The 56943-nt window shown below is 71.2% G+C and carries 50 protein-coding genes, 2 tRNA genes and 1 riboswitch (2 of these 53 running past the window's edge); of the genes, 22 read left to right on the top strand and 30 right to left on the bottom strand.

The features are described from left to right. The 4 genes from AB0E07_RS14080 to AB0E07_RS14065 all read right to left on the bottom strand — a co-directional run. On the bottom strand, nt 1–155 hold the 5' end (the start) of the coding sequence (locus AB0E07_RS14080; protein WP_362250143.1) for a LysR family transcriptional regulator. 751 nt of this gene lie to the left of the window's left edge; the window shows 155 of its 906 coding nt (coding positions 1–155); it begins with the start codon at nt 153–155; its stop codon lies off the left edge, out of view. A gap of 215 nt (nt 156–370) precedes the next feature. Further along, nucleotides 371–1510: a cystathionine gamma-lyase gene (locus tag AB0E07_RS14075; protein ID WP_362250140.1), complete on the bottom strand. Its 1140-nt coding sequence runs from the start codon at nt 1508–1510 to the stop codon at nt 371–373. Next, on the bottom strand, nt 1507–1998 hold the full coding sequence (locus tag AB0E07_RS14070; RefSeq protein WP_362250137.1) for a low molecular weight protein-tyrosine-phosphatase: 492 nt from the start codon (nt 1996–1998) through the stop codon (nt 1507–1509). Before AB0E07_RS14070 ends, AB0E07_RS14075 begins: the two co-directional genes overlap by 4 nt. 5 nt (nt 1999–2003) lie before the next feature. Then, complete coding sequence (locus AB0E07_RS14065; RefSeq protein WP_362250134.1) at nt 2004–2381, bottom strand: phage holin family protein; 378 nt, start codon at nt 2379–2381, stop codon at nt 2004–2006. A 60-nt stretch (nt 2382–2441) separates the two neighbouring features. Between AB0E07_RS14065 and AB0E07_RS14060 the strand changes: the two genes are divergently transcribed. The 4 genes from AB0E07_RS14060 (at nt 2442) to AB0E07_RS14045 (ending at nt 4783) form a co-directional block, all read left to right on the top strand. Next, on the top strand, nt 2442–2759 hold the full coding sequence (locus AB0E07_RS14060; RefSeq protein WP_362250132.1) for a cupin domain-containing protein: 318 nt from the start codon (nt 2442–2444) through the stop codon (nt 2757–2759). A gap of 183 nt (nt 2760–2942) precedes the next feature. Beyond that, the gene (locus AB0E07_RS14055) at nt 2943–3155 is read left to right on the top strand and encodes a DUF5326 family protein (protein ID WP_362250130.1); all 213 of its coding nucleotides are present in this window, start codon (nt 2943–2945) and stop codon (nt 3153–3155) included. 325 nt (nt 3156–3480) lie between these two features. Beyond that, a complete protein-coding gene (locus AB0E07_RS14050; RefSeq protein ID WP_362250274.1) occupies nt 3481–4245 on the top strand; it encodes an IclR family transcriptional regulator C-terminal domain-containing protein in 765 nt (254 codons plus the stop codon). A gap of 100 nt (nt 4246–4345) precedes the next feature. Then, nucleotides 4346–4783, top strand: a complete 438-nt coding sequence (locus AB0E07_RS14045) for an SsgA family sporulation/cell division regulator (protein ID WP_362250271.1) — start codon at nt 4346–4348, stop codon at nt 4781–4783. A gap of 163 nt (nt 4784–4946) precedes the next feature. Here AB0E07_RS14045 and AB0E07_RS14040 read toward each other — a convergent pair whose 3' ends face one another. Continuing rightward, nucleotides 4947–6356, bottom strand: coding sequence for a YibE/F family protein (locus AB0E07_RS14040; RefSeq protein WP_362250127.1), 1410 nt, complete (start codon nt 6354–6356; stop codon nt 4947–4949). Nucleotides 6357–6427: 71 nt separating this feature from the next. Further along, a riboswitch (TPP riboswitch) is annotated at nt 6428–6614 on the top strand. On the opposite strand from AB0E07_RS14040, the gene thiC reads away from it, so the two are divergent. Further along, nucleotides 6607–8475 carry a phosphomethylpyrimidine synthase ThiC gene (gene thiC / locus AB0E07_RS14035; RefSeq protein ID WP_362250124.1) on the top strand — a complete coding sequence of 623 codons (1869 nt, stop codon included), beginning with the start codon at nt 6607–6609 and terminating at the stop codon, nt 8473–8475. Its footprint overlaps the riboswitch before it by 8 nt. Nucleotides 8476–8672: 197 nt before the next feature. On the opposite strand, the gene AB0E07_RS14030 is transcribed toward thiC, so the two are convergent. Next, nucleotides 8673–8945, bottom strand: a complete 273-nt coding sequence (locus tag AB0E07_RS14030) for a hypothetical protein (RefSeq protein ID WP_362250121.1) — start codon at nt 8943–8945, stop codon at nt 8673–8675. A gap of 124 nt (nt 8946–9069) precedes the next feature. Beyond that, complete coding sequence (locus tag AB0E07_RS14025; protein ID WP_362250118.1) at nt 9070–9519, bottom strand: hypothetical protein; 450 nt, start codon at nt 9517–9519, stop codon at nt 9070–9072. A gap of 424 nt (nt 9520–9943) precedes the next feature. Between AB0E07_RS14025 and AB0E07_RS14020 the strand changes: the two genes are divergently transcribed. Next, nucleotides 9944–11341, top strand: coding sequence for a VWA domain-containing protein (locus AB0E07_RS14020; RefSeq protein WP_362250115.1), 1398 nt, complete (start codon nt 9944–9946; stop codon nt 11339–11341). A 141-nt stretch (nt 11342–11482) separates the two neighbouring features. Here AB0E07_RS14020 and AB0E07_RS14015 read toward each other — a convergent pair whose 3' ends face one another. The 3 genes from AB0E07_RS14015 to AB0E07_RS14005 all read right to left on the bottom strand — a co-directional run bounded on the left by AB0E07_RS14015 (nt 11483) and on the right by AB0E07_RS14005 (nt 14928). Continuing rightward, the gene (locus tag AB0E07_RS14015) at nt 11483–12343 is read right to left on the bottom strand and encodes a hypothetical protein (RefSeq protein WP_362250112.1); all 861 of its coding nucleotides are present in this window, start codon (nt 12341–12343) and stop codon (nt 11483–11485) included. A gap of 194 nt (nt 12344–12537) precedes the next feature. Then, the gene (locus tag AB0E07_RS14010) at nt 12538–13614 is read right to left on the bottom strand and encodes a metallophosphoesterase family protein (protein WP_362250110.1); all 1077 of its coding nucleotides are present in this window, start codon (nt 13612–13614) and stop codon (nt 12538–12540) included. Nucleotides 13615–13815: 201 nt separating this feature from the next. Continuing rightward, nucleotides 13816–14928, bottom strand: coding sequence for a LacI family DNA-binding transcriptional regulator (locus AB0E07_RS14005; protein ID WP_362250107.1), 1113 nt, complete (start codon nt 14926–14928; stop codon nt 13816–13818). 417 nt (nt 14929–15345) lie between these two features. Between AB0E07_RS14005 and hisC the strand changes: the two genes are divergently transcribed. The 5 genes from hisC (at nt 15346) to AB0E07_RS13980 (ending at nt 24324) form a co-directional block, all read left to right on the top strand. Further along, complete coding sequence (gene hisC, locus AB0E07_RS14000) at nt 15346–16425, top strand: histidinol-phosphate transaminase (protein WP_362250105.1); 1080 nt, start codon at nt 15346–15348, stop codon at nt 16423–16425. A gap of 263 nt (nt 16426–16688) precedes the next feature. Then, nucleotides 16689–18197 carry a cytochrome ubiquinol oxidase subunit I gene (locus AB0E07_RS13995; RefSeq protein WP_362250103.1) on the top strand — a complete coding sequence of 503 codons (1509 nt, stop codon included), beginning with the start codon at nt 16689–16691 and terminating at the stop codon, nt 18195–18197. 20 nt (nt 18198–18217) lie between these two features. Beyond that, nucleotides 18218–19222: a cytochrome d ubiquinol oxidase subunit II gene (gene cydB, locus AB0E07_RS13990; RefSeq protein ID WP_362250100.1), complete on the top strand. Its 1005-nt coding sequence runs from the start codon at nt 18218–18220 to the stop codon at nt 19220–19222. A gap of 63 nt (nt 19223–19285) precedes the next feature. Then, entirely contained in the window at nt 19286–23104 is a 3819-nt protein-coding gene (gene cydD / locus AB0E07_RS13985) for a thiol reductant ABC exporter subunit CydD (protein ID WP_362250096.1), read from the top strand. Between the two features lie 173 nt (nt 23105–23277). Continuing rightward, nucleotides 23278–24324: a M23 family metallopeptidase gene (locus AB0E07_RS13980; RefSeq protein ID WP_362250093.1), complete on the top strand. Its 1047-nt coding sequence runs from the start codon at nt 23278–23280 to the stop codon at nt 24322–24324. Nucleotides 24325–24364: 40 nt separating this feature from the next. On the opposite strand, the gene AB0E07_RS13975 is transcribed toward AB0E07_RS13980, so the two are convergent. From AB0E07_RS13975 to AB0E07_RS13955, 5 genes are all read right to left on the bottom strand, one after another. Continuing rightward, nucleotides 24365–25252 carry a Cof-type HAD-IIB family hydrolase gene (locus tag AB0E07_RS13975; RefSeq protein WP_362250090.1) on the bottom strand — a complete coding sequence of 296 codons (888 nt, stop codon included), beginning with the start codon at nt 25250–25252 and terminating at the stop codon, nt 24365–24367. A 133-nt stretch (nt 25253–25385) separates the two neighbouring features. Next, a complete protein-coding gene (locus tag AB0E07_RS13970) occupies nt 25386–26288 on the bottom strand; it encodes an LLM class flavin-dependent oxidoreductase (RefSeq protein WP_362250087.1) in 903 nt (300 codons plus the stop codon). Nucleotides 26289–26515: 227 nt separating this feature from the next. Beyond that, nucleotides 26516–27094: an RNA 2'-phosphotransferase gene (locus tag AB0E07_RS13965; protein WP_362250084.1), complete on the bottom strand. Its 579-nt coding sequence runs from the start codon at nt 27092–27094 to the stop codon at nt 26516–26518. Nucleotides 27095–27324: 230 nt separating this feature from the next. Beyond that, nucleotides 27325–29079 (bottom strand): SDR family oxidoreductase, encoded by a 1755-nt coding sequence (locus tag AB0E07_RS13960; RefSeq protein WP_362250081.1) that lies wholly within the window; start codon nt 29077–29079, stop codon nt 27325–27327. After that, the gene (locus AB0E07_RS13955) at nt 29076–29918 is read right to left on the bottom strand and encodes a M24 family metallopeptidase (RefSeq protein WP_362250078.1); all 843 of its coding nucleotides are present in this window, start codon (nt 29916–29918) and stop codon (nt 29076–29078) included. The genes AB0E07_RS13960 and AB0E07_RS13955 overlap by 4 nt, the downstream gene beginning before the upstream one ends. Before the next feature lie 235 nt (nt 29919–30153). Here AB0E07_RS13955 and AB0E07_RS13950 point away from each other — a divergent pair, with 235 nt between their 5' ends. The 5 genes from AB0E07_RS13950 (at nt 30154) to AB0E07_RS13930 (ending at nt 33995) form a co-directional block, all read left to right on the top strand. Next, nucleotides 30154–31116 (top strand): ABC transporter ATP-binding protein, encoded by a 963-nt coding sequence (locus tag AB0E07_RS13950; protein ID WP_362250268.1) that lies wholly within the window; start codon nt 30154–30156, stop codon nt 31114–31116. Beyond that, a complete protein-coding gene (locus AB0E07_RS13945) occupies nt 31106–32005 on the top strand; it encodes an ABC transporter permease (RefSeq protein WP_362250075.1) in 900 nt (299 codons plus the stop codon). The genes AB0E07_RS13950 and AB0E07_RS13945 overlap by 11 nt, the downstream gene beginning before the upstream one ends. Continuing rightward, the gene (locus tag AB0E07_RS13940; protein ID WP_362250073.1) at nt 32002–32913 is read left to right on the top strand and encodes an ABC transporter ATP-binding protein; all 912 of its coding nucleotides are present in this window, start codon (nt 32002–32004) and stop codon (nt 32911–32913) included. Before AB0E07_RS13945 ends, AB0E07_RS13940 begins: the two co-directional genes overlap by 4 nt. Before the next feature lie 10 nt (nt 32914–32923). Next, nucleotides 32924–33643, top strand: a complete 720-nt coding sequence (locus AB0E07_RS13935; RefSeq protein WP_362250070.1) for an ABC transporter permease — start codon at nt 32924–32926, stop codon at nt 33641–33643. Nucleotides 33644–33910: 267 nt separating this feature from the next. Further along, nucleotides 33911–33995 (top strand) — tRNA-Ser (locus tag AB0E07_RS13930). Nucleotides 33996–34331: 336 nt separating this feature from the next. On the opposite strand, the gene AB0E07_RS13925 is transcribed toward AB0E07_RS13930, so the two are convergent. The 9 genes from AB0E07_RS13925 to AB0E07_RS13885 all read right to left on the bottom strand — a co-directional run bounded on the left by AB0E07_RS13925 (nt 34332) and on the right by AB0E07_RS13885 (nt 44113). After that, entirely contained in the window at nt 34332–35144 is an 813-nt protein-coding gene (locus tag AB0E07_RS13925) for an HAD family hydrolase (RefSeq protein WP_362250067.1), read from the bottom strand. Beyond that, a complete protein-coding gene (gene serS, locus AB0E07_RS13920; protein WP_362250064.1) occupies nt 35141–36418 on the bottom strand; it encodes a serine--tRNA ligase in 1278 nt (425 codons plus the stop codon). Before serS ends, AB0E07_RS13925 begins: the two co-directional genes overlap by 4 nt. A 598-nt stretch (nt 36419–37016) precedes the next feature. Further along, nucleotides 37017–37949 (bottom strand): prephenate dehydratase, encoded by a 933-nt coding sequence (gene pheA, locus AB0E07_RS13915; RefSeq protein ID WP_362250061.1) that lies wholly within the window; start codon nt 37947–37949, stop codon nt 37017–37019. 69 nt (nt 37950–38018) lie between these two features. Beyond that, a complete protein-coding gene (gene efeB / locus AB0E07_RS13910; protein WP_362250058.1) occupies nt 38019–39341 on the bottom strand; it encodes an iron uptake transporter deferrochelatase/peroxidase subunit in 1323 nt (440 codons plus the stop codon). A 6-nt stretch (nt 39342–39347) separates the two neighbouring features. Further along, nucleotides 39348–41258: a copper resistance protein CopC gene (locus tag AB0E07_RS13905; RefSeq protein ID WP_362250055.1), complete on the bottom strand. Its 1911-nt coding sequence runs from the start codon at nt 41256–41258 to the stop codon at nt 39348–39350. A gap of 14 nt (nt 41259–41272) precedes the next feature. Next, nucleotides 41273–41722: a copper chaperone PCu(A)C gene (locus AB0E07_RS13900; RefSeq protein ID WP_362250052.1), complete on the bottom strand. Its 450-nt coding sequence runs from the start codon at nt 41720–41722 to the stop codon at nt 41273–41275. Beyond that, entirely contained in the window at nt 41719–42369 is a 651-nt protein-coding gene (locus AB0E07_RS13895; protein ID WP_362250049.1) for an SCO family protein, read from the bottom strand. Before AB0E07_RS13895 ends, AB0E07_RS13900 begins: the two co-directional genes overlap by 4 nt. Before the next feature lie 77 nt (nt 42370–42446). Then, complete coding sequence (locus tag AB0E07_RS13890) at nt 42447–43196, bottom strand: YcnI family protein (protein WP_362250046.1); 750 nt, start codon at nt 43194–43196, stop codon at nt 42447–42449. A gap of 131 nt (nt 43197–43327) precedes the next feature. Continuing rightward, nucleotides 43328–44113 (bottom strand): hypothetical protein, encoded by a 786-nt coding sequence (locus tag AB0E07_RS13885; protein WP_362250043.1) that lies wholly within the window; start codon nt 44111–44113, stop codon nt 43328–43330. Nucleotides 44114–44336: 223 nt separating this feature from the next. On the opposite strand from AB0E07_RS13885, the gene AB0E07_RS13880 reads away from it, so the two are divergent. Beyond that, complete coding sequence (locus AB0E07_RS13880) at nt 44337–44786, top strand: ATP-binding protein (protein ID WP_362250040.1); 450 nt, start codon at nt 44337–44339, stop codon at nt 44784–44786. A gap of 171 nt (nt 44787–44957) precedes the next feature. Continuing rightward, nucleotides 44958–45791: a triphosphoribosyl-dephospho-CoA synthase gene (locus AB0E07_RS13875; RefSeq protein WP_362250037.1), complete on the top strand. Its 834-nt coding sequence runs from the start codon at nt 44958–44960 to the stop codon at nt 45789–45791. Between the two features lie 162 nt (nt 45792–45953). Here the strand turns inward: AB0E07_RS13875 and AB0E07_RS13870 are convergent, their stop codons facing one another. Together AB0E07_RS13870 and AB0E07_RS13865 are read right to left on the bottom strand one after the other, a co-directional pair. Next, entirely contained in the window at nt 45954–47411 is a 1458-nt protein-coding gene (locus AB0E07_RS13870; protein ID WP_362250035.1) for an aminopeptidase P family protein, read from the bottom strand. Between the two features lie 161 nt (nt 47412–47572). Further along, complete coding sequence (locus AB0E07_RS13865) at nt 47573–49093, bottom strand: PP2C family protein-serine/threonine phosphatase (RefSeq protein WP_362250033.1); 1521 nt, start codon at nt 49091–49093, stop codon at nt 47573–47575. Nucleotides 49094–49596: 503 nt separating this feature from the next. Between AB0E07_RS13865 and AB0E07_RS13860 the strand changes: the two genes are divergently transcribed. Then, entirely contained in the window at nt 49597–50262 is a 666-nt protein-coding gene (locus AB0E07_RS13860; protein WP_362250030.1) for a bifunctional DNA primase/polymerase, read from the top strand. A gap of 56 nt (nt 50263–50318) precedes the next feature. Further along, on the top strand, nt 50319–50912 hold the full coding sequence (locus AB0E07_RS13855) for a hypothetical protein (RefSeq protein ID WP_362250028.1): 594 nt from the start codon (nt 50319–50321) through the stop codon (nt 50910–50912). A 244-nt stretch (nt 50913–51156) separates the two neighbouring features. On the opposite strand, the gene AB0E07_RS13850 is transcribed toward AB0E07_RS13855, so the two are convergent. From AB0E07_RS13850 to AB0E07_RS13840, 3 genes are all read right to left on the bottom strand, one after another. Beyond that, nucleotides 51157–52146: a DUF5926 family protein gene (locus tag AB0E07_RS13850; protein ID WP_362250025.1), complete on the bottom strand. Its 990-nt coding sequence runs from the start codon at nt 52144–52146 to the stop codon at nt 51157–51159. 306 nt (nt 52147–52452) lie between these two features. Then, nucleotides 52453–53079 carry an ATP-binding protein gene (locus tag AB0E07_RS13845; RefSeq protein ID WP_362250022.1) on the bottom strand — a complete coding sequence of 209 codons (627 nt, stop codon included), beginning with the start codon at nt 53077–53079 and terminating at the stop codon, nt 52453–52455. 147 nt (nt 53080–53226) lie between these two features. After that, nucleotides 53227–54036, bottom strand: a complete 810-nt coding sequence (locus AB0E07_RS13840; protein WP_362250020.1) for a glycerophosphodiester phosphodiesterase — start codon at nt 54034–54036, stop codon at nt 53227–53229. Nucleotides 54037–54291: 255 nt separating this feature from the next. Between AB0E07_RS13840 and AB0E07_RS13835 the strand changes: the two genes are divergently transcribed. After that, nucleotides 54292–55905, top strand: coding sequence for a trypsin-like peptidase domain-containing protein (locus AB0E07_RS13835; RefSeq protein WP_362250017.1), 1614 nt, complete (start codon nt 54292–54294; stop codon nt 55903–55905). A 60-nt stretch (nt 55906–55965) separates the two neighbouring features. Then, nucleotides 55966–56050 (top strand) — tRNA-Ser (locus AB0E07_RS13830). 185 nt (nt 56051–56235) lie between these two features. Here the strand turns inward: AB0E07_RS13830 and AB0E07_RS13825 are convergent. After that, on the bottom strand, nt 56236–56943 hold the 3' portion of the coding sequence (locus tag AB0E07_RS13825) for a GntR family transcriptional regulator (RefSeq protein WP_362250014.1). It continues 48 nt past the right edge of the window; the window shows 708 of its 756 coding nt (coding positions 49–756); its start codon lies beyond the right edge, outside the window; it ends in the stop codon at nt 56236–56238.

Genomic DNA, 56943 nt, shown 5'->3' with positions numbered 1-56943 from the left:
GCCTGGCGCAGGAACAACGGGCGTCCCAGCTGCCGTTCCAGGGTGCGTATCTGGGAGGTCACGGCGGGCTGGGAGAGGCCGAGCAGGGCGGCGGCGCGGGTAAAGGAGCCCGCGCGGTGCACGGTCACGAAGGTGCGCAGCAAGGCCAGGTCCATGGCACACCTCCTCGTCTCAGGTCTCCCTCAACCCCCAGGCCGCGCCCAACTATAAATAAGTCGATAGGTCTCTGTCGCTACCGTGATTGGACACTGACACAGAGTCAACTAGCCTTGTTCGCGCGGTTCTTCGCGCGCGGAACCGAGGACGGTCCGAGCCACGAGGGGGGAGGCTCGGACCGTCCGCCGAACGTGACCGGGCACCCCGGGGCCGTTCAGCCCGCCGACTCCTCCAGGGCGCGCAGCACGTCCGCCACCAGGTCCTGCGGATCCTCGGCACCGACCGACAGCCGGACGAACCCCTCCGGCACCGCGTCCCCTCCCCAGCGCCCGCGCCGCTCGGCCGTGGACCGGACGCCGCCGAAACTGGTCGCGTCGTCGACGAGCCGCAGCGCGGCCAGGAACCGGTCGGCACGCGCGCGCGTGGGGAGCGTGAAGGAGACCACGCAGCCATGGCGCCGCATCTGCCGTGCGGCGGTCGGGTACGAGGGATCGGTCGGGAGCCCCGGATAGCGCACCCCCAGCTCCTCCGGCCAGTCGCGCAGGGCCTCGGCGAGCGTGAGGGCGGTGGCGTCCTGGCGCTCCGCACGCAGGGGGAGCGTGGCGAGGGACCGGTGCGCGAGCCAGGCCTCCATGGGGCCCGGGATCGCACCGACGATCTTGCGCCAGCGCCGGACCGAGGCCATCGCCTCGCCGTCGCGGCCGCAGACGTAGCCGAGCAGCAGGTCGCCGTGCCCGGTCAGCTGTTTGGTGCCGCTCGCCACCGAGAAGTCGGCACCGAGCTCCAACGGCCGCTGGCCGAGCGGCGTCGCGAGGGTGTTGTCGACGGCCACCAGGGCGCCGCGCTCGTGTGCGGCCCGCGCGAGCCGCCGGATGTCGCAGACGTCCAGACCGGGGTTGGAGGGCGTCTCCAGCCACAGCAGCCGTGCCCCGTCGAGGGCGTCGAGCTGGGCGTCGCCGCCGGTCGGCGCGGTGCGCACCCGGATGCCGTACGCCTCCAGCTGGTCGCGTACGAGGGGCAGAGCCTGGTAGCCGTCGGAGGGCAGGACGACCGTGTCCCCGGTGCGCAGTTGGGAGAACAGGACCGAGGACACCGCGGCCATGCCGGAGGCGAAGGCGAGTGTCTCGACGCCGTCCTCGTCGGGTGCCTCCAGCTCGCTCAGGGCCCGCTCCAGGCGGGTCCAGGTCGGGTTCTCGTCGCGGCCGTAGGTGTACGGGCCCGTGGGATCGCCCGGCAGGTGGAAGTGGGCGGCGAAGACCGGGCCCGGCAGGGCCGGCTCGTGCTTCACCGGCTCGGGCAGTCCGGCACGCACCGCGCGCGTGCCGTCGCCCGCGCCCCGCGCGGCGCCGGTCATGCCGCCCGCTCCCGCGCCTTCTCCCGTACGGCGTCGAGCAGCCCGTCGCTCGCGGCCTCGACCATCGCCAGGCACTCCTCGAAGCCTTCCAGCCCTCCGTAGTAGGGGTCGGGTACGTCGAGGTCGTCGCGGGCGGCGGGGTCGAACGAGCGCAGCAGCCGTACCTTCGCGGCGTCCTGCTCGGTGGGGGCGAGCCTGCGCAGCGCCCTGAGGTGGCCCTCGTCGAGGGCGATGACCAGGTCGAGGCGGGCGAACCAGGAAGCCTCGAACTGCCGGGCGGAGTGACCGGTGTCGTAGCCGTGTTCCTCCAGGACGGACACGGTGCGCGGGTCGGCCGGGTCGCCCTCGTGCCAGCCGCCCGTCCCGGCGCTGTCGATCTCGACCAGTCCGTCGAGTCCGTCCTCGGCCACCCGCGCGCGGAAGACGGACTCGGCCATCGGGGAGCGGCAGATGTTGCCGGTGCAGACGAAGCAGACGCGATAAGGCATGCGGATCAGTCCCCGTCGGGCAGGACGACGTTGAGGGCCCAGGAGACGATCGAGATGATCAGGCCGCCCAGGACGGCGGTCCAGAAGCCGTCGACATGGAAGCTCAGGTCGAGCGTGTCGGCGAGCCACGAGGTCAGCAGCAGCATCAACGCGTTCACGATCAGGGTGAACAGGCCGAGCGTGAGAATCAGCAGCGGCAGGCTCAGCAACTGCACGACCGGCTTCACCAGGACATTGACCAGGCCGAAGATCAGGGCGACCAGGAGCAGGGTCCCGACCTTCTTGCCGGTGCTGTCACCGGTCAGGGTGATCTTGTCCAGCAGCCATACGGCAACCGCCAGGGCGCCCGCGTTGGCGATCGTCTTGACTACAAAATTCTTCATGTGTCTGATCGTGGCAGAAGAGATCGGATACGAGCAGTGGGACAAGGGCGGACGACAGGGATGAAGGCATTCCGGCTGGATGAACTGGAGGCGGAGCGCGCCGCCAACGACGGCGCGTACCTGCAGTTTCTGCGGGAACGGAACATGTCGGTCGGGTTGTACGCGCTGAACGCGGGCGAGCACGACCCACAGCAGCCGCACGGTCAGGACGAGGTCTACTTCGTGGTGAGCGGCCGCGCAGCGATCACCGTCGGCATGGAGACCACCCAGGTGGCGCGGGGCAGCGTCGTGTACGTGCCGGCCGGCGTCGCCCACAAGTTCCACCACATCAGCGAGGACCTGCGAGTGCTCGTGGTGTTCTCTCCGCCGGAGAGCTGAGGGGCGGGCCCCCGATTCCCTAGGGGATCGATCAGGGGAGGACAGGGGGCCCGGGGCCCCCGTCGGCACCCCCCGCGGCTCTAGCATCGAAGGCAGGCAAGGACCGACGGCTCCGCCCGCACAGGCGCGGACCGTCCGACAGGACCCGGTACAGCGACGGGTGGAGAGGTAAGGACGAGGACGATGGGTGAGATCTTCGCGGGACTGCCGTGGTGGGTGAAGTGGATCGCGGTGCCGGTCATCGCCCTGGTCGTGTTCGGCGGGCTGATAACGAGCGTCCTCACCTTCGTCATCGGCCTGCTGTTCAAGGTGCTGGTCTTCGTGGCCCTGGTCGGCGGACTCATCTACGTCGTGCGGAAGTTCATGTCCAGCTCGTCCTCGCGGAGCGACTTCTGAGGCGCTCGGGGGCTGGCGAGGGGCGGTAACGGGATCCTTCGGTTCCCTCGGCCGGGGGAAGTTTTCCTGGCAGGCGGTCTGTGGGCGGTGGCGGACGCATAGAGTCCGAAAAATCGACGCGGGGACCACCCCGTGAGCGGCGTACACCCCCACCCGTGTTCCCCGCACGGGCTGCCCCCTCGCGCTTCGGGAGTGACCCTTGGCCACGGTTCACACCGCACCCTCGGAAACCGGTGCGGCCCACGCATCCGCCCGAACCCCCTACCCCGGCACCGGCACCTGTGTCCGGCCGCCGGCCCAACCCACACCGCAGAACTCCGCGGAGCTGACGAACACCCCCGGTTCCGCGACCCTGATCGGATCCGTCCAGCGTGCGATGCGCCTGCTGGAGTCCGTCGCAGGTCATGAACACGGCGCCCCCGCGAAGCAGTTGGCGCGGGAGAACGGGCTGGCCCTGCCGACCGCGTACCACCTGCTGCGCACCCTGGTCCACGAGGGCTATCTCCGGCGCGACAAAGGGCGCTTCTTCCTCGGGGAGGCGGCGGAGCGGCTGAGCAGCAGCGGGGCACAGGAGAAACGTCGCGGCACGGTCGCCGACACGCTCGCCCACTGGCGGGACGCCCTCGGCGTGCCCGTCTACTACGCGATGTACCGAGACGGAGAGATCGAGGTCATGTGCGTCTCCGACACCCCGGCCAATCCGGCGGTCGAGGAGTGGGCCGATTTCCGTGCGACCGGGCACGCGCACGCCATCGGCCAGTGTCTGCTGGCCCAGGTGGACGAGGCCACGCGCCGCGACCATCTGCGCCGCCATCCTGTGTGGCCCCTCACCCCGTACACCGTCTGCAACGACCACGCGCTGCTGCGGCGGCTGGACCGAATGCAGCGCATGGAGGTGGTGATCGAGCGTCAGGAGTACGCGCTCGGCACGGTCTGCGCCGCCATTCCGATCACTTTGGGTAACACCGCGGCGACCCTGGCCATCTCCCTTCCGGCGCATCAGGCCGACCGTTTGATGGCCGCGGCTCAGCAATTGCAGGGCGAAATCGGGCAGCACCTGGGATCACTGGCGATCTCTATCAGTATCTGAAAACTCACTCCTTGTGATCTGTCGCGCACTTTAAGCAAGATTCCATCAACGTCAGGGGGATCTTTCCTGGCCAATTCGACCGCAGACGACGGGGTAGATGATGGGTGAGTCCGTGCAGGCAGAGGTCATGATGAACTTTCTCGTCTCCGAGGAGCTCTCCTTCCGGATCCCGGTGGAGTTGCGGTACGAGACCTCTGATCCCTATGCGGTGCGGCTGACCTTCCATCTGCCCGGGGACGCCCCGGTCACCTGGGCGTTCGGGCGTGAGCTGCTGATCGACGGGGTCGGCCGGCCGTGCGGCGAGGGCGATGTCCGGGTCGCGCCCGCCGACCCCGAGTCGCTCGGGGACGTTCTGATCCGGCTTCAGGTCGGCGGCGACCACGCGTTGTTCCGGTCCTCCTCGGCGCCGCTCGTGGCCTTCCTCGACCGCACCGACAAGCTCGTTCCGCTGGGCCAGGAGGGAGCGCTGTCCGACTTCGACGCCAGCCTCGACGAGGCCCTGGACCGCATCCTGGCGGAGGAGCAGAGCGCGGGCTGAACGGTGCGGCAGGGCGCGTGGCGGTCGCCGTAACGCTTCAGCAGGGCCCAGCGGGTTGTGCAGTAACGCTTCTTCCGGGATCGACGGTTCTTCCCGGATCGATGCCCCCCGGCCCGGGAAAGAGGGACGAGCCCCGCCCGCACGGGGCTCAGCGCTCCCGCCGTCACCGCTTCCGGCGCCGCCCCCGCCCGCCGCGCGCCGGAGCCGGCGGGCCGCCCGCCGCCGCGAGCTGCCGCTCGGGGCGGTCCGCCGAGACCACCAGTGCGGCAAGAGCCGTGGTGAGCGGCACCGAGGCGACCAGACCGATCGAGCCGACCAGCGTGCGCACGATCTCCTCCGCCACCAGCTCGCTGTTGGCGACCGTGCCCACACTGCTCTCCGCGATCGTGAAGAGCAGCAGCAAGGGCAGCGCGGCGCCGGCGTAGGCGAGGACCAGGGTGTTGACCACCGACGCGATGTGGTCGCGGCCGATCCGGATGGCGGCCCGGTACAGCTCGCGCCGGCCCATGGCGGGGCTCGCCGCGTGGAGTTCCCAGACGGCCGAGGTCTGCGTGACCGTCACATCGTCCAGGACACCGAGCGAACCGATGATGATGCCGGCGAGCAGCAGGCCGCTCATGTCGATCTCGGGGTACAGCCCGTGGATCAGACCGGTGTTGTCGTCCGTGTTGCCGGTCAGCGCGGCCCAGTCGATGAAGACAGAGCCCAGAATGCCGATCAGCAGCAGGGACATCAGCGTGCCGAGTACCGCCACGGATGTTCGCGCCGACAGGCCATGGCACATGTAGAGCGCGATCAGCATGATGGCGCTGGATCCGACCACCGCCACGATCAGGGGATTCGATCCCTGGAGGATGGCGGGCAGGATGAACAGGGTCAGCACCAGGAAGCTGATGGCGAGCGCGATCAGCGCCATCACGCCGCGCATCCGGCCCACCAGCACGACCACGAGCGCGAAGATGCCGGCGAGCACGGCCATGGGGACCCGGCGGTTGACGTCGGTGACCGCGTACTGGAGGTCCTTGGGCGCCGAGGGCTCGTAGGCGACGATGACCTTCTCACCCTCGTGCAGCTGCCGGGACTGGTCGGGCTGCACGATCTCCGTGAAGGTGCGGCCCTTGTCCTTGCCGGTGTCGACCCGGACCGTCGCCTTCTTGCAGGTCTCGGCGTCGGCCTGCTGCTGTGCGGTGGACCCCTCGGCGGTGGAGGTGTCGCCGGTCGGGGGCACGCCCGAGGCGTTCACCGACTCGCAGCTGACGCTCTCGACCTTGGTGACGGTGGCTTCCTGGGTCTGCCGGTCGAAGCCCACGCCGGTGCGTTCGTGCGGAGGCGCGCCGCCGGGCCACAGCACCACGAGCCCGACCACCACCGCCGTGGCGAACGGGATCAGGACGGCCGCGATCACCTTTCGCAGGTGCTTGGAGACCGGAGCCGCGGGGCCATGGGAATGACTGTGGGAATGGCCGTGCCCATGTCCATGGTCGTCACCGCCACTGCCACCGCCGGTGGAGCCGGAACCGGGGCCGCGCGGGGGCTCGGGCGGTGGGAAGGGAGGTTCATGCGTCGAGGTCACCGACCGATCATCGCAAGAACGACAGAGGCCCCCTGTTCAGCGCGCCCGAATTGACGCTAGCGTGGAGTCACCTTTGTACACGCGGGAGCTCGGAGCACCGGGCTGAGAGGGCGCTGACCTCCGTCCCAGCCATGTTTCACGTGGAACATCACCTGTGAGTGACGTTGCACACGGGACATCGGCAGACGGACATCGCTGCGTCGACCGCCGAACCTGTTACCGGGTAATGCCGGCGTAGGGAGTAGGTCTTATGACCATCAAGGACGCACGCACGCCTGCCTCCGCGCAGAACGCGACGAACGGCTCGACCGACGGCTCGGCCGAGGGGTCGTCGCACGGGTCGACGAATGGCTCGTCGAACGGTTCGTCGGGCGGGGAGAACGGGAAGTCCATCGGCTGGCACAAGGGGTACGTCGAGGGCTCGCGCCCCGATCTCCGTGTGCCGGTCCGTCAGGTGCACCTCACCAACGGGCAGTCCGTCACGCTGTACGACACCTCGGGCCCGTACACCGATCCGTTCGTCGACACCGATGTCCGCCGGGGGCTGCCCCCGCTGCGGGAGAACTGGATCATCGCCCGTGGCGACACGGAGGAGTACGCGGGCCGTCCGGTCCGCCCGGAGGACGACGGGATCAAGCACACGGCTCCGCGCGGCGGATTGCGCAACCTGGACGCGGTCTTCCCGGGCCGCCCGCGCCTGCCCCGCAGGGGACGGGACGGCCAGGTGGTCACGCAGCTCGCCTATGCCCGCCGGGGCGAGATCACGCCCGAGATGGAGTACGTGGCCATCCGTGAGAACGTCTCACCCGAGGTGGTCCGTGAGGAGATCGCGGCCGGGCGGGCGGTGCTGCCCGCCAACGTCAACCACCCGGAGATCGAGCCGATGATCATCGGCAAGCGATTCCTGGTGAAGGTCAACGCCAACATCGGCAACTCCGCGGTGACTTCCTCCATCGAGGAGGAGGTGGAGAAGATGACCTGGGCGACCCGCTGGGGTGCCGACACGGTCATGGACCTCTCCACCGGCCGAAACATCCACACCACCCGTGAGTGGGTGCTGCGCAACTCCCCCGTCCCCATCGGCACGGTGCCGCTCTACCAGGCCCTGGAGAAGGTCGACGGCAAGGCCGAGGAACTGACCTGGGAGATCTACAAGGACACGGTCATCGAGCAGGCCGAGCAGGGCGTGGACTACATGACCGTCCACGCGGGTGTGCGTCTGCCGTACGTGCCGCTGACCGCGAACCGCAAGACCGGAATCGTCTCGCGCGGTGGCTCGATCATGGCCGCGTGGTGCCTCGCGCACCACAAGGAGAGCTTCCTGTACGAGAACTTCGAGGAACTCTGCGAGATCCTCGCCGCCTACGACGTCACGTACTCGCTCGGCGACGGGCTGCGGCCCGGCTCGATCGCGGACGCCAACGACAAGGCGCAGTTCGCGGAGTTGAGGACGCTCGGGGAGCTCAACCGGATCGCGAAGAGCCACAACGTGCAGACCATGATCGAGGGTCCGGGCCACGTCCCGATGCACAAGATCAAGGAGAACATCGACCTTCAGCAGGAGATCTGCGAGGAGGCCCCGTTCTACACGCTCGGCCCGCTCACGACGGACGTGGCGCCGGCCTACGACCACATCACGTCGGGCATCGGCGCGGCGATGATCGCCTGGTGGGGTACGGCGATGCTCTGCTACGTCACGCCCAAGGAGCACCTGGGCCTGCCCAACCGCGACGACGTCAAGACCGGCGTCATCACCTACAAGATCGCGGCTCATGCGGCGGACCTCGCCAAGGGGCACCCGGGAGCCCAGGACTGGGACGACGCCCTGTCGGACGCGCGCTTCGAGTTCCGCTGGGAGGATCAGTTCAACCTGGCCCTCGACCCGGACACGGCGCGGGAGTTCCACGACGAGACCCTGCCCGCGGAGCCGGCCAAGACGGCGCACTTCTGTTCCATGTGCGGGCCGAAGTTCTGCTCGATGAAGATCAGCAGGAGCATCACGGAGCAGTTCGGCGGAGAGGCCGGGGCGACGCCCGAGGAGGTCGAGTCCGGGATGCTGGAGAAGTCCAGGGAGTTCGCGTCCCTCGGCAATCGGCTGTATCTGCCGTTGGCCGACTGAGGCCGACCACCAGGGGACACGGAGGCGACCCGCACCCGACGCACGGGCGGGTCCCTTCCGCGTCCCCACTGCCGTCTGGAGCAGGTGGACCATCAGGGCAGCCGGCGTCACGAGGCCGCCTTGATCGTTGCTCATGCGAACGATCGCTCGCCCCTTTTCGGCGTCCGCGCGCTCTCGGGATGGTCCCGACGGAGGCGTCAGGACCAGGGAAAGCCCTCATTGATGCCGAAGAGCACGGTGAACAGGACCATTGCTCCCAGCGGGACGATCACGAATGAGTCGGGTCGCTCGCGCCGGACCGCTCCCCAGACGAGAGCGGCGAGAGGGCCGAGGAGTCCGGCGGCCATCAGAGCCCAGCCCGCGGAGTGGTGGCCGATCATGTTGAACGCGACGAAAGCCGCGGCAATGAAGCAGAAAGGCGAGGCCCACAGGGTCTTCACTGCGGAGGGTGCTTCGGGGGCGGAGTGCATGGCATTTCCCTCGGAAGAAGCCGGGGTCGGACGAGAGGCCGCGACGCGCTGATGTGCAGACGCGCGGCGGCGGAAGGTGCCCAGGCGCCGACCGCGGCCCGGTGCCTGGGCACTACCTCAGCTCCTAGAAGAGGCTGCGGATGTAGCTGTACAGCTGGTACTGGGCCTCGGCGCCGGCTGCGACCCAGGCGATACGGACCGGGTGGTACCAGTTCAGGCCGTCCATGTACGAACGGAACTTGCCCCAGCCGCCCTTGGCAGCCTTGATGGCGTCGTCGTAGAGCTTGCCGCCGTGCTTCTTCATCAGGTTGAACAGCGCCTTGGCGGCACTGCCCACGACACCACGGGTCTGCCGCTCAGTGGCGGTGCCGTCCGCCACGGCGCGCACCGACTGCACTTCCTTGGCCGTCAGTTCGGCCTTGATGGCACGGTTGGTCAGGAGCGCGCGGGCGTCGGCCGCGGGCATGGTCACCTCGGCGGCAGCCCCCGTACGGGCCTGCGTTGCCTCCGAAGCCTGCGCCAGACCGGCACCAGCACCAAGAGTCACCGCGGCCATAGCCGAAATCGCTGCCATACGCAATGTATTGCGCGTCATGTAAAATCTCCCTTGCGTTCTATCGCAAGGGGAGGAAGCCCGTGTGGGCGACCTGGACAGGCGTGGAAACCGAAAGGGTCCCCCCGGACTTCTTCCCCCGATAATTTCTCTCCGGACACACCAACCCAGGAACCGCCGACGGCTGGTCAGGCCGCTTGCGTGGCAGTTGGAGGTGGGGTCCTGGCGTCTTAACCCGGTTGGTCTGTCCGGGTGTTCAACGCGCATAGAACGTAACACAACGGCAAGCCGCTTTGCCAGATCATGGGTTTGCGTGCGTGGGGTGTGTAAAGAGGCTCCCCTCAGAGGTAGACCACTCGCCGCGAGGTTTCACGTGAAACAGTGTCACCTCCGCCGCGTAGCCGGGCTCTTCCAGGGGCAGCGGATCAGTGGGCACACTGATCCCATGACTGCACTGAGCAAGGGCGCCAACCTTCCCGTAGATGCCACGGTCGTGCGCGTGGAGCTGACCTGGTCCGAGGGGCCGGGGGTGCCGGACGTGGATGCCTCGGCGCTGCTGCTCACCGCGGCGGGGCGGGTGCGGGACGACGGGGACTTCGTCTTCTACAACCAGCCGCACCACGCCTCGAAGGCCGTGAGTCATCTGGGCAAGCAGCGGAGCGCGGGTACGACCACCGACACCGTCACGGTGGAACTCGGCGCGCTGGAGGCGGCCATCGAGCGGATCGTGCTGTGCGCCTCGGCGGACGGCGGGACGTTCGGGCAGGTCCCGGGGCTGGTTCTGCGTGTGCTCGACGAACGGACCCGTGCCGAGATCGCGCACTTCGTCATGGAGGCCGGCACGGAGACCGCCTTCATCGGCGGAGAGTTGTACCTCCGCCAGGGGAAGTGGAAGTTCCGGGCGGTGGGGCAGGGATACGCGTCCGGGCTCGCGGGACTGGCGACCGACTTCGGAATCACGGTGGACGAGGAGGACGCCGTCGAGCCTCCCGCACCTGTGGCGCAGTCCCCCGCGCCCGTAGCGCAGCCCGCCCCCTCCGGGCCTCCGGCCGCGCCCCACGCGGGGGGCGGCGCGCACAGTCTCACCAAGGGCGAGGAGCACCTGCCGGTGGACATGCGCAAGCGTCTGGACCTGCGCAAGCAGCAGGTGGCCGTCAGTCTCACCAAGCACGGGGCGACCGGCATCACCGCCCGCGTCATCCTGGTTCTGGACGCCTCCGGTTCCATGTCGTTCCTGTACTCCCGTGGAGTCGTCGCCGACGTCGTGGAGCGGATGGCCGCCGTGGCGGCGCAGTTGGACGACGACGGGGACATGCAGGCATGGACGTTCGCCTCGAACCCGGCCCGCCTGCCGGACTTCCGGATCGGCGAACTGCCCGACTGGATCCAGCTGCACGTGCGGTGCGGGGAGATGAGCCTCTTCGGGGGCAAGAAGCGGAAGAAGGGGCTGGCCGACAGCCAGGTCGACATGCGGTCCGTCGGCATCCAGAACGAGGAGCAGAAGGTGATCGCCGAGGTCCGCGCCTATGTGCGCCAAACCCCGGTCACCGCTCCCACTCTGGTGCTGTTCTTCTCCGACGGCGGCATCTACCGCAACGCGCAGATCGAGAAGGAGCTCCGGGAGGCCGTCGACGAGCCGATCTTCTGGCAGTTCGTCGGCCTCGGAAAGTCCAACTACGGCGTGCTGGAGCGCCTCGACACCCTGTCCGGCCGCCGCGTCGACAACACGGGGTTCTTCGCGGTGGACGACATCAGTACCGTCCCCGACCAGGAGCTCTACGACCGTCTGCTCTCGGAGTTCCCGCAGTGGACGGTGGCCGCACGCGGCGCGGGCCTTCTCTGAGCGTGCCGCGGACGACGAAGCGGACGGCGTCCACCGCGACGGGGGCGCAAGGCATACCGCATCGGCCGTAGGCGCACCGATGCCCCGGACGGTCGGCTTGCGCTCCCCGCTACGGGGGCGCAAGCCGAAAGGTGCCCCGGGTCACTCCGGCTGGTGCTCCGGACCCCCGAAGTCGGGGCTGGTGTAGTCCGGGCTGGTGAAGCTCGGGCGTGGGCCCGACGAGGGGACCTCACCGGGGCTGCTGAAGCCGGGCCGGTCGTAGCCGAGGTTCGGGATCCGGCTGGTGGGTGCCGTGCGGTGCAGGGCGGCCGCGGTGCCGGGGTCGGCCAGCGCGTCCCGCAGGAACGGCACGATGCCGCGCTCCAGCAGGGCTTCGCGCCAGTCCTCCCTGGCCCGGGCCACCTCGCCGCCCAACTCCCCGTAGGGGCCGGTTTCGAGTGCCGGCCTGTTGCGCAGGGCGGTGAGCAGCAGGCCGACGGCCGCGACGAGGATCGCGGCCGCCGTCACGGCGCCGAACACCCACCCCGTGGTGAGCATGGTCTGGGCGAACGCCGGCTCGGGGCTGAGCATCTTCAGGATGTAGCCGACGAGCAGGAAGATCGCCGCGGCTATTCCGGCGAGAACCGGGGTGAGAACGGCCGCGACGGCGACGACGCCCGCGCCGGCGGTCTCGGCGGTCTCCCCCATGGTGGCGGCGAGCCCCATCGCGCTCGTGCCCGACTCCGAGGAGCCGGACTCGCGGGCGGACGACGGGGTGGACGGCGCCGGCTGGCGCAGTTCCTCGCGGACCTTCACGTAGTGCTGGTACTCGGTCGCCGCGGCCGCCGTGATGATCGCGGTGGCGTTGAGCGCCATGGTGCGCAGCTGTTCAGGGTTGAGCCGCTGTCCGACAGCGGCCAGTTCCGGGCGGGTTGGCGCGGAGCGCAGCGCCTCGTCGAGGATCCGCTCGTACTCCTGGCGGTCCTCGCTGTACAGGTGCTGCGGAACGCTGTTCATGTGCATCCCCCGATGCTCCGTAGGGCTTGGGGCTCGCATGGCAACGAGCCGTCGGGCAGAAACGGAGGGGAGCCTGCTACGGATAAGCCGATGGTAGAGCGGTGACGGCACACGGTGACAGGGGGTTTCCAGAAATTGCCTGCCCGGCTGTGGCGCCTACGGCCGCAGCGCTGCCCGGGGACGACAGCTCCCGGTAACGGTCATTCGCTCAGCGGAAGTTGCTGGACCAGCAGTTTCCCGGCCATGGTCACACCGCCGTCCATGGCGATGGCCAGCCCGTCGGCGTAGACGTGCGGTCCCGCGACCACCGGGCCGCCGCTGTCCTCGCCCTCCTCGGAGCCGACTTCGCCAAGCAGATAGGGAATCGGGCTGTGGCCGTGAACGATCCGGGTGCCGCCGTACGTATCGAGCAGGGAGCGCACGGCGTCGGAGCCGCCCTCGTCGCGGAAGGAGAAGCGCCGGGTGAACTTGCGGAACAGGTCCCAGCACTCGTCGGCGTCGTTGCGGGTGAGGGTCTCGCGGACGGTGTCGTTGACCTCTTCGATCGAGCGGCCGTAGTCGAGGTAGGCGGTGGTGTCGGAGTGGACGAGCAGATGGCCGTCGACCTCCTCCATGGCGTCCAGGCGGGCCATCCACTGCAGATGGTGGTCCTGGAGGCGGTCCATGTCGGTCTTCTGCCCGCCGTTGAGCAGCCAGGCGGCCTGGAAGGTGGCGGTGCCCGCGCCGGAGTTGACCGGGGTGTCGGAGAACCGCTTGGCGCCGATCAGCAGCAGCTCGTGGTTGCCCATCAGGGCCTTGCAGTAGCCGCCGGCCGCGGCCGCTTCGGCGGACAGCCGCATCACGAGGTCGATGACGCCGATGCCGTCCGGGCCGCGGTCGGTGAAGTCGCCGAGGAACCACAGGCGGGCGGTTCCGGCGGACCAGCTGCCCGCGGCGTCGATCAGCCCCTGCTGCCGCAGCGCGGCCAGCAGCTCGTCCAGGTAGCCGTGCACGTCCCCGACGACGAACAGCGGCCCGGGACCCTCGCCCTGCTGGGGGACCGTCGCCGCCGCGGGTTCGACGGTCACCTGAAGAGTGTCACCGCGGTTGATGACGGGCAGGTCCCGCCGGGTCGGCGTGTACCCCTCGGGGTAGGTCTCCTCGGCGGGCGGTGCCACGTCCCCGGGATGGGTGCTCTGGGCGTACGGACCGGTCTCGTGGACGTATGCGGGCACCCGGAAGTCGCGCAACGTCGCCGTCCGCTCCACCTCGGGTCCCTGACCGGCCCCCTGAGTCATCAGACCCCTCCACCATCGCGCCGCATCTGCACCGCATCGGACTGCCTGGTCGCAGCGGCCCGCGGTGTCGTGGGCCCATCATAGGAATGCAGATCGCGCCATGTGATGACCCAGGGGTGGTGAATCAGAACAGGGCTCCGGTTCACCGCGGCTTTCGCCCCGATTGGGCAGGGCTTCTGCCGTCCGCGGTCCGCGCGGTTTCTACTGTTCCTCGGGTGAGCGAGGCGGACTGACGGTCGTACGCGGCGGGCGTCGCTGGGAAGAGGTACGGACGATCAGCTCGGTCGGTATCACCTGCTCGACCGGTTGGTCCGATTCGACCCCCTCGATCGCGTCGATGAGGAGCTGCACCACCGCGGTGCCGATCCGGCGCGGTTTGAGCGAGAGCGTGGTGATGGGCGGCTCGGTGTTGGCGTAGACGGTGGACTCGCTGCAGCAGACGAGCAGGAGGTCTTCCGGCACCCGCAGCCCGTAGCGGCGGGCGGCGGCGAGCAGATCGGTGCCGTTGGGGTCGAACAGGCCGTAGACGGCGTCCGGGCGGTCGGGGCGGGCCAGCAGCCGGTCGGCGGCGACGGCCCCCGCGCACGGGTCGTGGGCCGGGTACGCCTCGTACACCGGGTCCTGCCCGACCCGCTCGCACCAGCGGAGGTAGGCGGTCGTGGACAGATGGGTGTACGTGTCCGTCGTCGTCCCCGTCAGCAGGCCGATGCGGCGGGCGCCGGCGTCCGCGAGGTGGTCGAGGATGCCGAGGACGGCGGCCTCGTGGTCGTTGTCGACCCAGGCGGTGACCGGCAGCGCCCCGGCGGGGCGGCCGTCGGAGACGACCGGTAACCCCTGCCTGACCAGTTCGCTGACGACCGGGTCCTGGTCGGACGGGTCGATCACCACGGTGCCGTCCAGGGCGACGTTCGACCACACGTCGTGGCGGGAGGTCGCGGGCAGGATCACCAGGGCGTAGCCGCGGGCGAGCGCCGCGGAGGTGGCGGCGCGGGCCATCTCGGCGAAGTACGCGAACTCGGTGAAGGTGAAAGGTTCATCCCCGTACGTCGTCACGGTCAGGCCGATGAGTCCCGACTTGCCGGTGCGGAGCGTCCGGGCCGCGGCGGACGGCCGGTAGCCCAGCCGGTCGGCCACCTCACGGACGTGACGCCGGGTGGCGTCGGGGAGTCGGCCCTTGCCGTTGAGGGCGTCGGAGACGGTCGTGATGGAGACCCCGGCGGCGGCGGCGACGTCTCTGATGCCTGCCCGGCCCGGCCGGTTGCCCCGGCGGGCGGTCTCCGCGCGGCTCACCTGGTGCTTCCCTGCTGCTGTCATGGCGAGCCGATAGTAGGGCTCATGCGGTGGGGTAGTGCGGACGCATATGCAACGGTTGACAGGCACGTTTCTGCATGGTCATCCGACGTCAAGCACATTGGATTGCAAGGGAGTTGAACGTTCCCATAGCGATACGTGACTTGTCGGAGTGCGCACACCTGCCAAGGTCTCGATGTTTCGAAGAGGTCTCAACTCACCTGCACGAGGGATGCGCGCCACGGCGCGAGCTACCGGCGCATAGATATATGTGTGACGCGCCCCCGATTCGTACAGATTTACGGTGCGATGCCCGTGATGCCGGTGTGACGGATGTGGTCCGCCCGCACCTGTACGCAGCCGAGCCGAATCCTCATAAGGTGAGAAGCATTGGAAGCCGGTGGTGACGATGGGCCGCCGGTGGTCGCGAGGAGGACTGCGGTGAGCGAGACGAGCCCCAAGCTGCGCGCCGAGCTGGAGGGTATCCCCACCTACAAGCCGGGCAAGCCCGCCGCGGCCGGCGGCCCGGTCGCCTACAAGCTCTCCTCCAACGAGAACCCCTATCCGCCGCTGCCCGGGGTGATGGAGAGCGTGACGGCCGCGGGCTCCGCCTTCAACCGCTACCCGGACATGGCGTGCACCGGCCTGATGAACGAGCTGTCCGAGCGCTTCGGCGTCCCGGTCACCCACCTGGCCACCGGCACCGGCTCGGTGGGCGTGGCACAGCAGCTGCTCCAGGCCACCTCGGGCCCCGGCGACGAGGTGATGTACGCCTGGCGTTCCTTCGAGGCGTACCCGATCATCACGCAGATCAGCGGCGCGACCTCGGTGAAGGTCCCGCTGACGCGGGGCGATGTGCACGACCTGGACGCGATGGCGGACGCCGTCACCGACCGGACCCGGCTGATCTTCGTCTGCAACCCGAACAACCCCACCGGCACGGTCGTGAAGCGGCCCGAGCTGGAGCGGTTCCTGGACCGGGTGCCCGGTGATGTGCTGGTGGTGCTGGACGAGGCCTACCGCGAGTTCATCCGCGACCCCGAGGTGCCGGACGGCGTGGAGATCTACCGGGACCGGCCGAACGTGTGCGTGCTGCGCACCTTCTCCAAGGCGTACGGCCTCGCGGGACTCCGGGTCGGCTTCGCCATCGCCCACGAGCCGGTCGCGGCGGCGCTGCGCAAGACCGCGGTGCCGTTCGGCGTGAGTCAGCTGGCGCAGGACGCGGCGGTCGCCTCGCTGCGGGCCGAGGACGAGCTGCTCGGCCGGGTCGGCTCGCTGGTCTGCGAGCGCGCCCGGGTCTCCGAGGGGCTGCGTGCCCAGGGCTGGACGGTGCCGGAGAGCCAGGCCAACTTCGTGTGGCTGCGGCTGGGGGAGCGCACGGCTCCGTTCGCGGCCGCCTGCGAGGAGCACGGTGTGGTGGTCCGGCCGTTCCCGGGCGAGGGTGTGCGGGTCACGATCGGTGAGACCGAGGCGAACGACATCTTCCTGAAGGTCGCGGAGGCGTTCCGCAAGGAACTCTGACCGCGCCTTCGCAGCCGGCCCCCGTGGACGCCTCCGCGGGGGCCGGCCGCGTTTCGGGCAATCCGACGCGGTGGTGAAGTCGGCGCCGGCAGTAGTGCCGAACGGCCCAAGCGGGACCCCCCTTCGAGCTTCGATAATCCGTACGTCATAATTGCTTGTGAATGTGAACGCGTTCACAAGCGTGTCCGGGTTGATCCCATGATGCGCGGGACATAAGGGGCAAACTGCCGCTGTGACCACGGCGATGTAAGGAGACTGACGACGTGGACCTGGCTTTGGCGCCGGAGACTCTGGCGCGATGGCAGTTCGGCATCACCACCGTCTACCACTTCCTGTTCGTCCCTCTGACGATCTCGCTCGCCGCGCTCACGGCGGGGTTGCAGACCGCCTGGGTGCGCACGGAGAACGAGAAGTACCTCAGGGCCACCAAGTTCTGGGGCAAGCTCTTCCTGATCAACATCGCGATGGGCGTCGTCACCGGCATCGTGCAGGAGTTCCAGTTCGGCATGAACTGGTCCGACTACTCGCGCTTCGTCGGCGACGTCTTCGGCGCTCCGCTCGCCTTCGAGGCCCTGATCGCCTTCTTCTTCGAGTCCACCTTCATCGGGCTGTGGATCTTCGGCTGGGACAAGCTGCCCAAGAAGATCCACCTCGCCTGTATGTGGATGGTGTCGATCGGCACGATCCTGTCGGCCTACTTCATCCTCGCCGCCAACTCGTGGATGCAGCACCCGGTCGGCTACCGGATCAACGAGGAGCGGGGCCGGGCCGAACTCACCGACTTCTGGCTGGTCCTGACCCAGAACACCGCCCTGGCGCAGGCCTTCCACACCCTCTCCGCCGCCTTCCTCACCGGCGGTGCCTTCATGGCCGGCATCGCCGCCTTCCACCTGCGGCGCAAGAAGCACATCCGCGAGATGCGGACCTCGCTCCGGCTCGGCCTGGTCACCATCGCCATCGGCGGTCTGCTCACCGCGGTCAGCGGCGACGTGCTCGGCAAGATCATGTACGAGCAGCAGCCGATGAAGATGGCCGCCGCCGAGGCGCTGTGGGACGGCGAGGCGCCCGCGCCCTTCTCGATCTTCGCCTACGGCGACGTCGACGAGGGCCACAACAAGGTCGCCATAGAGATCCCGGGCCTGCTGTCCTTCCTGGCCAAGGACGACTTCAGCTCCTACGTCCCCGGCATCAACGACGTCAACGAGGCCGAGCAGGAGAAGTACGGCCCCGGCGACTACCGGCCCAACATCCCGGTCGCCTACTGGGGCTTCCGCTGGATGATCGGCTTCGGCATGGCGTCCTTCACCCTCGGACTGGTCGGACTGTGGCTGACCCGCAAGAAGTTCATGCTGCCGCAGGCCCTCAGGACCGGTGACGACGAAGTGCCGAACCTGGTCCTGTTCCGCGGGAAGGTCCTCGGCCCCAAGCTCACCAAGTGGTACTGGCGCGTCGCGATCTGGACCATGGTCTTCCCGCTGATCGCCAACTCCTGGGGCTGGATCTTCACCGAGATGGGCCGCCAGCCGTGGGTCGTCTACGGCGTCCTGCGCACCCGCGACGCGGTCTCCCCCGGTGTCTCCCAGGGCGAGGTCCTCACCTCGATGATCGTCTTCACCGCGCTCTACGCGGTCCTCGCCGTGATCGAGGTCAAGCTGCTCGCCAAGTACGTCAAGGCCGGCCCGCCCGAGCTCACCGAGGCCGACCTCAACCCGCCCACGAAGATCGGCGGCGACTCCCGTGACGCCGACAAGCCGATGGCCTTCTCGTACTAGGCCGAGGGAGCTGCACAGTCATGGAACTGCACGACGTCTGGTTCGTCCTGATCGCCGTCCTGTGGATCGGCTACTTCTTCCTGGAGGGCTTCGACTTCGGAGTCGGCATCCTCACCAGGCTGCTCGCCCGCGACCGGCCCGAGAAGCGCGTACTGATCAACACCGTCGGCCCGGTCTGGGACGGCAACGAGGTGTGGCTGCTCACGGCGGGCGGCGCGACCTTCGCCGCCTTCCCCGAGTGGTACGCCACCCTGTTCTCCGGCTTCTACCTGCCCCTGCTGATCATCCTTGTCTCACTGATCGTGCGGGGCGTGGCCTTCGAGTACCGGGCCAAGCGGCCGGAGGAGAACTGGCAGCGCAACTGGGAGACCGCGATCTTCTGGTCCTCGCTGATCCCGGCGTTCCTGTGGGGCGTGGCGTTCGGCAACATCGTGCGCGGCGTGAAGATCGACGCCGACTTCGAGTACGTCGGCAACCTCTGGGACCTGCTCAACCCGTACGCGATCCTCGGCGGACTGGTGACCCTGACCCTGTTCACCTTCCACGGCGCGGTGTTCGTGGCGCTGAAGACGGTCGGGGACATCCGGGAGCGGGCACGGAAGCTGGCGCTCCAGGTCGGTCTCGCCACAGCCGCGCTCGCGCTGATCTTCCTGGTGTGGACCCAGGTCGAGAACGGCGACGGGGAGAGCCTCGCCGCGCTCCTGGTGGCCGTGGCGGCACTGGTGGCGGCGCTGGTGGCCAACCAGGGCGGCCGCGAGGGCTGGGCGTTCGCACTGTCCGGCGTGACCATCGTGGCCGCCGTGGCGATGCTCTTCCTGACGCTCTTCCCGAACGTCATGCCGTCGTCGCTCAACGAGGACTGGAGCCTCACGGTCACCAACGCCTCGTCGAGCCCGTACACGCTGAAGATCATGACGTGGTGCGCCGGCATCGCCACGCCGATCGTCCTGCTCTACCAGAGCTGGACCTACTGGGTGTTCCGCAAGCGCATCGGCACGCAGCACATCGCTGAGTCCGTGCACTGAACCGCGCAGTGAAGCAGTGCAGTCAAGCCGTGCAGTGAATCTGGGCATTGAGGTGTGTTTCACGTGAAACCAATCGATCCGCGCCTGCTCCGGTACGCCCGGGCCACCCGCCTCTTCCTGATGGCGGTGGTCGGTCTGGGCGTGGTGGGGGCGCTGCTCGTCATCGCCCAGGCGATGCTCATCGCCGAGGTGGTGGTGGGTGCCTTCCAGCACGGCATGTCCGTCGCCGAACTGCGCACTCCCCTGCTGCTGTTGGCGGCCGTCGCGGTCGGCCGGGCGGTGGTGGCCTGGCTCACCGAGCTGGCCGCCCATCGGGCGAGCGCGGCGGTCAAGTCGGAGCTGCGGGGGCGGCTGCTGGACCGTGCCGCCGAGCTGGGCCCGGGGTGGCTCGCCGGGCAGCGCACGGGATCGCTGGTGGCGCTCGCCACCCGCGGTGTCGACGCCCTCGACGACTACTTCTCGCGCTATCTGCCCCAGTTGGGGCTCGCGGTCGTGGTGCCGGTCGCGGTGCTCGCGCGGATCGTCACCGAGGACTGGGTGTCGGCGGCCATCATCGTCGGCACCCTTCCCCTGATCCCGGTCTTCATGATGCTGATCGGCTGGGCCACCCAGTCGCGGACGGACCGTCAGTGGCGGCTGCTGTCCAGGCTCTCCGGGCACTTCCTGGACGTCGTCGCCGGACTGCCCACGCTGAAGGTGTTCGGCCGGGCCAAGGCACAGGCCGAGTCGATCCGGCGGATCACCGGCGAGTACCGGCAGGCGACGATGCGGACCCTGCGGATCGCCTTCCTGTCCTCCTTCGCCCTGGAACTGCTGGCCACGATCTCCGTGGCCCTGGTCGCCGTGACGATCGGCATGCGGCTCGTGCACGGCGAGATGGACCTGTACATCGGTCTGGTCGTCCTTGTCCTCGCCCCCGAGGCGTATCTGCCGCTGCGCCAGGTGGGAGCGCAGTACCACGCGGCGGCCGAGGGGCTGGCGGCGGCCGAGGAGATCTTCGAGGTCCTCGAAACACCGGCCCCGGCTGCCGGAACCGCGGACGTCCCGTCGGGCGCGCTGGCCTTCGACGGGGTGACCGTGCGCTACCCCGGCAGGTCCGGAGACGCCGTGTCGGACGTGTCCTTCGCTGTCGAGCCCGGGGAGACCGTGGCGCTCGTCGGCCCCAGCGGGGCGGGCAAGTCGACCCTGCTGAACGTCCTGCTGGGCTTCGTGGAGCCCGCCGAGGGGCGGGTGCTGATCGGCGGTACCGAACTCGGCGGCCTGGACCTTCAGCAGTGGCGGTCGAGGATCGCGTGGGTGCCGCAGCGGCCGCACCTGTTCGCCGGGACGATCACCGAGAACGTCCGGCTGGCCCGGCCGGACGCCGATGACACCGCCGTCGCACGGGCCCTGCGCGACGCCGGGGCGCTGGAGTTCGTGGCCGCGCTGCCGCACGGCGCGGACACCGTGCTCGGCGAGGACGGTGCCGGGCTCTCCGCCGGGCAGCGGCAACGCCTCGCGCTCGCCCGCGCCTTCCTCGCCGACCGGCCGGTGCTGCTGCTCGACGAGCCGACGGCCGCGCTGGACGGTGAGACCGAGGCCGAGGTCGTCGCCGCGGTACGGCGACTGGCCGTCGGCCGCACGGTGCTCCTGGTGGTGCACCGGCCCGCGCTGCTCGGGATCGCCGACCGTGTGGTGCGGCTGCCGGAGGCGCCGGTGCCTGTGCCCGAGCCGGGCGCGCCCTCGGAGCGGGCCGGGACGCGGGGTGCGGTGCCGACGGCCGTCACGGCTCCCCGGGCTTCGGTGGTGGCCGCCGGTGCGGATGCGGACCTCGCCGCGACTCCGGGACGCGGGGCCGGGCTGAGCGTCGGCGAGAGCGCGGCGAGTGGAGCCGCGGAAGGCGTAGGGGCCGACGGTCCTGCTGGAGCGGTCGGAGCGGTCGGAGCGGTCGGAGCGGTCGGAGTGGGCGACACCGGTCCTGCTAAAGCGATCGGAGCGGGCGACACCGGTCCTGCCGGTTGCGCCGGTGCCGCCGACCCTGTCGGTGCCGCTGGTCGGGCTGGAGCGGCTGGAGCCGCCGACTGTGCCGCCGGTGTCCCCGGAGACGCCGCGGACCCCCGTTCCGGCGGAGCCGCCGGTGCCGTGGGCAGCCGGGGCGGTGTGCTCGCGCGTGTTCGTGCGATGTCCGGTGCCCGCCGAGGCCGGCTCGCCCTGGCCTTGCTGCTCGCCTCCCTCGCCCTCGGCAGCGCGGTCGGGCTCATGGCCACCTCGGGCTGGCTGATCTCCCGCGCCTCCCAACAGCCGCCCGTGCTCTACCTGATGGTGGCCGTCACGGCGACGCGCGCCTTCGGCATCGGCCGGGCCGTCTTCCGGTACGCCGAGCGACTCGTGTCCCACGACGCCGTGCTGCGGATGCTCGCCGACACCCGGGTCGCCGTGTACCGGCGCCTGGAGCGGCTGGCGCCCGCCGGACTGCGCACGACCCGGCGCGGCGACCTGCTGTCGCGGCTCGTCTCCGACGTGGACGCCCTCCAGGACTACTGGCTGCGCTGGCTGCTCCCCGCCGGAGCCGCGGCCGCCGTGTCGGCGGCGTCCGTCGGCTTCACGGCCTGGCTGCTGCCCGAGGCCGGCGCCGTGCTCGCCGTGGGCCTGCTGGCGGCCGGCGCCGGAGTTCCCCTCGTCACCGGTGCCGTGGCCCGGCGTGCCGAGCGCCGCCTGGCCCCTGCCCGCGGCGTCCTGGCGACACGGGTGACCGACCTGCTCACCGGAACCGCCGAACTCACCGTCGCCGGAGCCCTGCCCGCCCGTGCCGCCGAAGCGCGGCGCGCCGACGGCACCCTCACCCGGATCGCCTCGCGCGCCGCCACCGCCACCGCGCTCGGAGACGGACTCACCGCGCTGATCTCGGGCCTGACGGTCGCCGTCACCGCCCTCGTGGCCGCCCAGGGCATCGCCGACGGAAGGCTGAGCGGAGTCGCCGTGGCCGTCGTGGTGCTCACCCCGCTGGCCGCCTTCGAGGCCGTCCTCGGGCTGCCGCTGGCCGTGCAGTACCGCCAGCGCGTCCTCAGGAGCGCCGAGCGGGTGTACGAGGTGCTGGACGCGCCGGAGCCCGTACGGGAGCCGCAGCGGCCCCGGCAGGCGCCCGTGACGCCGTTCCCGGTCGTGCTCCGGCACCTCACCGCCCGCCACGCGGGCCAGGAGCGGGACGCGCTCCGCGGTGTCGACCTGACCCTGGCGGAGGGCCGCCGGATCGCCGTGGTCGGACCGTCCGGCTCGGGCAAGACGACACTGGCCCAGGTGCTGCTGCGGTTCCTGGACGCCGGGGCGGGCGGGTACACGCTCGGCGGAGTCGACGCGTACGCCGTGCCGAGCGACGAGGTGCGGCGGCTGGTGGGGCTGTGCGCCCAGGACGCGCACCTCTTCGACAGCTCGGTGCGGGAGAACCTGCTGCTCGCCCGGAAGGACGCCACCGAGGACGACCTGCGCGACGCGCTCGGCCGGGCCCGGCTGCTGGACTGGGCCGAGGGGCTGCCCGACGGGCTGGACACGCTGGTCGGCGAACACGGGGCCCGGCTGTCCGGCGGGCAGCGGCAGCGGCTGGCGCTGGCCCGCGCGCTGCTCGCCGACTTCCCCGTGCTCGTCCTAGACGAGCCGGCGGAGCACCTCGACCTGCCCACCGCCGACGCGCTCACCGCCGACCTGCTGGCGGCCACCGAGGGCCGTACGACGCTGCTCATCACACATCGGCTGGCCGGTCTCGAAGCGGTGGACGAGGTCGTCGTCCTCGACGCGGGACGGGTGGTCCAGCACGGGCCGTACGAGGATCTCATGGCCGTGGCGGGGCCGTTGCGGACGATGGCGGAGCGAGAGGCGGAGGCGGACCTGCTGATGGCGGTGGGCTAGGCAGCGCCCCCGGCGGCCTGCCCGGCGTCCCGCCGCGTGCTGCCCCCTCCCGCCCGCCGCCTGCTACCCCCTCCCGCCCGCTGCCCGGTATCTCGCCCGTCCGGGCCAACCGTTCCCCCGGGCGTACGACTTGAACAGGACCGGGTGCGCGGGTGCGGGCCACGATCGCTGACATGCGTTCATATCGGCGTCACCCGCTGCTCGTTCCGGCCCTGCTGTGCGCGTTCGCGGTGCTCGCGGCCCGGCCCACCGACGCCGGCGACATGATCGACGACTCCGGACTCAGCGCCGAGGTGGCCCGACTGTACGAGGACGCGGCACTCGCCACCCAGCGGTACGAGGCCGGGCGCCTGGAGGCGGAGACGCAGCGGGCGCGGGCGCAGCGGTTCGAGCGGTTGCTGGAGCGCCAGCGGCAGGAGATCGGCGTCCTCCACGAGGACCTGGGCCGTATCGCCCGCTCCCAGTACCGCAGCGGCGGCGGCATGCCGGTCACCGCGCAGATCATCCTCGCCAGGAGCCCGGAGGAGCTGATGCGCGGTCAGCACGTCTTCTCGCGGACCAACCTGGCCGTCAACAACGCCATCGAGAAGAGCCGCCGGGCGGAGGCCCGGCTCGCCGCCGACGAGGAGAAGGCCGCGGCGACCTGGCGCGAGCTGGACCGGCGCAACACTGAACTCGCGTCCCTGAAGAAGGACATCGAGGGCAAGCTAGAAGAGGCCCGATGGCAGTTGCAGGACCGGGCCGACGCCGCGGTGGCGGCCGGCTCGTGCCGCGGCGCGGTCCGGCTGGACCAGCCGCCCTCGCAGTTCACCACGGCCTGGGTGGCGCCCCTGGAGACGTACGAGCTGTCGGCGTCCTACGGCAGTGGCGGGGCCCGCTGGGCACGGCGGCACACCGGGCAGGACTTCGCGGTGCCGATCGGCACGCCGGTGCGCGCGGTCGGCGCCGGACGGGTGGCCCGGGTCTCCTGCGGAGGTCCCTTCGGCGTGGAGGTCGTGCTGGCGCATCCGGGCGGCTACTACACCCAGTACGCGCATCTCGCCGCCGTCGCCGTCGACCAGGGCGAGCGGGTGAGCACGGGGCAGTGGATCGGCCAGGCCGGGACCAGCGGCAACTCCACCGGACCGCACCTGCACTTCGAGGTGCGGGTCACTCCGGAGTCGGGCTCGGCGGTGGACCCGGAGGCCTGGCTGGCGGCCCGGCAGGTGAACCTCGGCTGAGCGGCCGGGCCGGCAACCCCCGCTGGACCGGTCGGACCGGCTAGGCCCGCTCGGTGAGCAGGCGCTCGATCACGACCGCCACGCCGTCGTCGTTGTTGGCGACCGTCCGCCCCGAGGCGGCGGCGACCACGTCCGGGTGGGCGTTGCCCATGGCGTAGGAGCGTCCGGCCCAGGTGAGCATCTCGACGTCGTTGGGCATGTCACCGAAGGCCACGACCTGCTCGTGCGAGATACCGCGCTCGGCGCAGCACAGGGCGAGCGTGCTGGCCTTGGAGACGTCGGGGCCGCTGATCTCCAGCAGGGCGCTGGGGCTGGAACGGGTGACGTTGGCGCGGTCGCCGATGGCCAGGCGGGCCAGGGTGAGGAAGGCGTCCGGGTCGAGGTCGGGGTGGTAGGCCAGGATCTTGAGGACCGGCTCGTCGGCGTGCGGGGCGTCCTCGGCGAGCAGCTGCTCGGCGGGCGCGAGGCTGTCGGGGACTTCCATGTGCAGCTTGGGGTAGTCCGGCTCCTGGTGGAAGCCGTAGGTCTGCTCGACCGCGTAGACCGTGCCGGGAGCCGCGTCGCGCAGGTGCCGTACCGCGTCCAGGGCGTTCGCCCGGGGCAGTTCGCGCACCATCACGAAGCGGTGGGCGCCGGGGCCGCCGTGCAGATCGACCACAGCGGCGCCGTTGCCGCAGATCGCGAGGCCGTGGCCGTGCACATGGGCGCTGACGACGTCCATCCAGCGGGCGGGGCGGCCGGTCACGAAGAAGACCTCGATGCCCGCCTCCTCCGCGGCGGCGAGCGCAGCGACCGTGCGGGGGGAGACGGACTTGTCGTCCCGCAGCAGGGTGCCGTCGAGATCGGTGGCGATCAGCCGGGGCGGAAGGGCGGCGGCCGGGGTCTCGGGCTGTCGAGTCGCTGAGGTCACCGGGCCATTGTCCCGCATATGCCCGCACGCCCGTGCGGGAGTGTGCACAGGTGAGTGGGAACCGCCCCAACGAACCCGGGCAAACCAGGCCCGGACGGGCCGCCCGTCCCCCTTGCCGCACCCGACCGTGACGGGCCCTCCCGCCCACGGCTCACTGGAGCTGGGACGTGGCCTCCGTGGCGATCTGCTCGAAGACCTTCTCGTCGGCGGCGAAGTCGGAGTCCGGGATCGGCCAGTGGATCACCAGCTCGGTGAAGCCCAACTCGCGGTGGCGGCCCGCGAAGTCCACGAACGCGGCGAGGGACTCCAGCGGGCGGGCGCGGTCGGGGGTGAACCCGGTGAGCAGGATCTTGTCCATGGCCCCGGCGTCCCGGCCGATCGAGGCACAGGCGTCGCCCAGCTTCTCGATCTGCCCGCGAATGGCTTGAACCGACTGCTCGGGGGTGCCCTCCTCGTACAGCTTCGGGTCGCCGGTGGTCACCCAGGCCTGGCCGTGCCGGGCGGCGAGCCGCAGTCCGCGGGGTCCGGTCGCGGCGACCGCGAAGGGCAGCCGGGGGCGCTGGACGCAGCCGGGGATGTTGCGGGCCTCGTGGGCGGAGTAGAAGTCGCCCTCGAAGGAGACGGTGTCCTCGGAGAGCAGCTGGTCCAGCAGCGGCACGAACTCGGTGAAGCGGTCGGCCCGCTCACGCGGGGTCCAGGGCTCCTGGCCGAGCGCGGTGGCGTCGAAGCCGGTGCCGCCGGCGCCGATGCCGAGGGTGACCCGGCCGCCCGAGATGTCGTCGAGCGAGATCAGCTCCTTGGCGAGGGTCACCGGGTGGCGGAAGTTGGGGGAGGTGACCAGGGTGCCCAGGCGCAGCTGGTCGGTGACGGCCGCGGCTGCGGTCAGAGTCGGCAGGGCGCCGAACCAGGGGCCGTCCCGGAAGGAGCGCCAGGAGAGGTGGTCGTAGGTGTAGGCGGTGTGGAAACCGAGCTGCTCCGCTCGCCGCCAGGTCTCGCGGCTCCCCTCGTGCCAGCGTCGGTAGGGGAGGATCACGGTGCTCAGGCGCAGGCTCATGGTGCGAGCGTAGGCGGCCGAACGGGTTTCACGTGAAACGGCCACCCCGCGTCATGATCCGGTCCCCGAGTCATGGTCAGCTACCTGCGTCATGATCCGGTTCCCGCGTCCCGGCCCGGTCCCAGCGCCATGGTCAGGTCCCCGCGTCCCGGCCCGGTCCCAGCGCCATGGTCAGGTCCCCGCGTCATGATCCGGTTCCCGCGTCATAGCTCGGTCCCCCGCCATAGTCAGCTCCCCGTGTCATGATCCGCTTCCTGGAAGCGCACGTACCGCGGCGGGACCGCCTGGGTCAGCCACACGCCGTTGTCGCTGACGTGGAAGACATGGCCGTCGCGGTGCATGGCGCCGGAGTCGACGGAGAGGACCACGGGCCTGCCCCGGCGCGCCCCGACCCGGGTCGCGGTCTCCCGGTCGGCCGACAGATGCACGTCGTGGCGGTTCATCGGGCGCAGGCCCTCGGCGCGGATCGCGTCCAGGTTGCGCGCGACGGTCCCGTGGAACAGATACGGCGGCGGAGCCGCCGGAGCCAGGCCCAGTTCCACCGCGACGCTGTGGCCCTGGCTGGCCCGGATACGGGTGCCGTCCACGGCGAAGCGGCGCTTGTCGTTCGCGGCGACCACGTGGTCCAGTTCCGCTCTCGTGAACCGGAAGCCGTGGGCCGTGGCGGCGGCGATGAGGGTGTCGATCTCCACCCAGCCGGCCTCGTCGAGGGTGAGACCGATCCGCTCGGGCTGATGGCGCAGATGCTTGGAGAGGTACTTCGACACCTTCACCGTGCGCTGCGCGTCCATGGGTCTTTCGTTCATGCCCACAGCGTGGCGGGAGAGACGTGAATCACGCGAACGATTTTGAGGACGGACGTTTGATCCACAGGCAACTCGTGTTATCCACAGCCGATTTGGCGGTTCTGTGGACAACGGGCCGTCAGATCAAGGGGTTTCGTCAAGATCGTTTCACATGGGGACAGTTGGGCCGGGTTGCGCCAAGTGCCCGCAGAGGAAACCTTGTTGCCCAACTGCCCCACACGTCACGGTGATCACACCGGCGGCTTCACCCGGGCGAGCCTCCGCAGCACTCCCGGCGCGTAGCGTGAGAGCCAACGGGAGCCATGCGCCTCGGGAGTTACCGGCACCACGGCCGCGTTGTCGACGATGCTCTTCAGGATCGCGTCCGCCACCTTCTCCGGCGGGTAGTTGCGCAGCCCGTACAGACGCGCCGACCGCTTCTGGCGCCGCGCCTCCTCCTCCGCGTCAACTCCGGCGTGCCGAGCCGTAGATGTGATGTTGGTGTTCACGAGTCCCGGGCAGATGGCCGTCACCCCGATGCCCTGATCGGCGAGTTCGGCGCGCAGGCACTCGCTGAGCATCAGGACCGCGGCCTTCGTCGTGCTGTAGGCCGGCAGGACACGCGAGGGCTGATAGGCCGCCGCCGAAGCCGTGTTGACGATGTGACCGCCCTGCCCGCGGTCCGCCATCTGCCTGCCGAAGAGGCGGCAGCCGTGGATGACGCCCCACAGGTTGACGTCGAGGACCTTCCGCCAGTCCTCGGGCGTCGTGTCGAGGAAGGGGCCCGCCAGACCGACGCCCGCGTTGTTCACCAGGACGTCGACCACTCCGTACTCGGTCGCGACCTTCTCCGCCAGTTTCTCCATGGCCTGTTCGTCGGAGACGTCGACCGTCTCGGCCCAGGCCTCGGGCGCGCCGCACAGACGGGACATCTCCGCCGTACGGCAGGCGGCCTCGCCGTCCCGGTCGACCGCGACGATCCGGGCGCCCGCCTCGGCGAAGGCGTACGCGGTGGCCCGGCCGATGCCGCTGCCCGCGCCCGTGATCAGGACCAACTGGCCCCCGAACCGGTCGGCGTAGCGGCCGCCCGTCCCCGGTTCGTGCCGGCCGCCCTCCACGGAGTTCACGAACGCTCCGATCCAGTCGGACAGTTGGTCGGGGCGGGTGCGCGGCACCCAGTGCTTGGCGGGCAGCGTCCGCCGGGTCAACTGCGGAGCCCACTTCTCCAGTTCGTCGTAGAGACGCTCGGAGAGGAAGGCGTCCCCGAGCGGGGTGATCAGCTGCACCGGCGCGTGGGCGTACGCGTCGGGGCGCGGGCGGCGGAGCCGTGGCCGGACGTTGTCGCGGTACAGCCACGCCCCACGCGCCGCGTCCGAAGGGAGCGACGGAGTCGGGTAGTTGTCCGACGGCAGCTTCTCCATCCGGTTCAGGATGCGCGGCCAGGTCCTGCCCAGCGGTCCCCGCCACGCCAGCTCCGGCAGGACCGGGGTGTGCAGCAGGTAGACGTACCAGGACTTCGCGCCCTGGCCGAGGAGTTGGCCCACCCGGCGCGGTGTGGGGCGCTTCACGCGCCGCTGGATCCAGTGCCCGAAATGGTCCAGGGACGGACCCGACATGGAGGTGAAGGAGGCGATCCGGCCCTCGGTGCGCGGCACCGTCACGAACTCCCAGGACTGCACCGAGCCCCAGTCGTGGCCCACCAGGTGCACCGGCCGGTCCGGGCTCACCGCGTCCGCGACGGCGAGGAAGTCGTCCGTCAGCTTCTCCAGCGTGAAACCGCCGCGCAGCGGCTGCGGGGCCGTGGAGCGGCCGTGGCCGCGGACGTCGTACAGCACCACGTGGAAGTCGTCCGCCAGCCGGGCCGCGACCTCGGACCACACCTCCTTGCTGTCCGGGTAGCCGTGCACCAGCAGCACGGTCGGCCGGGCGGGGTCGCCCAGCTCCACCACGCACAGCTCGACCCCGCCGGTCCGCACCCAGCGCTCGCGCGCGCCTTGAAGCGTCACTTCTCCTCCGTCCAGCGCCGCGTGTGCGGCAGATCGTCGTCCAGCCAGAAGGCGCTCTCGGCGGGGTCCGCGGAGTCCGTGACGACCAGGATCTCCTCGAACTTCGCGCCGGTGCCGCGGAAACCGAGATGGGGTTCGACCGCCCACAGGCCCGGCCGCGGCGGGTGGTCGGAGAAGCGGTACGGCGACCACAGCGGCGACCAGCCCTCGCGGTGGCCGTGCAGCGCGTCCGCGGCCAGGCCCTTCAGGGACTGCGCGCCGAATCCGAACAGGCGGGGCGAGAAGCGGCGCTCGCGCACCCGGTCCACCTTGTGGGCGATCACCCCGAAGGGATAGGCGCGATGCCGGTTGGCGTAGCCCTGGCGGACCATCAGCCGGTCCACGTCCTCGTAGATCTCCCGCAGCGAGCGGCGTTCGCGCACCTCGCGCAGGATCAGCTCGCGGTGGTCACGCAGGTCGTCCATGAGTCTGTCCTGGACCGGGTTCACCCCGAGCGAGCCCGAGTAGCCGATGTCGGCGGTGAAGCCCTCGTGCACCGGAGCCATGTCCAGGATGAACGGCATGCCGGGTTCCAGCCGGCGGCCGGTGGGGAAGAACTGGAGCGGGACCCGGAAGCCCGCGAAGGCCGTCCGGTCGCCGAACCAGGCGAAGGGGAGGTGGAACCAGTCGCGGACCCCGCGCGCGGACAGCCACTCGCGCTGCATCCGAGCGGCCTCACGCTCGGTGACGCCCGGCTTGAGCTGGGCCGCGACCGCCTCCGCGCACGTGTAGGCGAGACGCTGCACACGGCGGAAACCTTCCAGCTCCGCCGCGCGTTCACTGGTCACTGCCGTGGTCATGGCACCCCGTCCCACCGGTTGCGGTACGCGCTCGTAACGTGACACCCGAGACACCCGTGAATCTGACACTTGTTAGAAGCTCCGTCAATAGCGAGGACGGACGGCGCTTCCGGGGCCCTCGTTGTTCGACCTCAGGGTGACCCCTAAGGACCCGTACGACTCCAGAGGGACCCCAAGACTGCTCTACGGTCTGACGACCGGCGTGTTCCGCGTCACTACCGTCGATGACGTGACTGTGATCGCGACCGAAAGCCTGAGCAAGCGGTTCCCCCGGGTGACCGCGCTTGACCGGCTCTCCGTGGACGTCGGGCCCGGTGTGACCGGACTCGTCGGAGCCAATGGAGCCGGCAAGTCCACACTGATCAAGATCCTGCTGGGTCTGTCCCCCGCCACCGAGGGCCGCGCCGAGGTGCTCGGCCTCGACGTCGCCACCAAGGGCGCCGCCATCCGTGAGCGCGTCGGCTACATGCCCGAGCACGACTGCCTGCCGCCGGACGTCTCGGCCACCGAGTTCGTCGTCCACATGGCGCGCATGTCCGGACTGCCGCCGACCGCCGCGCGCGAACGCACCGCGGACACCCTGCGCCATGTCGGCCTGTACGAGGAGCGCTACCGCCCCATGGGCGGCTACTCCACCGGCATGAAGCAGCGCGTGAAACTGGCGCAGGCCCTCGTCCACGACCCCGACCTGGTCTTCCTCGACGAGCCGACCAACGGCCTCGACCCGGTCGGCCGGGACGAGATGCTCGGCCTGATCCGCCGCATCCACACCGACTTCGGCATCTCGGTCCTGGTCACCTCCCACCTCCTCGGCGAACTGGAACGGACCTGCGACCACGTCGTCGTCGTCGACGGCGGCAAGCTCCTGCGCTCCAGCTCCACCACCGACTTCACCCAGACCACGACCACCCTCGCCATCGAGGTCACCGACACCGACGAACACCCCGACGGCACCCGCACGGTGCGCGAGGCGCTCCAGGCGCGCGGGGTGAGCGTCGAGTCCGGCAGCGGACTGCCGGGCGCCGGACACGTCCTGCTGCTCACCGCGCAGGGCGAGGAGACCTACGACCTGGTCCGGGACGTCATCGCCGACCTCGGCCTCGGCCTGGTGCGCATGGAACAGCGCAGGCACCACATCTCCGAGGTCTTCACCGACAGCGACGAGCAGCGGAAGGAGGCGGCCGTCCATGGCTCTTGACCAGCCCGTGACGGGTGACCAGACCCGCATCCACGACATCGGCTACCGCAACTACGACGGCCCCCGCCTGGGCCGCTCCTACGCGACCCGCTCCCTCTACTCGCAGTCCCTGCGCGGCGCCTACGGCCTCGGCCGCTCGGCCAAGTCCAAGGTGCTGCCGATGCTGCTGTTCGTGGTGATGTGCGTGCCGGCGGCCATCATGGTCGCGGTCGCCGTCGCCACCAAGGCCAACGACCTGCCCGTCGACTACACCCGCTACGCGATCGTCATGCAGGCGGTCATCAGTCTCTTCGTCGCCTCGCAGGCACCCCAGTCCGTCTCCCGCGACCTGCGCTTCAAGACCGTCCCGCTGTACTTCTCGCGGCCCATCGAGACCGCCGACTACGTCCGGGCGAAGTACGCGGCCCTGGCCTCCGCCCTGTTCATCCTCACCGCCGGCCCGCTGCTCGTCCTCTACGTGGGCGCGCTGCTCGCCAAACTCGACTTCACCGAACAGACGAAGGGATTCGCCCAGGGCCTGGTCTCCGTGGCACTGCTCTCCCTGCTCTTCGCCGGCCTCGGCCTGGTCATCGCCGCCGTCACCCCGCGCCGCGGCTTCGGCATCGCCGCCGTGATCGCCGTACTGACCATCACCTACGGCGCGGTCTCCACCCTCCAGGCCATCGCCGACGCCCAGGGCAGCGGCGACGCCATCGCCTGGATGGGCCTGTTCTCGCCGATCACCCTGATCGACGGCGTGCAGTCCGCCTTCCTGGGCGCCGCCTCCGCCTTCCCCGGCGGCATCGGCCCGTCGAACGGCGAGGGCGCGGTGTACGTGCTCGTCGCACTCGGCGTGATCGCCGCCACCTACGGCCTGCTGATCCGCCGCTACCGAAAGGCCGGACTGTGACCACGCTCTCCATCGACCACGTCTCCCGCTGGTTCGGCAACGTGGTCGCCGTCAACGACATCACCATGACCATCGGCCCCGGAGTCACCGGCCTGCTCGGCCCCAACGGCGCCGGGAAGTCCACCCTCATCAACATGATGGGCGGCTTCCTCGCCCCCTCCAGCGGCACCGTCACCCTCGACGGACAGCAGGTCTGGCGCAACGAGGACATCTACCGGCACATCGGCATCGTCCCCGAGCGCGAGGCGATGTACGACTTCCTCACCGGCCGCGAGTTCGTCCTCGCCAACGCCGAACTGCACGGCCTGGGCGCCAAGGCGGCCCAGAAGGCGCTGGCCACCGTCGAGATGGAGTACGCCCAGGACCGCAAGATCCAGACGTACTCCAAGGGCATGCGCCAGCGCGTGAAGATGGCCTCCGCCCTGGTCCACGACCCCTCGCTGCTCCTGCTGGACGAGCCCTTCAACGGCATGGACCCGCGCCAGCGCATGCAGCTGATGGACCTGCTGCGCCGCATGGGCGACGAGGGCCGCACCGTCCTGTTCTCCTCCCACATCCTCGAAGAGGTCGAACAGCTCGCCTGGCACATCGAGGTCGTGGTCGCGGGCCGGCACGCGGCCAGCGGCGACTTCCGCCGCATCCGCCGGCTGATGACCGACCGCCCGCACCGCTACCTGGTGCGCTCCAGCGACGACCGCGCCCTCGCGGCCGCGCTGATCGCCGACCCGTCGACCTCCGGCATCGAGGTCGACCTCGCGGAGGGCGCGCTGCGCGTCCAGGCCGTCGACTTCGCCCGCTTCACCGCGCTGCTGCCCCGGGTCGCCCGCGACCAGGGCATCCGGCTGCACACGGTCTCGCCGTCCGACGAGTCCCTCGAGTCCGTCTTCTCGTATCTCGTCGCCGCGTAGGAGGCCGAAGATGTACGACCCCACAGTCGCCCGGCTCACCTACCGGGCCCTGCTCGGCCGCCGCCGGGCCCTGATCCTCGGCGCCCTGCCGATGCTGCTCATCGTCATCTCGGTGATCGTGCGCGCGCTGGCCGGCGTCGACGACCAGACCGCCTCCGACCTGCTCGGCGGGCTCGCCCTCGCCACGATGGTGCCGATCATCGGCGTCATCGCGGGCACCGGGGCGATCGGCCCCGAGATCGACGACGGCTCGGTGGTGTACCTGCTCTCCAAGCCGATCAAGCGCCCCACGATCATCTTCACCAAGCTGATCGTGGCCGTCGCGGTCACCATGGTGTTCTCCGCGGTGCCCACCCTGATCTCGGGCTTCATCCTCAACGGCAACGGCGGTCAGATCGCCGTCGCCTACACGGTGGCCGCGCTGGTCGCCTCCATCGCCTACGCGGCCCTCTTCCTGCTCCTGGGCACGGTGTCGCGGCACGCGGTGGTGTTCGGACTGGTCTACGCCCTGGTCTGGGAGGCCCTGTTCGGCTCCCTGGTGTCCGGCGCCCGCACCCTGAGCGTCCAGCAGTGGTCCCTCGCCGTCGCCCACGAGGTGACCGGAGGGGAGCTGGTCGTCTCCGACGTCGGCCTGGTCACCGCGACGGTGCTGCTGATCTCGGTCACCGTGCTGGCCACCTGGTACGCGGGCCAGAAGCTGCGCTCGCTGACGCTGGCCGGCGAGGAGTAGGCCGGACCGCCCCGCGGATTAATCGGTGGCGCCCAACTCGGCCGACCGGCACGATGGTTGTGTCCAGGACGCCGGGGATCGTCACGGCGCCACCGACCGGGAGAGGAGCGGGGCGATGTCCATGCACGACAGTACGTCCAGCTCCCGTCAGGGCAGTCCGCGGCCGGCTCCGGTGTAGTTACCCACCGTCGAGTCACCCCGCGAGCGCACTGCCCGGGGCGGCCGCTTCGAGCACGCGAATCCCACTTCGCGTGAGGCCGCCCACCCGGAGGATTGGCCGAGTGGTAAGGCACCGGCTTGCTAAGCCGTGGTCGGGTTCACGCCCGCGCACGTTCGATCCGTGCATCCTCCGCGAGACGTTGTCACTGGGACTGGGTGAGCTGGTTCGGGGTGCGGTCCGTTGTGTTTGCGGGTTGCCGCCGGTGGGGGCTTGTCGCGCAGTTCCCCGCGCCCCTGGGGTTGGTTTCGGGGCTCGGGGTTCTTCCGGGCCCTGGGCATGTGTTTCGGCCGGCCGCCGGTGGGGGCTTGTCGCGCAGTTCCCCGCGCCCCTGGGGTGGGTACCTGGGCGCGGAGTTCACCCGAACCCTGGAGGTCGGTCGAACCCCGGAGGTCGGTCGAAGCCCTGAGGTGGGCCGAAGCCCTGAGGTGGGCCGATGCCCGGAGGTTGCCGGTGGCTCCTGCCGGATCCTCAGTCGGTGGTGGTCAGGAGGTGGTTCAGGACCTTGGCGATTCCGTCCTCGTCGTTGGACGTGGTGGACTCGTCCGCCACCGCCTTCAGCTCCTGGTGGGCGTTGGCCATGGCCACGCCGTGGGCCGCCCAGGCGAACATGGGGATGTCGTTCGGCATGTCGCCGAACGCGATCGTGTCGGCGGCCTTCAGGCCGAGACGCCGGGCCGCGATGGACAGACCCGTCGCCTTCGACAGCCCCAGCGGCAGCAGCTCGACGATCCCCTCGCCCGCCATCGCCACGGTGACGAAACCGCCCGCGGCCTGCCGTGCGGCCTGCGCCAGCTCGTCGTCGGACAGCTCCGGATGCTGTATGTAGATCTTGTTCAGCGGCGCCGACCACAGGTCCGCGGCGTCACTGAACGGCGTCGAGGGCAGCTTGCCCGTGACCGCGTAACCCGGCCCGACCAGCACATCGCCGTCCAGCCCGTCCCGGCTCGCCGCCAGGAACAGCGGACCGACCTCCGCCTCGATCTTCGCCAGCGCCACCCCGGCCAGCTGCCGGTCCAGCGTCACCGACGTCAGCAGCCGGTGCTCGCCGGCGTGGTAGACCTGCGCGCCCTGCCCGCACACCGCGAGTCCCTGGTAGCCGAGGTCGTCCAGGATGTGCCGGGTCCAGGGCACCGCCCGCCCGGTCACGACGATGTGCGCGGCGCCCGCCGCGGTGGCCGCGGCGAGCGCTTCACGGGTGCGTACGGAGACCGTGTCGTCGGAACGCAGCAGCGTCCCGTCGAGGTCGGTCGCGATCAGCCCGTAGGGGAATGCGGTGCTCACTTGGCGACCGGCTCCAGGATCTCCCGGCCGCCCAGGTACGGCCGCAGCACCTCGGGCACCCGCACCGAACCGTCGGCCAGCTGGTGGTTCTCCAGGATCGCCACGATCGTCCGGGGAACCGCGCACAGCGTGCCGTTGAGGGTCGCCAGCGGCTGCACCTTCTTGCCGTCCCGCATCCGCACGGACAGTCGGCGCGCCTGGAAGCTGTCGCAGTTGGAGGCCGAGGTCAGCTCGCGGTACTTGCCCTGGGTCGGGATCCACGCCTCGCAGTCGAACTTGCGGGAGGCGGACGCGCCCAGGTCGCCCGAGGCGACGTCGATGACCTGGAAGGGCAGCTCCAGGCCGGTGAGCCACTGCTTCTCCCACTCCAGGAGCCGCTGGTGCTCGTTCTCCGCGTCCTCGGGGGCCACGTAGGAGAACATCTCGACCTTGTCGAACTGGTGCACCCGGAAGATGCCCCGGGTGTCCTTGCCGTAGGTGCCGGCCTCGCGGCGGAAGCACGGCGAGAAACCGGCGTACCGCAGCGGCAGCTTGTCGGCGTCGACGATCTCGTCCATGTGGTACGCGGCGAGCGGGACCTCGGAGGTGCCGACCAGGTAGTAGTCGTCCTTCTCCAGGTGGTACACGTTCTCCGCGGCCTGGCCGAGGAAGCCGGTGCCCTCCATCGCGCGCGGGCGGACCAGCGCGGGGGTCAGCATCGGGATGAAGCCCGCCGCGGTGGCCTGCGCGATGGCCGCGTTGACCAGGGCCAGCTCCAGCAGCGCGCCGACACCGGTGAGGTAGTAGAAGCGCGAGCCGGACACCTTCGCGCCGCGCTCGACGTCGATGGCGCCCAGCGCCTCGCCGAGCTCCAGGTGGTCCTTGGGCTCGAAGCCCTCGGCGGCGAAGTCACGGATGGTGCCGTGCGTCTCCAGGACGACGAAGTCCTCCTCGCCGCCGACCGGAACGTCCGGGTGGACGAGGTTGCCGAGCCGGAGGACGAGCCGCTTGGTCTCCTCGTCGGCCTCGTTCTGCGTCGCCTCGGCGGCCTTGACGTCCGTCTTCAGCTGCTCCGCCTTCTGGAGCAGCTCGACGCGCTCCTCGGGAGTGGCCTTGGGGATGAGCTTGCCGAGCGACTTCTGCTCGGAACGCAGCTCGTCGAAGCGGACGCCGGACGACCTGCGCCGTTCGTCGGCGGACAGGAGAGCGTCGACGAGCGCGACGTCCTCTCCACGGGCGCGCTGGGAGGCGCGCACACGGTCGGGGTCCTCACGGAGCAGGCGAAGGTCAATCACGCGGCCCAGGCTACCGGGGCCGCGTCGCAACTCACGACTCGCTTTCCCGAGCCACCCCGAACTGTTCCTTACGTTCCGTTATGACGGAATTGCCCACGGTGTCAATAAAAGACGTCTCATTCCCTGGGACGGATCATGCGGCGGGAGCGGTGTTGACTGGATTTCCTTGCGGGGAGCGGGACTTGGGTCTCCGTAATCCACAGGCGTCCACACCCTCGGGTGAGTTATCCACAGGCTGTGTGGAAGATCTGTGGACTCCGGAATTGATCACTCCGAATACCTCGACCCGACCCGGTGATTCCCAGGCCAAACCTCCTTTACGCCCACGATCGAGTGGATATGAGTCGCCTCAAAGGATTGCTCGCAGGAAACGAGTGGACGAAGGGTGAACTGCGCGACGGTGGACGAGGTGGGGTGCTGTAGGGCGATTTGTCGACTGGGTCATGGCATGGTGTCGACTTGTCCCCAGGTCGAGAGGTCGGCCTGTGGATAACTTCTGTGGATAACGATGATCGGTAGATAGGACCGGAAAGAATCGGTCGCTGAGAGTCACCGAAGCCCCGGACCGCCCCAGGGGCGGGGAGCGCGGCGCGGTTCCTCAGAAGCGTCCGTCCTGGCAGCGCGCCACCCAGTCCGAGGCGTCCAGGAACTCCTCGTCCGACGTACCGGGACGCGGCGCGGCCACCCCGTCCACGCCCACGTCGGCGCGCGGGTACGAGCCGAGGTAGCGCACCTCCAGGCAGCTGCGCTTCAGGCCCCGCAGGGCGTCCGCGACCCGCCGGTCGGAGATGTGCCCCTCGGCGTCGATGCAGAAGCAGTAGTTGCCGATGCCCGCACCGGTGGGCCGGGACTGGAGCAGCATCAGGTTGATGCCACGGGTCGCGAACTCGCCGAGCAGGTCGCGCAGCCCGCCGGGGTGGTCGTCGCGCTGCCACAGCACGACGGAGGTCTTGTCGGCGCCGGTCGGGGCCGCGGGCCGGGCCGGGCGGCCCACCAGCACGAACCGGGTCTGGGCGTTCTCCGCGTCGTGGATCCCGCTCTCCAGGACCTCCAGGCCGTAGCGGGCCGCGGCGAACTCCCCGGCGAAGGCGGCGTCGTAGCGGCCCTCCTGGACCAGGCGGGCGGCGTCGGCGTTGGAGGCGGCGGACTCCCAGGCGGCCTCGGGGAGGTGCTTGCGCAGCCAGTTGCGGACCTGCGGCTGGGCGGCCGGGTGCGCGGAGACGGTCTTGATGTCGGAGAGCGCGGTGCCCGGGCGGACCAGCAGCGCGAAGGTGATCGACAGCAGCACCTCGCGGTAGATCATCAGCGGGGTGCCGGCCACCAGTTCGTCGAGGGTGGTGGTGATGCCGCCCTCGACGGAGTTCTCGATGGGGACGAACGCGGCCTCGGCCTCGCCCACCCGGACCGCGTCGAGCGCGGACTGGACGGACACGTACGGGATCAGCTCCCGGGTGGCCGTCTCCGGAAGCGTGCGCAGGGCGACTTCGGTGAAGGTGCCCTCGGGGCCGAGATACGCGTAGCTCGCTGGCATGACCTCACCCTAATGGCCGCGGGGGCGGCCCCGGACCCGCGTCTCACGACCGGGTGATCTCCCCGGTCTTCACCCCTCCAGCAGCCGCTGGCCGACGTACTCTCCCTCCGCCGCGCCGCCGGGGACGGCGAACAGGCCGCTCGACTCGTGGCGGATGAACCGCGACAGGGCGTCGCCCCGGTCGAGCTTGCGCTGCACGGTGACGAAGCCGCGCAGCGGGTCGGCCTGCCAGCAGACGAACAGCAGTCCCGCGTCGGGGGTCCCGTCCGCGGCGATCCCGTCGTGGAAGGAGAACGGCCGCCGCAGCATCGCGGCCCCGCCGTTCTGGTCGGGCCGGGAGATACGGGCGTGGGCGTTGATCGGGACGGCCAGGTCGCCGTCGGCGTTCGTCTTCTCCAGGTCCATCTCGGTGGTCTCGGTGCCGTCGGCGGGCGCGGACAGGGGCGCCCCGTCCGCCTTCCGGCGCCCGATGACGTCCTCCTGCTCCTTGCCGGAGAGCTGCTCCCAGTCGTCGAGGAGCATGCGGATGCGGCGTACGACGGCGTAGGAGCCGTTCGCCATCCACGCGGGGTCCTGCGTGCCCTGTGTGCCCTGCGTGTCCTTCGCGTCGGGGGCGGGGACGAAGATCCGCTCGTCGAAGTCGGACTCGGCGGGCTTCGGATTGCGGGTGCCGTCGACCTGGCCCATGAGATTGCGGGCCGTCATGGGGTGGGCGGTGGCGCCCGGCGAGCGGTTGAAGCCGTTCATCTGCCAGCGGACGCGGGCGGCGGAGCCGGCGTCCTTCTGGATCGCGCGCAGGGCGTGGAAGGCGACCAGCGCGTCGTCGGCGCCGATCTGCACCCACAGGTCGCCGTTGCTGCGGGCCTTGTCGAGGCGGTCGGAGGAGAAGTCGGGCAGCGGGTCGAGGGCGACCGGGCGCTGCTTCTCCAGTCCGGTGCGGGTGAAGAAGCTGTGGCCGAAGCCGAAGGTGACGGTCAGGGAGGAGGGTCCGGCGTCGAGGGCCACGCCGGTGTCCGCGGAGTCCGCGGGTTCACCGGCCATCAGCCGCTCTGCCGTCCGGGACCAGCGGCGCAGCAGGGCGGCCGCCTCCTTGCGGCCTGCGCCCGCCGTGAGGTCGAAGGCGACGAGATGGCCGCGGGCCTGGAGTGCCTGGAGGATGCCGGGCTGATGTTTCCCGTGAAACATCGCCTGCCCGGTGCCGAGCGAGGTGAGGGGGGTGGCCGCCGCCGGTGCGGCGGCGTAGCCCGCGGCCCCGCCCGCCGCGCCGAGCACCAGACCGCTGGCCGCGGCGGTGCCGAGCAGGGTGCGACGGGAGACGCCGGCCGGGGGTTCGGCGGGGAGGCTCTCCTCGCGCCGGGGGGTCCGGGTCTCCGGGATGGACTGGTCAGCCATGGTCGTTCAGCCGATCTGCGCGTTCTTGGAGACGGTCGTCTGGTCGATGTCGGAGGTCCGCACGGTCACGGCGACCGTCCAGTCCCCGGCCATGGGCAGTTGGACGCCGCCCGCCGACCAGTGGCCGGTGGTGATGTGGTCCGGGACCACCGGCAGTGGGCCGATGTCCTGGGATTCGAGGGTGAAGGCGATCTTGACCTCGGGGATGTCGAAGGCCCGTCCGTTGGGCCGCTGGACGTAGACGTGCATCTCGTTGGCGCCGACCCGCGCGGGGTCGAGTTCGACGCGTACGACGCCCTTGCCGTCCTCGCCGCCGGTGTCGAAGGACATGTCCAGGGTCAGCGCGCCGGAGGCGTCGGCGGGGGCCGGGGCGGCGGCGTTGGCCCGCGCGGCCTCCTGTTCCGTACGGCCCGGCTCGGTGGAGGTCAGCACGGTGGTGACGGCGAGCAGCACGACGGCGATGCCCGCCTCGGCGAGCACCGAGCGGCGCAGGCCGAAGCGGTTGGGGTCGGCGTCCCGCAGCCGCTTCTGCCGGGCGGCCTCCATGGCGGCCCGCTGCCGGGCGAGCTGCGCGGCGCGCTTGGGGTTGGCGGAGGTGGTGGCCGGCACCTTCTGCTTGCGGGGCGCGGGGGCGGGTGCCTCGGCGAGCCGCGCGGTCCAGCGCCGGGATATCCAGGCGACGCCGACGAGCAGGGCCACCAGGGCGAGTTTGACGAGGAGCAGTTGTCCGTAGCGGGTGTCGGTGAAGGCCGACCAGCCGCCGAGCTGGCGCCAGGACTGGTAGACGCCGGTGAGGACGACGGCGATCACGCTGCCGAAGGCGAGGGTGGAGAACCGTCGTACGGCGGTGGCGTCGGGGGCGGTGTCGGGCGAGCGGTAGAGGGCGACGAGCAGGGCGGTGAGTCCGCCGAGCCAGGTGGCGACGCCGACCAGGTGGACGATGTCGACGGGCATCGCGATGCCGGGCTGGAGGCCGGTGGAGGCGTGCTCGGCCATGGCCCAGCTCGCCGCGAGCCCGGCCGCGACGACGACGCCGCCGATCGCGAGTCCGAAGGTGAGGTCCCGCTTGTGCTGCTGCGCGCCCTGGACGTCCTGGTCGTCCTGGGGGGCGCCGGGGCCGTCCTCGGGAGCGGCCAGGCGGGCGTACGCCCCGAAGAGCACCGCGATGAACAGGGCCGCGGCGGCGAGCAGCAGGAGCCGGGAGACGAGGGCGGCGCCGGTCTTGGTCTGGAGGACGTCGCTGAGGAGGTTCAGGTCGAGGATGTCGCCGACCTTGCCGGAGCCGGTGTAGGAGCCGCGCAGCAGGAGCAGGGCGAGGGTGGCGGCGGTGAGCGTGAGCCAGCCGGCGACGACGAGTCGTTGCAGGGCCCGTACGCCGGCCCCGCGCTGCCAGCAGGCGAGGACGAAGGCGGCGCCGCCGACGAGGACGACGAAGCCGGCGTAGGAGAGGTAGCGGCCGATGCCGTAGAGGACGCCGACGGTGCCCCCGCCCGCGGTCTGGCCGGAGACGGAGACGGAGGTCGCCGAGGGGGCGCCGACGGAGAAGGTGAAGGCACCGGCCACGGGGTGGCTGTCGGCGGAGACGACCTGGTAGGAGACGGTGTAGGTGCCGTCGGCCAGGCCCGTTTCGAGTCCTACCGCGTACGTCGTGCCGGTCACGCCCGCGGCGTCGCCGGTGTCGACGCGGGTGCCGTCGGGGGCGAGGACGCGCAGGGAGTCGTCGGAGAGCGCGACCTGTTCGGAGAAGGTGAGCGAGACCCGGTCCGGGGCCCGGTCGACCACCGCCCCCTGCTGGGGGTCGCTGCCGGTCAGCGCGGCGTGCGCGGAGACCGGTCCGGCACCGGCGAGGAGCAGCGCGGCGGCGGCGAGCAGCAGCGGCACCACGGTCCGCAGGCGAAGGGCGATGGTCGGGGTCAAGGTGGGTCCCTCCCTCAGTGTGCGTGCGCGGCGGGGGTGTAGGTGGCGGGCTTCACCGGCATCTCGACCGTGACGGGGTCGGTGTCGGCGAAGTGCAGCACCACCGACACGGTGTCGCCCTGCTTCGGCCGGTGCTTCAGCTTCTCGAACATCAGGTGGTTGCCGCCGCTCTTGAACACGACCTGTCCGTCCGCGGGCACGGCGAGGTCGTCGACCTCGCGCATGGCGGAGTCGACGGTTTCGTGGACGGTGACGGTGCCGGCGATGTCGCTGGTGACGGAGGTCAGCCGGTCCAGGGTGCCGCCGGTGTTCCTGATGGTCAGGAAGCCGGCCGCCATGGAGTCGGAGACGGGCTGGGGCATGTAGGCGCCGGTGACGGTGAGGTCGGGGGCGGAGTCGTCGGTGGAGCCGCAGCCCGCGAGGGCGAGGCCCAGGACCGCGGCGGACAGCGCGGCACGCCTCACGGGTTCTCCCCCTTGACCAGCTTGGGGAGGTCCTCGGTGTAGTCGTCGACGGTGGCGTCCTCGCCGTAGAGGACGTAGCCGCCGTCGGTCTTCGGGGAGAAGGCGATGACCTGGGTGCCGTGCGTGGAGACGGTCTTGCCCTTCTCCTGGTGCGGCGGCTCGATGGTGATGCCGAGGGTGCGGGCGCCGGCCTGGATGGTGTCGAAGTCGCCGGTGAGGCCGACGGCCTGCGGGTCGATGCCCTTGAGCCACTCGCCGAGAGCCTCGGCGGTGTCGCGCTCGGGGTCGGTGGTGACGAAGACGACGCGCAGTTCGTCCTGTTCGGCCTGGGGCAGCCGCTTCTTGGCGACGGCGATGTTGCTCATCGTCAGCGGGCAGACGTCGGGGCAGTTGGTGTAGCCGAAGTAGATGAGGGTCGGCTTGCCCGCGGTCTCCTCGCGGAGGTCGTACTGCTTGCCGGTGGTGTCGGTGAGGACCAGGTCCGGCTTCTCGAAGGGCTGGTCGAGGACGGTGGCGGCCTTCTCGGAGCCGGCCTCCTCGGAGACGACGGTGGCGGGGGCCGCGTCGTCGTCACCGCTGCCGCAGGCGGTCAGGGTCAGGGCTGCGGCGGCGAGCAGGGCCGCCGCCGTGAACTTCTTGGTGCGCATGGCGAAATGTCCCGGAAGGGTGAGGGGCTCGGGCGCGCGCCGGGCCGTGGGCACCGGCGCGCGCCCGAGGTGGCGGACTAGGCGTTGGTACGCCGACGGCCGGCGAGGACGCCGTAGGCCACGCCGATGGCGCCGACGACGATGCCGACGACGCCAAGGACGCGGGCGGTGGTGTCGCTGCTGTCGGCGGCGGCCTCGTCGGTGCTCGCGGTGGAGTGGGAGTCGGCGGACGCCTCGTCGGAGGGCTCCTCGCTCGCCTCGGAGCCGCCGTGCGAGTGGCCGTCCTCGGAGGCCGCGGAGAGGGCCAGCACCGGGGCGGGCTTCTCCGGCTCCTCCTGGCCGTCCTGCTGGACCTCGATCCAGCGGGCGACCTCGCCGTCGTCGTAGGTCTGGACGGCCTTGAAGACCAGTTCCTCGGCGTCCTCGGGCAGGGCGCCCATGGAGACCGGGAACTTCTGGAAGAAGCCGGGCTCCACGCCCTTGCCGGTCGCGGTCCAGGTGATCTTGCTGACGGCCTCGTTGATCTTCTGGCCGTGCAGCTCGATGGGCTCGTCGAGCTTGGCCTTGGTGACCTTGGCCGTCCAGCCGGCGATCGGCTCGGGCATCGCGGAGGCGAGCGGGTGGTCCGTCGGGAAGCTGACCTCCAGCTTCACGGTGGACGCGGTGTCGCTCTCGTTCGGGACCCGGAAGTCGACGACGGCGTAGCCGCCCTTGGCCGCCTCGCCCTCGGGCTGCACGGTGACGTGCGCGAAGGCGGGGACGGACAGGGCGAGCACGGCGGTCGCGGCGAGGGTGCCGGCGGCGGCGATGCGGGCAGAGACCTTCATCAGGGAGCACTCCATGGTGAGCGGGATTCGGTTGTTCCGGAGGTGTGGAGGGGCGCGTCGGCATGCGCGTGCCGCACGACGGCGGCCCCTGCCGGAATCCGAACGGAACTCCCAGCGGTGGTCGCGTCGCGTCAGGCGGCGAGCACGAGTGCGGCGGCGGGCGGGCCGCGCCGGATCACCGTGTGCTGGAGCGCGGTGGTGTGCGGCCGGGGCGCTACGAGGCGTGCGGTGCGCGGTGTGCGCGGGCCCGCCGCGGGTGCGCCCGGCAGTCCGGCGCGCAGGGCGCGGACCAGGGCGAGGGCGGCGCGCAGCGACCGTACGGCGGCCGCCTCGGACAGGGTGTGGGCCGACAGTTCGACCAGGCGGCCGAGGGCCAGGTCGCCGCGGTGCAGCAGCCAGCCGGTCACGGCGGCGGCGAGCAGGTGGCCCAGCAGCATGGGCAGGGACGGCAGCAGGGACGCGGTGCCGGTGACCGACTCCGCCGAGTGGTGCGCGTCCGTGACCGGGACGCGGGCCTCGGTGAGGATCCGGTGGGCCTGGTCGGGGCTGAGGGTCGCGGTCGCGGTCCCGCACGCCAGTCGCGCGGCCCGCGCGACGAGCGAGGCGTCGGCGGCGGTGGCCGCCTGGGTGGCCTGCGTGCCGTGCTGGCCGAGGCCGAACAGGGTGTGCAGGACGGTCTGGCCGAGCGCGAGCAGGGCCACGATGCCGGGCAGTGACCGTGCGCGTCCGGCGAGCGGCACGGCGACGGCGAGGACGGCGAGGAAGCCGGCGCCCAGGGTCCACCAGGGGATCGGGACGCAGGAGCCGAGTGCGTGTCCGCCCGCGGCCAGCACGACACAGACCGCGGCGAACACCGCGGCCCGCAGGATCCGGACGTCGCGTCCGGTGGGTGCCGGGCGCGAGTGGGGGGCACTCATGGCGGCCTCATCATCGCACTGGCCTTACGGCGTCCATACGGCAGGTCCGCAAGGTGACCTGTGCGTGGAAGGTCCCCCTCTGGTGCGAACCGTCCCCGCATACACCGTCGGCCACTTCGGACGCATCCCCCATATGGGCGGTATCACGTCAACGATGTGCTTACCGGGGGTCGTCGGCGGCAATAGGTAACGGTATGTCGAGCCGCGGCCGGGAGGCTGGAGCATGAGCATCTGGTGGTCACTCCATTTGCGGCGTGAGGCTGCGAGCGTTCCGCTCGCCCGGCGGCTCCTGCTCGGCACGATGGAGAGCGCGGGCGTGGATCCGGACGTCTCCTACGACCTCTCGGTCGCCCTCAGCGAGGCGTGCGCGAACGCCGTGGAGCACGGCGGCACCACGCTCACCGGGGGCTGCGAGGCGTACCGCGTCACGGCCTATCTGGACGGCGAGACCTGCCGGATCGAGGTAGCCGACTCCGGTCCGGGCTTCGGGTGCGTGGGGCGCGACGAGCCGGCGGTGTCCATGGACGCGGAGAACGGCCGGGGGCTGTATCTGATCCAGGAGCTGGCCGACCATGTGCGGATCGGCAACAAGCCGGGGCAGCCAGGTGCGGTGGTGAGCTTCGACAAGATCCTCAAGTGGCGGAAGGACGCCCCTCCGCTGATGGCGGTGTAGCGCGCGGCCGGCTCCGCCTTCAGCTTCCTCAGGACTCTCAGCCCCCGCACAGCCCGCACCCAAGGTCCTGACGGGCGCCGTTCCTACGTTCATGTGCATGACGGGAACCCCGAAGGACTCGACGCCCGGCCCATCCCACGCCCCCGCCTTGGCCTCCCGGCGGGTACGGCGATGACGAGCCGTGCGGACGAGGCGCTGGCGCGGGCCGCCGTGGCCGCGCTGACCGGCCAGTTGACGCTGGCCCCCAAGCCGGGTCTGCCCGACCCGCGCGACCTGGACGCCCGCACCGCCCGCCGGGACCTGCGCGCCTGGTGCTGGTCGGCGAAGGCGCTCGCCCCCGGTCTCGCGGCCATGGCGGCGGCGGCCCGGCGCACCGGGGAGCCGACCCCCGGACTCCGTGCGGAACTGGGCTCGATCGGCCGCTGTGCCGAGCACTCCGTGGGACTGGCGGGCGGTGGTCACCGGGGTGCCCTGTGGACGCTGGGCCTGCTGGTGGCGGGGGCCGCCCTGGACCCGCGGGAGGCCGCGGCGACCGCCAAGCGCATCGCCGCCCACCCCGACAGGGGCGTGCCGCGCAGACCGTCGCGGGGTTCGTCGGTCTCCGCGAAGTACGGGGCCGCCGGGGCGAGGGGCGAGGCACGGGCCGGTTTCCCCCACGTCCGCCGGGCTCTGGACGCCCTGCGGACCTCCCGCGCCGCGGGCACCCCCGAACCCCGGTGCCGGCTGAATGCCCTGCTCACCGTCATGTCCACGCTCCAGGACACGGAACTGCTGTACACGGCGGGTCCCCTGGGGCTGCGTCAGGTGCAGGCCGGGGCCCGCGGGGTGCTGGAGGCGGGCGGCACGGCGACGACGGCAGGGGCGGCGGCACTGGCGGCCCTGGACGCGGACCTCCGCACCCGGGCCTGGAGCCCCCGAGGCAGCGCGGGCCTGCTGGCAGGCGCCCTGTTCGTGGACGCGCTGCCGGTGACGGTCACTCCGCCGGTGAGCACGCGGTACGTGTGACGGCGTGAGAGCCGTCCCGTACGGCGTCCCTCAGGGCCCGCTTCGGTCCGGCCCGCCGCCCGGAGGCGGCCAGCCGGCTCTACGTACAGGTCCACGACACCGCCTCGTCGAGGAACACGACGGCCGGGCACCTTCCGGTACCCGGCCGTCGCGTACGCGTCATCAGCCCTTGAGGGAGGCCATCCAGGTCTCGACCTCGTCGGACCGGCGCGGCAGCCCGGCGGACATGTTGCGGTTGCCGTCCTCCGTCACGAGGATGTCGTCCTCGATCCGGACGCCGATGCCGCGGTACTCCTCCGGCACCGTCAGGTCGTCGGCCTGGAAGTACAGACCGGGCTCGACGGTCAGGCACATGCCCGGCTCCAGGACGCCGTCCACGTACGTCTGCACGCGCGCGGCGGCGCAGTCGTGGACGTCCAGACCGAGCATGTGGCCGGTGCCGTGCAGCGTCCAGCGCCGCTGGAGGCCCAGCTCCAGCACCCGCTCCACGGGACCCTCGACGAGACCCCACTCCACGAGCCGCTCGGTGAGCACCCGCTGGGCCGCGTCGTGGAAGTCCCGGTACTTGGCGCCCGGCTGCACGGCCGCGATGCCGGCCTCCTGGGCGTCGTACACGGCGTCGTAGATCTTCTTCTGGATCTCGGTGTAGCGGCCGTTGATCGGCAGCGTCCGGGTGACGTCGGCGGTGTAGTACGTGTGCGTCTCCACACCGGCGTCGAGCAGCAGCAGGTCGCCGGAGCGGACCGGGCCGTCGTTGCGGACCCAGTGCAGGGTGCAGGCGTGCGGGCCGGCGGCGCAGATCGAGCCGTAGCCGACGTCGTTGCCCTCGACGCGGGCGCGCAGGAAGAAGGTGCCCTCGATGTACCGCTCGGAGGTGGCCTCGGCCTTGTCCAGCACCCGCACGACGTCCTCGAAGCCGCGCACGGTGGAGTCGACGGCCTTCTGCAGCTCGCCGATCTCGAACTCGTCCTTGACCAGTCGCGCCTCGGAGAGGAAGACCCGCAGTTCCTCGTCCCGCTCGGCGGTGACCTTGTCGGTCAGGGCGGCCTCGATGCCGGCGTCGTAGCCGCGGACGACCCGCACCGGGCCGGTCGCCTCGCGCAGCGCGTCGGCCAGTTCCCGCACGTCGGAGGCGGGGATGCCGTACAGCTTCTCCGCCTCGGTGAGGGAGTGCCGGCGGCCGACCCACAGCTCGCCCTGGCCGGAGAGCCAGAACTCCCCGTTCTCGCGGTCGGAGCGGGGCAGCAGGTAGATCGTCGCGCGGTGGCCGTCGGCGACGGGCTCCATGACCAGGACGCCGTCCTCGGTCTGGTTGCCGGTGAGGTAGGCGTACTCGACGGACGCGCGGAAGGCGTACTCGGTGTCGTTCGAGCGGGTCTTCAGGTGGCCCGCGGGGACGACCAGGCGCTCACCGGGGAAGCGGGCGGACAGCGCGGCGCGCCGGGCGGCCGTCTCGGCGGCCTGGGCGATCGGCGTCAGGTCGTGCAGCTCCGTGTCGGCCCAGCCGGACTTCATGCTCTCGGCGAGCTCGTCGGACACGCCCGGATACAGGCCGTTCTTGCGCTGCTTGATCGGCTCCTCGGCCTCTTCCGGGGTCTCCGGCGTGAGCTCTTCGGCCACGGTCATCCTCCTTGATACGGCACTGGACCCCCTCCATCGTACGTTCGGACGGAAGGGGTCACAGGGCCGGAGGACCTGTTACGGGGCTCACTCGCGATTCACCGGGCTCACTGGCGATTCACGGGGCTCACCCGCGATCCGGGCTCACCCGCGGCGCGGGTCTACTCGAAGCGCGCGGCGAGCAGGACGACGTCCTCGGGGCTGTCCGCGGCGTCCAGCCCGTCGGGCAGCATCGTGCGCAGAACGTGGTCGACGACGGCGTCCGGGTCGTCGCGCAGCGCGCGGGGCACGCCCGCGGCGGCGGAGTGCAGTCGGGCGAAGGCCCGGTCGGTGGCGTCGCCGGTGCGGTGCAGCAGGCCGTCGGTGTAAAGGAGCACCGTCTCGCCGGCCTCCGCCTGGAACTCCACGCCGGGCGCCTCCCAGCAGGCCAGCATGCCGAGCGGGGCGGAGACGGAGGTCTCCACGAACTCGGTGCGCCGTTCGCCGATCAGCAGCGGCGGGCAGTGCCCCGCCCCGGCCAGGGTGATCTTGTTCAGGGCGGGTTCGCAGTAGGCGAAGAGCGCGGTGGCCGAGCGGGCGGGCTCGGTCAGCCGCAGCAGCAGTTCCAGGTCGGACAGGACCGCGACGGGGTCCTCGCCCTCCATCACGGCGTACGCCCTCAGCGAGGCGCGCAGCCGGCCCATCGCGGCGACGGCGCTGGGCCCGGACCCGGTGACCGAGCCCACCGCGAGGCCGAGCGCGGCGTCCGGCAGCGGCAGCGCGTCGTACCAGTCGCCGCCGCCCAGCGGCCCGGTGCGGTGCCGGGCGGCGAGCTGCACGCCGGCGACCCGGGGCAGCCGGGAGGGGAGCAGTTCCTCGCGCAGGGTCGCCATGTCGGCGCGGGTGCGCTCCACCTCCAGGAGCCGGGCGAGGTGCTCGGTGGCGCAGCGCGTGTACAGGCCGGCCAGGTGCCGGGCGCGCTCGCCGGGCTCGGCCGGCTCGTCGTAGAGCCACACGGCGGCGCCTAGGCGGCCGGCGGTCTCGGAGTGCAGGGGGAGCGCGTAGCTCGCGGCGTAGCCGAGGCGGGCGGCCACCTCGCGGTGGCGCGGGTCGAGACCGTCCTCGGCGAAGAGGTCGGGCTGCGCGATCTCGCTGTCGCCGCCGGGCAGTCCGTCGAGGATCCGGCCGTAGGACAGGGCGCCGCGCGGCACGGTCTCGATGTGCCCGAGGTCGGCGCGGCCGAGGCCGAGGCCGACGGTGGTGTCGGGGCCGCGTCCGTCGGCGGGCTCCAGGACGACGAGTCCGCGGCGGGCGCCGACGAGGGCGGAGCCGGCCCGGAGCAGTTCCTCCAGGGCCTCGGGGAGGGTGTCCGTGCGGGCCAGGCGCTCGGTGAGTTCGTGCAGCGTGGTGAGGTCGGAGACCCAGCCGGCGAGACGGTCCTGGAGGACGGGTCCGGGGGCGGCCGGTGTGCTCGGGGCCGTGACGGGAGGGGTGCCCGGGGCCAGGGGCGCGGGCGGGACAGTCTGTGCGGGCGAGGGAACCGTTGAATCGATTCCGGCCACTTTCGGAGGGTGAGGGGCGTTCATGGCGTCCGGCTTTCCGACCGGTGCGTTTTGCTCAAAAGCATCGCAAACCCCCATGTCATTCTGCGCCGCTGGCGGTGTCTCCACATGTACACGCACTCGTAAGGGGATGTCCAGCATTGTCCTGCCGGGATTCCTGGTGTCCGTGGGTAACCGGTGCACCTCTTCCCAGCCTCTTGCGAAAAGGCGAAGTTGGCTTAAAACTGCCTCAGGGAACGCCCTATTGAGGTCGACTGGGCTTGCTCCACAGAGCGTCACAGCGGTCGTGATGGGTACGTACTCGGAGAAGGCCAGGGGCGGTTGACACCGCCCGGAACCTGGTGGCGGACCCGGGCGTCTTAGCCACCGACGACCGAGCCCCATCCTCCCGTGGCGGAGGCGAAGAGAAATACGCGGGACGGCAAACGCCATACTTCGCCACCCCACGCCATGCCCATGCTTCTGATAGACGTCAGGTGTGGACGAGGCTGCCGCGGACGCAGCCAACGCTCGGCCCATAGGGGTTCCCTCTGCTCGAAGCAGGGGTGTGATGCGCCATTAGGTACGCACAGTGAAGTGATCGACACATGATGTGATGTGGACCACGGTGTTGCCAGCGGTGCAACGGAAAGGAACGAGCGCTCATGCGCGAGATCCTCGGAAGGCGACGCAGGCTCCTGTCCCGGCGCAGCGACGGGAGGCCTGACCTGCTCGGCGCGGCCCTGACCTTCGCGACTCAATGGCAGTGGCCCGTACTCCCGGGTGTGACGGCGGATCCGCAGGGGCGGTCCCGCTGCGGCTGCCCCGACCCCGAGTGCGCGGTGCCCGGTGCGCACCCCTTCGACCCCGGCCTCCTCGCGGCCACCACCGACGAGCGCATGGTGCGCTGGTGGTGGACCAACCGCCCGGCGGCGCCGATCGTGCTCGCCACCGGCGGCGGCGCGCCCTGCGCGGTCAGCCTGCCCGCCCTGCCGGCCGCCCAGGCGCTCACCGCGCTCGACCGCGCGGGCATCCGGCTCGGCCCCGTGGTCGCCTCGCCCACCCGCTGGTCGATCCTGGTCAAGCCGTACTCCATGGAGCAGCTGGGCGAACTGCTCTACGCCAAGGACTTCGTCCCCGGCTCCCTGCGCTTCCACGGCACCGGCGGCTACATCGCCCTGCCCCCCTCCGTGACCGGCCTGGGCGACGTCCGCTGGGAGCGTGCCCCGCTGCCCGGTTCGGCCTCCCCGTGGGTGCCGGACGTGGAGGCCGTGGTGGACGCCGTGGTGGAGGCCCTCACTCGTACGGGTGTGAGCGCACCCGAGTTGTAGGGGTGTCGGGCGCGCGCCGGACCGGCCGCCCGCCCGCTGTCGTTATCTTCCGTCCCATGCTGCGTCAATCCGGGGGACGACCCCCGGACCCCCGGAAGGTCCGTCTGTTCGCCCTCGTGGCCGTGGCGGTGTGCGCGGTGGCGCTGCCGCTGGCCGTCGCGTCCGCGGGGCAGGTGGGCGAGGAGCGCCACACCGCCCCGCCCGCCCCCTCCGTACCGCCGTCCGCGCCCGCGCCCGCGTCGTCCTCGTCGGCCGACGCCAAGGCCGCCGTCCCCTCGTCCCGGGCACTGGGTCCGGGGCTGGCCACCGCCGCGCGCTGCGGACCCGAACTCACCGCGCCCGAGGGCATCGAGGCGCAGACCTGCGTGATCGCGCAGGGCGAGGAGACCTGGGCGCGCACCTACTACCGCAACACCAGCGGCCGGGCGCTGGACGCGGTACTGAGCCTGCTGGCGCCGGGTGGCCGTACCGTGCAGATGCGGTGCGAGCTGGGAGCCGAGGACGAGCCGGGGACCTGTGAGACGCCCCGGGAGGCGGCGCGGGGCCCCCTGGACGGCTACACGGCGGTGGCGGAGTTCGCGGTCCGCGCCCAGGAGGGGCCGCTGTTGCTGCGTTCCGGGAGCAACTCGGCTGCGCCTGCGGGCAGTTGACGGACGGCGGCGTTCTGTACAGGACGCCGGGCATGAAAGGACCCGGTTGCTGGCGACGGGGGATGCACCAGCAACCGGGCTACTGGAACGGTAACAAGAGATCCGCGGTTCGCAAATTCGATCCGGGCTTTCCGGTCACCGATTTCCTTGCGGGGACGGCGAGTTGTGACAGGAGTCACCTGTTGGGCCGACCCCGGTTCCGGCTGACCGGTCGGTCAGCCGGAACCGGGGCGACGACGGCGCGTCAGCTGAGGGTGACCTGCCGGTTGGTGAGCCCGCCGCGCGCCCGGCGCTCGTCCGCGGTGAGCGGCGCGTCCGTGGCCAGGGCCTCGGCGAGCCGCTCGGCGAACTCGGCGGCCGGCTTCTCCACGTCCTGGGCGCCCATCCCGCTCGGCAGGTCCCAGACCGGCACGGTGAGGCCGTGAGCGCGGAAGGACCCCACGAGTCGGGTGCCCTCGCCGAGGTTGGACCGGCCGGCCGCGTGCAGCCGCGCGAGCGCGTCCAGAAGCTGCTCCTCGGGGTGCGGCATGACCCAGCGCAGGTGGTTCTTGTCCGGGGTCTCGCACCAGTAGGCGGCGTCCACGCCGGTCAGCCGCACGGTCGGGATGGCCGCGGCGTTGGCCCGCTCCAGGGAGGCGGTCACCTCCGGGGTGGCGTTCTCCGCGTCCGGGACCCAGAACTCGAAGCCCTCGTGCACAACTGGCTCGAACGCGCCTTCGGCGTCGAGCAGATCCTGGAGCCGCGGGCCGTCGGCCGGGGCGCGCCGCGCCTGGACCGGCGAGCCCGGCGTGGCCTCCAGGGCGCGCCGGAGGGTGTCCGCCAGATCGCGGCTGATGTCGCCGGAGGCGGTGTCGTTCTGCAGGCCCAGCAGGACCGAGCCGTCCTCGCGGCGCAGCGCCGGCCAGGCCATCGGCAGCACGGTCGCCAGGGTGACCGAGGGGACGCCCTCGGGCAGGCCGCCCTTGAGGGGCAGCGCGACCGTGGCGGCGGGCACCAGCTCGCGCAGGGCCACCCAGTCGCACTCGCCGGGCACGCCCTCGAACGGGCGCTGCACCAGCTCGGTCACCGCCTGCGCGGCGGCCCGGCCGTGGCAGGCCTTGTAGCGGCGGCCGCTGCCGCAGGGGCAGGGCTCACGGGCGCCGACCACCGGAACGTTCTCATCGGCGCCTGCGGCGCGGGCTCCGCCCGTGTGCTGCGGGCGCGCGGCCTTCGTCTGGGGTCGCTTCTTCGCCATGAGGGTGTCTCCCGGAAACGGCTCGTCTGGTACGCCGGGAGCCTAGCTGTTCACGCCATGGCCGAGGCGACCCTGTGGACAACGCGCCCGTGTCCGCCGCGCGGACCGGGTCGGTCCGGGGTGGCCGTCCGGGGTGGCCAGGGCCCGTTCCGCCCGTCTTCGCTCGCGCGCGCCCGGGGTGGGTGGGCCGGGCGTGAGCGGGCCGGGTCGGTGGGTCTGGGTGGGTGGGCCGGGTGTGAGTGGGTCGGGTCGGTGGGCCTGGGTGGGTGGGCCGGGCGTGAGTGGGCCGGGTCGGTGGGCCGAGGGTCAGTCCAGGTCGTCGAAGGCGTCGGCGAAGTCCAGTTCGGTGATGGCCGGCACCGCGGGTGCCACGACGCGCGTCGCGAAGTCGTGGCGGCGGTGGCCCGGGTCCGCGTCGTGCACCACGACCCACACCGTGACCTCGCCGCGGGCGTCGTCCCGGACACCCCAGTCGTCGGCCAGCGCGGTGATGATGTTCAGCCCGCGGCCGCCGTGCGCGGTGACCGAGGGCGTCGCCGGAGCCGGGCGGGTGGGCCCGCCGCCGTCCGTCACCTCCACCGTGAGCCGGCCCGCCGGGTCCATCCGCCAGGCGGCCCGGACGTCGCCGTCCCCGGCCAGGGCGTCGCCCAGTGGCCGGCCGTGCTTGCACGCATTGCTCAGCAGTTCGGAAAGAATGAGTACGGCATCGTCGATGACCGATTCCGCGACCCCGCCCATGCGCAGCTGATCGCGCATCCGGTGTCTCGCCTTGCCCACGCCCGCAGGGCCATGGGGTACGGCCATGCTCGACGACGTGGGCACCTCCTGTGCCACCACCAACGCCACCCCCGAGACCTCCTTCGCCCCACGCCACGGTGTGGATGCCCCATTGGCCTGTACCGGAAACCGGCCAATCCATCTCCGGAGACGCATTCGCAACGTTCGAACACGGAGCGAACGCGCCGGAGCACTCCCCGTCATCGCATGGCCGGAAATCGACGGTGTGGCCGGGAGTGGAGGATGGGGCCCGTGGGGCCACCGGGTCAAGGGGTTGTAGCGGGACTTGAGAATTCGCGTGGTTCAGCGCCCGAGCCGGTGCAGCACCGCGCGCGGGCGGTTGGTGATGATGGCGTCCACGCCCAGTTCGACGCAGAGGTCGACATCCTCCGGCTCGTTCACCGTCCACACGTGCACCTGGTGGCCGGCCCGCTTGAGGCGCTCGACGTATCCCGGGTGGTTGCGCACGATCCGGATCGAGGGGCCGGCGATCCGTACGCCCGCCGGCAGCCGCCCGTCGCGCAGGCGCGGGGAGGCGAACTGCATCAGGTACACGGTCGGCAGGGCCGGTGCGGCGGCCCGTACGCGGTGCAGCGAGCGCGCCGAGAAGCTCATCACGCGCACCGGCGACCGGTCCGCGTCGGCCGGGGAGTCCAGTCCGAACCGCTTCAGCAGGTGCAGCAGCCGCTCCTCGACCTGGCCCGCCCAGCGCGTGGGGTGCTTGGTCTCGATCGCCAGCTCCACCGGGCGTCCCGCGTCGGCGACCAGTTCCAGCAGTCGCTCCAGGGTGAGGACGGAGGTGCGCTCCCGGTCCTCGGGGCGGTGCTCCCAGTCGGGCTCCTCGTCCCGGTTCTTCCAGGATCCGAAGTCGAGCGCGGCCAGGTCGGCCAGCTCCAGTGCGGAGACCGCGCCACGGCCGTTGGAGGTGCGGTTCACCCTGCGGTCGTGGACGCAGACCAGATGTCCGTCCGCGGTCAGGCGGACATCGCACTCCAGGGCGTCGGCCCCGTCCTCGATCGCCTTCCGGTACGCGGCGAGGGTGTGCTCGGGCGCCTCCTCGGAGGCTCCGCGGTGGGCGACGACTTGGGGCGGGTGCTGCCGTGCGTGGGTCACCGCGTCATGGTGCCACCGTGCGGGGGCAGGTGGGACGGGGAGGGCTGAGCATTGCGTCCTTTTAGTCCGACATGAACTATATAAAGAATGGCCGCGGACCCACAGCCACCGCTTATGGTGCTCTGACGGCCCGTGGGAAAAGCTGACGGCATACAAAAAGACATGCACAGCTGAAGCGCACCGGGTCGTCGACACACGTAACGGGCGTGACCGAGTGCGACCGAAAACTACAGCCGTGGATCGAGGAGAGAAGCTGTGAGCACCGAGAACGAGGGCGCCGCGGTACCCCCGGCCCCGTCCGCACCCCCCGTGCCGGTGGACGCTCCCGCAGCTCCGGAGCCGCAGGGACACCCGGCCCCGGACTCCGGCGCCCCGACCGCGCAGCTGCCGCCGGTGCCGCAGGGCACGCCGCCCGCAGCCGGACCGGAGCCGACGTACGCGACGGGACCGGAGCCGACGTACGCCGCGGCCGGACAGGGCGGCCCCGAGCCGACGTACCCGGCGGCCGGACAGCCCGGCCCCGAGCCGACGTACGCGGCCGCCCACGAGCAGGCGCCGCAGGGCGGCCCCTCGGCGGGTCACCCGCAGGGCCCCTCCGCCCCCGACGCCTCCTGGCCGCCGCCCGCCCCGGCCGTCCCCGCCTACGCCAACCCCGCCCCCGGCGAGGGTTCGGGCTCGGACGGGGGCTCGGGCGGGGGCTCGGGCACCGTCTGGGGCGCTTCGTACCAGCAGCCCGCGCCGGCCCCGAAGTCCGGCCGCGGCCGCGGTGGGCTGCTCGCCGCGGTGCTGGTCGCCGCGCTGGTGGCCGGCGGCATCGGCGGCGGACTCGGCTACACCCTGGCCAAGGACGACGACGCCTCGTCCTCCACCACCGTCTCCGCCAACGACACCGGCGGCGACGTCAAGCGCGACGCCGGCACCATCGCGGGCGTGGCCGCGCAGGCGCTGCCCAGCACCGTCACCATCGAGGCGGAGAGCAGCAGCGGCGAGGGCGGCACCGGCACCGGGTTCGTCTTCGACACCGAGGGCCACATCGTCACCAACAACCACGTGGTGGCCGACGCGGTCGACGGCGGCAAGCTGACGGCGACCTTCCCCGACGGCAAGAAGTACGACGCCGAGGTGGTCGGCCACGCCCAGGGCTACGACGTCGCGGTGATCAAGCTCAAGAACACCCCGAGCGGACTGAAGCCGCTCACCCTCGGCAACTCCGACGAGGTCGCGGTGGGCGACTCCACGATCGCCATCGGCGCCCCCTTCGGCCTGTCCAACACCGTCACGACCGGCATCATCAGCGCCAAGAACCGCCCCGTGGCCTCCAGCGACGGCACCGGCAGCAACGCCTCCTACATGAGCGCCCTCCAGACGGACGCCTCGATCAACCCGGGCAACTCCGGCGGTCCCCTGCTCGACGCGCAGGGCAACGTGATCGGCATCAACTCCGCGATCCAGTCCGCCGGCAACGGCCTGGGCGGCACCAGCCAGTCCGGCTCCATCGGCCTCGGCTTCGCCATCCCGATCAACCAGGCCAAGTACGTCGCCCAGCAGCTGATCAAGACCGGCAAGCCGGTGTACGCCAAGATCGGCGCCTCCGTCTCCCTGGAGGAGGGCACCGGCGGCGCGAAGATCACCGAGGAGGGCGCGAGCGGCTCGGACCCGGTGGAGGCGGGCGGCCCGGCGGCCGCGGCCGGCCTCAAGCCCGGGGACGTCATCACCAAGCTCGACGACCGGGTCATCGACTCAGGGCCCACGCTGATCGGCGAGATCTGGACCCACAAGCCGGGCGACAAGGTGGAGATCACCTATGAGCGCGACGGCAAGACCCGTACGGCCGAACTCACCCTCGGCTCCCGCGTCGGCGACAGCTGACCCCCACCGGCCCGCGCCCACCCGTTACTCTTGTCCCCGCGCCGCCGATCAGCGGCGCGAGGTGGGTTGCCCGAGCGGCCTAAGGGAACGGTCTTGAAAACCGTCGTGGCGCGAGTCACCGTGGGTTCAAATCCCACACCCACCGCAGTGGTGAACGGCCCCTGACCAGCATGTTTGGTCGGGGGCCGTTGCCGTTCGGGGTGCCCGTCGCACACCGCTGTTCCCCGTGGTTTCCCGCCCTATCGGGCACGGATGGGGCACGCGGAGGGCACGGCGAGCGGGGCTTGGGTCATGCGCCTGGCGCACGGCCTTAATGCGTGGGGTGACCGATCAGCGATTGATCGGGATCTCGTAGACGATCTCGCAGTGGGCGGCAGGCACGACGATGTCGGCCGTCTCGACCGGCCTGCCCTGGTCGCTGTAGTAGGTCCGCCGGATGTGGGTGACCAACGCGGCCTTCTGGATGCCGAGTAGCGACGCCTCCTCGGCGGTCGCCGTTCGCGGCTCGGGTTGCTCGACGGCATGGCTCACGGTGACCCCGATGGTCGCCATGCGGTTCACGACTCCGGCCCCGGCGTGCGGGCCTCCCTCGGGGAGGACGACGAGAGAGCCTGCGGTGAGGTCGTACGGCTCCCAACTCGTCGACAGCTGAACCGGCTTGCCGTCCGCCAGGAACTCGTACGTCGTCCGGACGCACAACTCCCCCTCAGAGATCCCGAGTCGCGCGGCAATCTCGGCAGGCGCCGGCACCTTGGCGTCCGTACGGCTCTCCCAATCGCCCTGTCGGCCAACGGCGTTCATGTCGGCCCGAAACGGCGATCCGCTGGGCTGCTCCCGCGCCGACGACCGTACGACCCGCACTCGCTGGCGCGGCTCGGCGACGTACGTGTCTGAACCGGCCCGCCCCTCCAACACGCCCTGAGAGATCAGCAACTCCTGAGCCCTGCGGACCACGTTCTCGCCCACGCCGTACTCCTGGCCGATCTGGGCGCGGGAGGGCAGACGGTCCCCCGGGTCCCATACGTGCTCCGCGATGCG

Source organism: Streptomyces sp. NPDC048002 (assembly GCF_040653275.1).
Classification (GTDB): domain Bacteria; phylum Actinomycetota; class Actinomycetes; order Streptomycetales; family Streptomycetaceae; genus Streptomyces.
This window is presented reverse-complemented; position numbering and strand designations above follow the sequence as displayed.

Bases quoted from the DNA above. Each gene is read 5' to 3' on its own strand.
- AB0E07_RS14075 (WP_362250140.1), bottom strand. From the start codon at position 1,510: ATGACCGGCGCCGCGCGGGGCGCGGGCGACGGCACGCGCGCGGTGCGT.
- AB0E07_RS14070 (WP_362250137.1), bottom strand. From the start codon at position 1,998: ATGCCTTATCGCGTCTGCTTCGTCTGCACCGGCAACATCTGCCGCTCC.
- AB0E07_RS14065 (WP_362250134.1), bottom strand. From the start codon at position 2,381: ATGAAGAATTTTGTAGTCAAGACGATCGCCAACGCGGGCGCCCTGGCG.
- AB0E07_RS14060 (WP_362250132.1), top strand. From the start codon at position 2,442: ATGAAGGCATTCCGGCTGGATGAACTGGAGGCGGAGCGCGCCGCCAAC.
- AB0E07_RS14055 (WP_362250130.1), top strand. From the start codon at position 2,943: ATGGGTGAGATCTTCGCGGGACTGCCGTGGTGGGTGAAGTGGATCGCG.
- AB0E07_RS14045 (WP_362250271.1), top strand. From the start codon at position 4,346: ATGGGTGAGTCCGTGCAGGCAGAGGTCATGATGAACTTTCTCGTCTCC.
- thiC (WP_362250124.1), top strand. From the start codon at position 6,607: ATGACCATCAAGGACGCACGCACGCCTGCCTCCGCGCAGAACGCGACG.
- AB0E07_RS14030 (WP_362250121.1), bottom strand. From the start codon at position 8,945: ATGCACTCCGCCCCCGAAGCACCCTCCGCAGTGAAGACCCTGTGGGCC.
- AB0E07_RS14025 (WP_362250118.1), bottom strand. From the start codon at position 9,519: ATGGCAGCGATTTCGGCTATGGCCGCGGTGACTCTTGGTGCTGGTGCC.
- AB0E07_RS14020 (WP_362250115.1), top strand. From the start codon at position 9,944: ATGACTGCACTGAGCAAGGGCGCCAACCTTCCCGTAGATGCCACGGTC.
- AB0E07_RS14015 (WP_362250112.1), bottom strand. From the start codon at position 12,343: ATGCACATGAACAGCGTTCCGCAGCACCTGTACAGCGAGGACCGCCAG.
- AB0E07_RS14010 (WP_362250110.1), bottom strand. From the start codon at position 13,614: ATGACTCAGGGGGCCGGTCAGGGACCCGAGGTGGAGCGGACGGCGACG.
- AB0E07_RS14005 (WP_362250107.1), bottom strand. From the start codon at position 14,928: ATGACAGCAGCAGGGAAGCACCAGGTGAGCCGCGCGGAGACCGCCCGC.
- cydB (WP_362250100.1), top strand. From the start codon at position 18,218: ATGGAACTGCACGACGTCTGGTTCGTCCTGATCGCCGTCCTGTGGATC.
- AB0E07_RS13980 (WP_362250093.1), top strand. From the start codon at position 23,278: ATGCGTTCATATCGGCGTCACCCGCTGCTCGTTCCGGCCCTGCTGTGC.
- AB0E07_RS13975 (WP_362250090.1), bottom strand. From the start codon at position 25,252: ATGCGGGACAATGGCCCGGTGACCTCAGCGACTCGACAGCCCGAGACC.
- AB0E07_RS13970 (WP_362250087.1), bottom strand. From the start codon at position 26,288: ATGAGCCTGCGCCTGAGCACCGTGATCCTCCCCTACCGACGCTGGCAC.
- AB0E07_RS13965 (WP_362250084.1), bottom strand. From the start codon at position 27,094: ATGAACGAAAGACCCATGGACGCGCAGCGCACGGTGAAGGTGTCGAAG.
- AB0E07_RS13955 (WP_362250078.1), bottom strand. From the start codon at position 29,918: ATGACCACGGCAGTGACCAGTGAACGCGCGGCGGAGCTGGAAGGTTTC.
- AB0E07_RS13945 (WP_362250075.1), top strand. From the start codon at position 31,106: ATGGCTCTTGACCAGCCCGTGACGGGTGACCAGACCCGCATCCACGAC.
- AB0E07_RS13935 (WP_362250070.1), top strand. From the start codon at position 32,924: ATGTACGACCCCACAGTCGCCCGGCTCACCTACCGGGCCCTGCTCGGC.
- pheA (WP_362250061.1), bottom strand. From the start codon at position 37,949: ATGCCAGCGAGCTACGCGTATCTCGGCCCCGAGGGCACCTTCACCGAA.
- efeB (WP_362250058.1), bottom strand. From the start codon at position 39,341: ATGGCTGACCAGTCCATCCCGGAGACCCGGACCCCCCGGCGCGAGGAG.
- AB0E07_RS13895 (WP_362250049.1), bottom strand. From the start codon at position 42,369: ATGCGCACCAAGAAGTTCACGGCGGCGGCCCTGCTCGCCGCCGCAGCC.
- AB0E07_RS13890 (WP_362250046.1), bottom strand. From the start codon at position 43,196: ATGAAGGTCTCTGCCCGCATCGCCGCCGCCGGCACCCTCGCCGCGACC.
- AB0E07_RS13885 (WP_362250043.1), bottom strand. From the start codon at position 44,113: ATGAGTGCCCCCCACTCGCGCCCGGCACCCACCGGACGCGACGTCCGG.
- AB0E07_RS13880 (WP_362250040.1), top strand. From the start codon at position 44,337: ATGAGCATCTGGTGGTCACTCCATTTGCGGCGTGAGGCTGCGAGCGTT.
- AB0E07_RS13875 (WP_362250037.1), top strand. From the start codon at position 44,958: ATGACGAGCCGTGCGGACGAGGCGCTGGCGCGGGCCGCCGTGGCCGCG.
- AB0E07_RS13865 (WP_362250033.1), bottom strand. From the start codon at position 49,093: ATGCTGGACATCCCCTTACGAGTGCGTGTACATGTGGAGACACCGCCA.
- AB0E07_RS13860 (WP_362250030.1), top strand. From the start codon at position 49,597: ATGCGCGAGATCCTCGGAAGGCGACGCAGGCTCCTGTCCCGGCGCAGC.
- AB0E07_RS13855 (WP_362250028.1), top strand. From the start codon at position 50,319: ATGCTGCGTCAATCCGGGGGACGACCCCCGGACCCCCGGAAGGTCCGT.
- AB0E07_RS13850 (WP_362250025.1), bottom strand. From the start codon at position 52,146: ATGGCGAAGAAGCGACCCCAGACGAAGGCCGCGCGCCCGCAGCACACG.
- AB0E07_RS13845 (WP_362250022.1), bottom strand. From the start codon at position 53,079: ATGCGTCTCCGGAGATGGATTGGCCGGTTTCCGGTACAGGCCAATGGG.